We start from the raw sequence: 57671 nt of genomic DNA, 5'->3' as shown, positions 1-57671 counted from the left end.
CTATCTTTGTCGCGAAAGTGTAGCGTTAGCGCAACGACAGCGACAAAAGGTTTTAATGAGCTGCCCTATTTGGGCAGCTCATTTTTCTGCAGCGAAAGTGTAGCGAAGTGGAACGACAGCTGCAAGTTCTCTCTGTCGCGAAAGTACAGCGAAGCGCAACGACAGCGAGCTGCCTTTTCTCGTCAAGATGAGAGTTTATCGAGACAATTTTAAGATTTATCGAGAACTTTTGATTGTTTATCGACTAACTTTTTTAATTTATCACCTAACTTTTTTAATTTATCACCCAACTTTTTTAATTTATCGACCAACTTTATCAATTTATCGCCCAACTTTCGAAAAATATCGATATCTCCCTTCATGTGGAGAGCTACTTTTACAGAAACGGCAGTGGGAATTTTTTTTCGGCGATGAGAGGTTTATCGGAATAAATTTTTGTTTTATCGGAATGTTTCATCGATTTATCGGAACATTGTAGGGAGTTACTTTATCTGCAACGACAGTAACAAACCTCTTCAACAGTTTTATATAAATTTCATATTAATTCATAAGTAATAATATATTATCCATATTGAAATCTGGTTTTTATGAAGATAGCACTTTTAAAAGGGGGGACTAGAATGGAGTTTAGTAAACTTGGCAATAGCGGATTAACAATAAGCAAGATTGCATACGGAAACTGGATAAATCATGGGGGTAAAGTAGATGAGGATACTTGCTAAAGCAGCATTAGATGTCGGTATAACTACATTAGATACCGCTGATGTTTATTCAGAAACTAAGCTGCAGAAGTACTCGGCAGGTCTTTACAAGATATACGTCGGGAGAGCATTGAACTATGTACAAAGGTGTGCCATCCAACTGGGAATGGGCAAAACGATAAAGGTTTATCATATTCTAGAAAATTGTCATGTATCTTTACGTCGATTACAAACAGACTATAAAGATGTCTATTATGCACACAGATTTGATCCAACTACTCCTCTTGAAGAAACGATGTTAGCTTTCGCAGATCTTGTAAGACAAGGTAAAGTGCTTTATATCATTGCAAGCTAACCCCAGTATTCAATGTTGTTGGGAGTTATCGAAAGCGATGTTATACCAACCTGTCAACGTGAGGGACTTGGGCAAGTAGTATGGTCGCCTTTAGCACAAGGTGTACTCACAGGGAAATATCTTCCCCAAAAACCAGTACCAGCCCAGTCGCGTGCTAATTCTCCTGCTGGCAAACCATTCTTTAATAGACTTGCACAACGTTAGATGAACGATAATGTGCTCACAGCTGTTCAGAAGCTTAAACCCATCGCACAAGAGAGGGTTCGGGTGCAGCGAAATTATAAACTCCTTAAATTCCTTCCGCTATCGCTCCAGTCAGACATTTACCGTTGACAATTGCTACGTTTTTTCTTCTGCAGCTAGTTAGCTTTTGGGAGAGAAAATAAAAAAGGCAGCATATACTACCCTATTTAACTATCAATCCCTATAGTTGAATATTTCATTACAAATGATAAACCTATTTCTTTCTCTCCCTTATCGCCTGTATAATACCCCAAAATATAAACCGATATACAAAAGCTATGAGAAAAAACATATAAACAAATTCAAAAAGGGAAAAAGGATCATCAGAGATTAAATAGGAATTAATGAAAATCAAAATTAAAGATAATAATTCCATTGTAGAATTTTTAAATCCTCTTTCTTCATACAAATACTTGGCCCTTTTTAGATTGAAAACATCCTTTAATTCATCAGTAAAGAATCCCTTAACCAATCCCAATCCTATCAAATAAATTCCCATGGAAAGTTCATAAGATATATTCAAAACCCATGATACTAAACAATAAACTACAGTTAACAAAAATAAGTACACTTTTACTATTCCCCTTGTTTTTTGATAATTTAACAGAATATTACTATTTTGCTTATTTTTTAGTAATTTAATAGTATCATATAAGGTACATCATAAATACAACTTTTAATGCTGATGCTTCCGTAATATTCATTACGCCAGTAATTCGGCCTTTGGATAACGAGGGGAAAGTCATTAAACAAAGGCTGGAGACTTTAAAAATTGATATAGATTCCAATGAGGAAAATACGAGATAAGAAATTAGACAAAAAGAATCCCTTGAATTTATTGAGTAGGTGAATTCTTCAACATATCAAGGGATTTCATTCTGTCAATATCAATCATTAAATTCCTGCACCCTATCCAACCATTCATGCATAAGGCTATTAAACAAACCTGCTTGTTCAATTTGCAAATTATGCCCTGCCTTATCTAAAATGGTGAAGGCTGCTCTTGGGAATTTATCTAAAATGGCAAAAGCGTCCTTATAGCCAACTATGGAATCCTGCTTGCCTAACAAAAATAAGGAAGGTTTAGCAAATGAAATCTCATCTACAGGAAATGAAAAACGATAGCTTTCTTGAATTTTTTCTAAAAATTCCACATCCGCATTTTTTATGCCTGCTAACACTTCATTTGTATATCGATGACAATTTTCTTCATCCAAAACAACTAAATGTGAGCTAAAATCTTCTAACTCTTGTTTCGTTAATGTCGATAAAAATTCTTTATCCGCCGACACAATACTTTGTGGTGGTACTGTTCGACTTTCTTTATCAGGAATAATTAACGGACAAATAAACGCAGCACCTAAAATTTGTTCATGATGCTCTCTCATGATCCCACGCACTAAATAGCCACCATAAGATTCACCTACCAATAAATAACGTTCATTTGGTATTAAGGAGTGAATTAGTTCTATTACGGCCTCAAGCATTTCATCTGAGTTATTGATCTTTTCGTAGTTTGAGGTCTTGCCCATCCCTGGAAGGTCTATATAAATTCGTTTCCAGCCCTCTATTTCTGCAAAAACAGGCTCCATACAGCCCTTCATTAGTTGATGGTCTGGCGAATATCCATGGAGCATAACGATAGGTGTTCCCGTTCCAATTATTTCATAGTAAATATTCGCCTTATTCACCGTACAAAATGGCATAGTAGTTCCCCCAAAATTATAAGATTAATTTACGTAAATGTTCAGCAAAAGTTATTGTAATTTTTTTCTTGTAGAAGTTAGTCTATCTACTAAAAATAACCAATCATATAATATACACTAACCCATTATTAAATCATAAACAACCATTGTTGATTCCATTGGTGTTGTATTTAGTTCTCTTTTTAATTGCTCGACACATTTTTCATACCATTTCAACGCTAGGGAGCGGTTTTGTAATTGATAATAACTATACATTAACAAGCGATAGCCTTCTTCCCATAATGCATCTTCACGAAGCATTTTTTCCGCATAAAAAATAGCTTGCTTATAATTTTGCTGCCGCGTTGCATTTTGCGCCAATCTTTCCAGTACTTCGATATACAATGACTGCAGTTTTTCACGATCCTGAATGAGCCAGTCTATCTGCTTTTTTTCAGCATAAAGAACATCGGCATAGCTCGTTTCTGCAAGATGTAACCATTCATTTGACAATTGTGGATCGAATTCCTCCATCCCTAAGTCATAAAAATAGAGAAAGCGTTCGACATCGATTTGCAGGAAATGAATATGCTGTAATTGATACATATTATTTTTTCGCTGAATGAAAAAGCTATCCTGACGCGCATTTCTATTTGGTTCAAGAACCTTTAATAACGTATTCAAGACAACTTTAAAATCTCGGTCTAGTGAATCAACATCCCGCTCAGGCCATAACGCCTGTGCTATTTCATCCTTAGGTGTAAACCGATGGCGATGACAATATAAATAGACGAAGAGCTCCTTTGATTTTTCACGCTTCCATTCCTTATCCTCAAGCTTTCGATGCTTTCTGATTAAGTCTAAACTTCCTAAAAAATTCACCTGCATTTCCTCATGCGGATAAACGATATTATCTTCCACTTGAAAAGTGTTTCGCATCTTCAAAATAGCGTCATTTTCCCCATCACATTTTCTACTAAATTGTAAAAGCTCATAAAAAATCATCCTATTAGGTGGACCAAGAATGGTCTTTCTTTGTAAAAAGTAATCATAGCCATTCGTGATGCATAACTGTGCAAACTGTTGAAAATAATGATTGAATGGTTGGGGTTTGTTTTCTTTGAAGGCAATGACGGATTGAAAGAATAGGACATGCATCTCACCATTTTGATCGCCACAGTCGCTAAATAGTCGCTTTGCCTTCCATAATAATTGTCGCGCTCGTTCAAATTCATGTTGAGAAATAGTAATTTTCACCTCAGCAATTAAAATGAGAGCAGTCATCCATGCGTCTTGGACTTGCTCCGTTTCTCGTAAGCCGAGCGCTACATATTTTTTAGCAGAGACAATATCTCCTTGCGCAAGTTTGACAATTGCTAGTCCCATGTACGGCTCGGCCTTTACGCGAGAAATATTGATGGTATTCATTAATGAAAGGGCCTTTTCATAAGCATGACAGGCTCCATGATAGTCTGGAAAATCTATTAATAAGTAAGCATGCGCTTTGCGAATATAGCCGACCGCCTCAATAAACACTGATTTTTCACGAAGACCTCTACGAATCCCTTGCTGAGCGGCATACCAAGCATCCTTCCCTAGCCCTAATAGTGCATAAACAAATGAGGCTAACAACTCACTCTCCCTATGCGTCGCTACAAGCTGTGGTGGTAATTCCAACCTTTGCGTCAACAATTCCTTTGCTTCTAATAATTGACCTGTTCTTAACAATACTCGAACATCGACATTGGCTCTTTGTAGTACTTCCTTCGTCAAAGCAACCTCTTCGGTAAAAATTTGAGCATCTTTCGCCTTCCCTAAATTCACTAAATTTTCAGCATATTGTCGTTGCAATTCGAGAAGTTCCTCTTCGTTTAACGGCGTATGATTTGCTAATTCTAATGCCTTTTTTAAATGCGGCTCTGCCAATGCCGGCTGGATTGTATCGAGATAAATATGTGATAAACCTGCCTGCGCTTTCGTCATAAAAAGATAATCATGCTTACTTTTTGCGATGTTTGCGCAATTTTCATAGGATTGCTTCGCTCTTTCATAATAAGCACGATAGCGGTGGCACTCCCCTTCAAAATAATACAGTTTGTAATAGTCTGATTTTTCATCAACTGTAAAACGATTTATTTTCTCTAATAACCACTCAAATTGCCCAGCACGGACTAGACTTTCAGCATAATTTTGTAATAGCTCACCACAAAAATTCTGATCATTCGTTTTAAATGCATGATGCAGGACAGCTTGAATATTGTTTTCTTTTACATAATACAATGCTGCTTGCTTCTGCAATGCAATATACTGTGAAGGATTTTGTTGCCATTTTAGCTCTAAAAATCGACTGAACAATGCATGAAAACGATATAGACCATCCGTTGTGATCGGTTGAATAAACAAATGTCGTTGTACAAACAGTTTTAACGCCTCTGCCATTTCCGAACCATAAAATTGTGTGATAATCTCTTCTGAGAAAGTCGGGAAAATCGCCAGCTGTAATAATGCCTTTTGCTCAAATGGAGACATCTTCAGATAAACTTCCTCTGATAAATAGGTGAAAAGATCATTAGTAGAGATGCTTAGCCAATGAGCTAATGTCTCATTATTCCATTGCTCAGCTAATAAAGAAATACTAATTGCCCAGCCCTCTGTAATTTCCAAAACCTTAGCTATTTCATCTTCTGTTAAATGCACCGCTACATAATCCTCGAAAAAAACAGCGATTTCCTCTGAAGAAAATGTTAATTCTCTTTCTGAAATTAAGAGTAATTTTTTTTGTAGTTTTAATCTCCTCGTAATATCCCAATTCGGCAACGTTCTGGAAGCAATCATAAAATGAACATTCGGAGGTGAAAACTCTATTATTTTTTCCATCACATAATTAATATGAAATTCATGATCAACTAGATGGTAGTCGTCAATAACAATTAAAAGCGACCCTTCGATGTCACACAAACTATTGACAAACAGCTTAAACCAACGAGTTAGTTCCTCTATTTTCGGAAAACGGGATAGATAATTCCATGCATCAAAACCTTGACCAAAGCTCGGAACAATTCGTGTGATACTGAAAAATAAATGCCTTAAAAACGGTAATATATTATCATCTTCCTCCGACACACTATACCAAGAAAATTTACCCGATTGAGCATGTAGAAATTGTGTAAGGATTGTTGTTTTGCCGTAGCCAGCTCCACTATGAATAAGTGTGCAAGTATGATCTAGGCTTTTTTTTAATGTTCTCATTAATGAAGATCTACTAATACAGTGTTTGGACGGACTCGGTGGAATACATTTTGATTGAATAATAATGTCTGTAGTCATTTAAAATGTTAACCTCCCCATTAAACTGGTTATGTAGGTTACAAATTTACATTTAAAAATAAAAGAAAAGCGAAAACTCACGTATCGCAATTGTTGCTGAGACAAACCACGAGAGGAGTTTTCGCATTGTATTCCAAGTTTATCAAATTGATTTTACCGATACCATATTTTTTTCAGGTTTCTGATGATTAATATATGTTTCCCTGGCATTTTGTATTTGACACCTATTAAATGTATAATTAAGGAAATCAGAAAATTCATGTACAAATAATGAAAGGAGAATGTGTATGCTATTATTTTGGAGCTGTTCCTTCATTATCTCAATTTTTGCCTTCATTCTAGCAATCGTTAAGCTCTCGTGGATTTATATGCTAATAAGTACAATTACCTTTTTACCTATAGCTTATTATTTTTCGGGTGCAGTAAATGCTTTCCAATACATCGGACTAACACCCATTGTACTCCTAATATTAACCATAGTACTATGGTTGTTAAAAAAGAAGGCTCTAGTAAGGGCAAATGTTGATTGTTAACACATTGACGAATTTTTAGGCGTTAATTAAATTCTTGATGAGTAGTTAACTAGTTCTACTAAAGAAGGAGTTCTAGTATGGATATAAAAGTAACGGCAGAAGTATATAGGTTAGGAATTTTAATAGGTTTTTATACTGTTCAGGATATCATTAAATGGGCTGATAATGTTATTGAACGTCTTGATCATCCACCGTATGAAGTAATTGAAGTATCATTATCTTCCCAGAAAAAACCCATTGATGTCTGTTCGAAATTAAAATTGTTCAATGAAGGTTTAAATAATGATGACCTTCCTTCTAAAATATTACTCGGATTGCTGAATGATTATTTTCTTTCAACCAACAACGCTTCAGACGTTTTTTCAATGTTAACTCGATTAATTGACCATCTACAGTTAGAAGAAAGTAATGAGTGGATAGAGCGTGAAATGGTGTACTTGTCAGATGCTTTTTATTTAGCGGACCAACATATATATGGTGATTTGAAAGAAGTAGAAAACAATTTAAAGAATTTTTTATCTAAGTTCGAAGCTTATGCACAATATTAACCATGAATGACGATGTTCTATAAGAATTAACTTTCTTAAAATGAAAAATCCCGATTATCAACTTTATGATAATCGGGTAGTTTACTATTATAAAAGTTCTTTACGTAATTCAGCAGCTGATTTTGGTGATAACAGTCCAAACGGGATATCGAATACTGTTTTTGCACCTTTGTCTCCTGCTTGGTTTAAACGATGAGCTGCACGTGCAAAAGCTACTAGAACGCTAGACGTGAAGTTTGGATTACTTTCAAGCTTTAATGAGAATTCAAGAATTTGTTTTTCGTTAGCGCCGCTTTCTCCACTACGAATAACGAATCCACCATGTGGCATACCTGTGTGATTTGCTTTAAATTCCTCTTCAGAAATAAAGTTCACTGTTGTGTCATAATCATCAAAATAGTTAGGCATCGTCACGATTTCTTGTTCAACTTTTGCAGCATCCGCACCTTCTTCAAGTACAACCCAGCATTCACGTGCATGCTTTTCACGCGTTGTTAGTTCAGGATTTTCACCGTTGCGAACACGGTCTACAGCCTCTTTAATTGGCAATGTGTATTGTACAGCATTTTGAACGCCTTCGATGCGACGTATAGCATCTGAGTGACCTTGACTTAAACCGTCTCCCCAGAAAGTATAAGTTGTACCTACTGGTAGAACAGTCTCCCCGAGTATACGATTTAATGAAAACAAACCTGGATCCCAACCAACCGAGATAACGGATACTTTACCAGATTTTTGTGCTGCTGCATCTACAGCCTCAAAAAACTCAGGAATTTTCGCATGAGTATCAAAGCTATCAATTGTATTAAACCATTGTGCAAAGTGCGGTCCTTGCTCTGGTAAATCTGTTGCTGAGCCACCACATAAAATCATTACATCAATGTCATTTTGGAATTTTTCAGCATCTTCCACTAAATATACGCTTGCATTACTTGCAATGTTTACAGTTGAAGGATCGCGACGTGTGAACACCGCCACTAATTCCATATCTGGATTTTGAGAAATAGCATGCTCAACTCCGCGCCCTAAATTTCCATAACCAACAATACCTACTCGAATTGCACTCATTAAAAATTCCTCCTCACGATTACGTGACTTTGTGAAGTCCTTCACGTTAAATCTAATTACAATAATACGTTGTGTTAGGAAAATTCACAATAGTTTGAGTACGTGTTTTTCTCTCGAAATTATACAAGTTTTCTATGATTTCTATTCGCGTATGGCATGAATGCGTTTACATCTTTCGAATTTAATGACTAACCTTTAAGTTTTCGTTAAAGCCTTGTAAATCCAGACTTTTCCGACTGCATGTCTTGTACAATAAAACTATCGACAAAGGGGGCATGTTGAATGAAAGGTAATGGTTTTTCACCTAGCACAACATTGGTACAAGGAGACTTACTTGCTTGTCCATTTCAAAATGCACAAAAATCTGCAAAGGCTCATATTGAAACAAAGGCAAAACACAAAAAATCTCCACCTGACCAACACCAATGTATAGGAGTTATACCTTTTGGTGTTACAGAAGAAACCCTAGATACATCCATACAAAAACAAAGAATCAATGAGATTAACTTCTACCATAGAGGCAAAGAGATTGCACGCTGGTTGGTTAAAAAAAATGAATATAATAAGGTTAGGACTGACCAAACCTAAGATACATTTCCTTACTTCTTCAGCAAAGGGTCTCTAGTCATTTGCCCTTTTATTTTGCCACTATCTGTATGCAAAAAATTACTTTTAACTTGTTCTTCGCAATGTTTTAGGTTGGTGTAATTGAAAAGGAGTAAAAACGGAGAATTTAAATATATTATAAGAAATTGGAATTGTTAGGAGATAGTAGCTTACATCAATTATATCTCTGCATAATGGCGTCAGAGGCTTTGTGTCAACGTGATGTTAGTCATTCAGACGTGTGTTGTTGTTGCTGTCGCATAGATATTTCAGCGGATGTTTAACACCCGCTGAAAAATAACTTAAATCCAAATTCGTCTCATCTTCTATAGAGGGAAGAGACTTCTGCTTCGTATCAGTTCCGTCGCTCTGGCCAATCTTTCCGTCACTTCGATTGTTTTATCCGTCACTTTGACTCTTCGTTCCGTCGTTCTTGCTGCTGTATCCGTCGCTTCATGTCCGTTCCGTCGCTCTGGCCAATCTTTCCGTCACTTCTTTTATCCGTCACTTTGACTCTTCTTTCCGTCGTTCTGGGTGTTATATCCGTCGCTTCATGTCAGTTCCGTCGCTCTGGCCAATCTTTCCGTCACTTCGATTGTTTTATCCGTCACTTTGACTCTTCTTTCCGTCGTTCTGGGTGTTATATCCGTCGCTTCATGTCCGTTCCGTCGCTCTGGCCAATCTTTCCGTCACTTCGACTGTTTTATCCGTCGCTTTGACTCTTCTTTCCGTCGTTCTGGGTGTTGTATCCGTCGCTTCATGTCCGTTCCGTCGCTCTGGCCAATCTTTCCGTCACTTCGACTGTTTTATCCGTCACTTTGACTCTTCGCTCCGTCGTTCTTGCTGCTGTATCCGTCGCTTCATGTCCGTTCCGTCGCTCCGCCCAATCTTTCCGTCACTTCGACTGTTTTATCCGTCGCTTTGACTATTCTTTCCGTCGTTCTTGCAGCTGTATCCGTCGCTTTATGTCCGTTCCGTCGCTCCGCCCAATCTTTCCGTCACTTCGACTGTTTTATCCGTCGCTTTGACTCTTCTTTCCGTCGTTCTGGGTGTTGTATCCGTCGTAACTGACGTTGCAAGCTTTCTTCGGCATAACTTGTTTTTCAAATCTTTACTTTTTTTCTATTATCGATAATATTGGCTCTTCTTTATTTCTTTTACTGATACTCTTAGTTTCCAAAGCTCTTTAGCTAACTGAAATACTTCTTCATCTTCGCCATCTTCAATAGCTATTTTCCTTGCTTTAAATAGAGCATTCGCAGCCGGTGATAGATCGGGACAATCTACTACCCATTTTTTAAAATCTTCATGAAATGGCTCACTATCACTCCAAAGATAATCATGGTTTAAAAATGCCGCAGCCACTGTATTTTTATTCAGCTCTTGTTTATATCGGAAAAGTTCTTTCTCATCATTGCCTAATAATACTATTTGCTTTCCATCCATAAAAACAAGTGATATATCTTTCTTTTTAAAGTTCATTTCATCATTTCTAAGTTTAAAAATAATTTTCTCATCGTCTATTATCATTTCTAAACTTTCATGAAAAGACAAAAAAGTTAATGCAATTCCCGCAACCAAACCAAGGGCCATTGTAGCAAAACCTACCCATGCTCCATTATAAGATGCAATTAAATTTAAAGGTCCCTGAAAAGGTACCCACGGTAAAGTACTAGCCCATTTAGCAATACTCGGAAGAAACCACCCTAGCACTAAACCGATAAGTGGGAAACCAAGCCACATTATAACTTTATCGGTCTTCGAAAAATTTAGTATTGTATGATTATTACTCATTTAAGTCCACCCTTTTAAAATAATACACTTGTTATGGCATGTCTTTATTTTGCCATAGCATCAAATAATTAATTTCACTGTTTTTATTCATTTCATTTAAAACTTTTTTAGCAAACGCTAGTAAATAATACCATCTATAAAGGTTGACTGTCAAAAGAGCTACTACATCCTTTCCTCACTGTATCTCCTGTGCTAATTCGGAAAGACGCTTTTCATTAATAATGTGGTAGCCATTTTTTCTTTTCTCCAAAATTTTTTCTTCGCAAAACTGTGCAAGTACATATAATAAATGCCGATAGGAAACTCCTAAATATTCACAGATTTCAGTATGCTTTTCTTTATAGACTCCTTGATCTGACGAAAATTGAATAAATGCAGCAAGTCGATTTTCAAGTGGAAATGCTTGATTTTGAGTATATTTCGACGTCATTTTGAACGCCTTTTCCCCTAAAAACACACAAAGTTTACGTAAAAATAGTACATCCGTGAGTAACTTTTCTTTGCAAGATTGTGTAATCGAAAAACAAATCGTCTCGGTTACAGTCTGAATCCCCTTCGTATATCTTGCCTCATTAAGCAACTCAATTTCTCCCATAAAAAGTGGTGCCTTCAAGTAATCGATAAGCGAGACCTTGCCATTCTTATGTGTCATGTAAAGCTTCGCCTTTCCTTCGATCATGTAGTATAGCGTATCTGGAAATGACCCTTCTTGAAAAATCCATTCGCCTTTGTCAAACTTACATACTTCCAAAAATGGAGCTATATCAAATGAGAAAAAATCATCAATTGGATATTTATCGAGATAGTATGAACGTTCCTCAGCTGTCAGTATATGCATTTTTATTCTCTCCTCCAAAAAATGTGAGATATCTCACATTATTGTAACGATGAACATGTTATTATTCAACTTAGTTAAATTGGAGGTACGGAAAATTTATGAACAATCAACGATGGCTTTCTCAAAATTTCTTTGCATTTTTCTTTACATGGGGGATTTTCTTACCTTATTGGACTGGTTGGCTTGTAGATGCCAAACATCTTACAGTTTCAGAGGCTAGCGTCGTAATGGGCTGTGGTCTTTTAGCACGAGCAACATCAAATCTATTTTTCTTCCCGACGCTTGCAAAATATGTGAATAATAAAAGACTTACTAGCGTTCTGGCAATAGGTGCCCTAATCACAACTTTACTTTACATACCAAGCACGAGCTTTATCTCGCTTCTTATCGTTACCCTTTTATTTAGCGTTTTTTATCCAGCTCTGCTCCCTGCCGTTGAAAGTAGTGCTGCAACGCTCGTACAGCATGGAAATGTACACTATGGTAAAAGCCGCTCCTATGGTTCCCTTGGCTTTGTCATTGCAGTATTAATCATTAGTATGCTGACAGGTGCACTTGGCAATGACATCATCTTTTGGAGCATGGTGGTCGGTCTGATTGGTATGCTGTTGATGCAACAAATGGCTACACCAAAAGAATTACTCGTTGTACCGACGAAAGAACAACGTGCAAAATCATTGTCGATGAAAACACTATGGACAATTAAAGGCTTCCCTATTGTTTTATTAGTCGTTATTCTGCTCCAAGGTGCGCATGCTTCTTATTACAGCTATGGCTATATATATTTAGGTGATTTACATGTTGATCCGTTCTATATGGGAATGATTATTAACATCGCCGTTATTTGCGAAATTTTATATTTTATGAAGGCTGATACACTATTTAAAAAATGGCGCTCATCTTCTTTATTACTTTTAGCAGCAAGTGGTTCATCATTACGCTGGCTACTCATTTACTTATTCCCAAATGTCTGGGTATTTATCGCTTCTCAAACATTACATGCATTATCTTTTGCTCTTGCGCATTACGCTTTTATCAGCTATTTAACAAAAACATTGCCGAAGGAGCAAATTCCAAATGCACAAGGCCTTTACTCTGCATTAGCAATGGGATTGAGTACAGCAATCCTTACTTTTTTAGGTGGCTATTTATACGAGATTTCACCTGGACTATCATTTGCAGCAATGCTTATTTGTACAGTTCCAGCAATCGGTATACTGCTTACTACTAGAAATAAATATCAATATTAAAATAAGCAGGTGGGAAAAATCTCACCTGCTTTTCTATATGCTCACTTTGGATAATACGAAAAACCAGGATATTTCACGACCGGCCACTTTTCCTTCCTTAGTACATGAAGAAGATCAGGGCCAATATTTAAATTGCTTTGTACTAGTTCAGATGGAGTAAGAGCCATCCATTGATGTAATGAAACATCCTGAAATCTATCACTTTTAAACATTTCAAGGAACCATAATGTCTCAGTCCCGGTATTCTCAATGTAGTGACCATTTGCAAATGGCACGTAGCCAACATCCCCTGCACGATAATCGAATGTTCTCGCCACACCATTCGCTGCAAATACTGTCATACGCCCTTTTCCTTGAATGTAATATTGCCATTCGTCATTATTCGGGTGCCAATGCAGCTCTCTCATTGCGCCAGGATTGATCTCGACAAGTGCTGCTGCAATATTTTTAGAAATAGGAAAGTTTGTCGAATCCACAATTCGAACACTACCACCAGGTGTTTCAATAGGTGTCTGTGCAAGCAAACGATGTTTGAAAGTTTGAGGGATTGTTCCGTATGGGGATTGTACTTTTTGTAGATTTAGAGGTCCTGGTACTTTATCTTGATATATATAGACCTGTTCATTCGGGATATGTTGAAAGGCACTTATTGGCACACCAAAATTAGAAGACAGCACATCTTTTGGAGTATGAGCAAACCAATCAGATATTGAAAATGTACTAAGATCTGAGAAATGCCCATCGTCAAACACTAGCAAAAATTCACAACCGTCTTCAAGACCTTGTATGGAATGAGGGATTCCAGGTGGGAAATACCATAAATCCCCCGGTCCTACATCGGCAATAAAATTTCGCCCATTTTGATCGACTGCTGTAATGCGTGCATGACCAAGGAGCATATACGACCATTCCGCCTGTTGATGCCAATGCAACTCCCGTACTCCTCCCGGTGTCAAACTCATATTGACACCTGCCAATGTCGTAGCAATTGGCAGATCACGAGCAGTAATTTCTCGAGACCACCCTCCATGTTTTAAAACCATATGTGTATCAGAAAAAGAAAATTTTAAATTTGGCACAAGTCCAGCATCTGTTTTTGGAGGGACAAGCAAATCGGGATTCTCCAGATCCCTCACAATATCTCTCGGCCCTTTATCCACCCATCCTGCCCCATCTTTCCGAATAGGCTGCGGAACATAAGAATAGCCCTCTGGCATGTTCTCCAATGCGTCACCTCTTCATAAAGAAATCGTCATTTCAATATGTATGGTACCTTAACTAGGATTATTCTTTTCCTTTCAGCTTAGTTGCGAGGATAGCCGAGGATGTTGCTGTTAAGTAAATTTCTGTAGCTCTTAATTCTTTATGATTTAACCAAAAGTCCCTGACCTTATCAGGTTTCCCTCTCCATTCCTCAGGAAAAAGTTCTTCAGGCGTAAAATCGTCCATTAATAACATACCTCTAACAGCTAATGCTTCTAATAGTTGTACACATTCAATCGTTTTAGCAGCTGCTGCATCAGCAAAAATAAATTGAAAAGGACCATTTGCTATCACTTCTTTCCAGTCACCAACTAAAAATTCTGCCTGCTGATGACAAATTGTTTGAGCAGTAGCATCGATTTTTTCCTTCTCATGATCCACTGAAACAAACTTTACATTTGGTGCAATGGTAGAAAGAATCCAAGCACTGCCTACACCGTAGCCAGTCCCAACTTCAAGAATTTTCCCATGCATGATTTGACCAACAAGCACTGACAACAATCTTCCGGCCTTATCTGAACATGAAAACTCGAAATTATGTCTTTGAGCTAACATTTTACTAGCCTTCACCAATTCCGGAATATATGTATTGGAGCGATATTTAGTTAATATAACGACAAACCACCTTTAGGATTTTAAATTTCATATTTGCTTTTCTAGGCTGATTTTTTCGCGAATCGAAACTTGGGTAATTTCCTTATATAGATCTTGTTTCATTGCCTTAACTAGTTGATTTGCTCTTTGTAATTCTCCGCCTTTTTCATAAACAATCCGTATTTTCAGAGTAACAATCTATACGAAAGCAGCCTTAATCAAAGAGTTTTTGTTAATATATGTGACATAGCGATCTTCAGTAATAGCTTATTACTTCGGCTACGTTTAGAAACAGATCGCCGATTTTGTCACCCGAAATTTTTGTCGATGAATATTTTTTTGAACTTATCAATTTTTGTTCTATTTATGACAAAGATTGGTAAAAAGCAAAGAAGGCGGAAAACATGATTTAAATTGCGAACTATTTTCATGTAGATATGAACACAAAATATAGATTAAGTGAAAGATAGTAACTTATTACACTACAAAAACAAGCAAAATTAAAACAAATTTCTCGGAAGCAACAGTTAATTTACTGACTCTTCTTAATTTTTGTTCAATTATCAACAAAAATTGATTTCTTAATATTCATAACTAATGATATGTTATTAACATACCCGGGGAAAAGTAAAAAAAAGAGGAACATGGAAAGGAGATTGATAGCAATGAACAAAAGAATGTTCGGAAAAATTTTTCTATCTTTTTTACTAATCGTCACTTTATTTGTTACTACAGCAATTACTCCTTTAACTCTAGCACAGACATCAATACCCGAAGAATACAATAGTTTAGCTGAAACTTTTAAGGATTTTAATAAAAATTATTCCGAAATGCCTGAAGAAAAAACAAACGATTTAAAGAAAGAATTACTTACATTAATTAAACAAGGAACTATTAAATTACAGTCAAATGGTGAACTAGATTTTAAAGATATACAATCAAAGCAAAATGGCGAGAATAATGTGCTATATATGCCTATAGAATACAAAAACATAGCATCTACGCTTAACATTTCGGCCCTTACAGTTATCTTTGATAACAAAGGAGAACTTGTTAATTATGACGAAAGAAAAATTGTAGCAGATGATAAAAATTATACTTCTCAAATAGAAATCTATACTGATGGAGTATTAACTAAATCAGAAAATGTACAATTAACAAAAGAAGATTTTATGATTACACCTGAGAAAGAAAAAAATTCAGATTCAATCTTATCATTTTTAAAACCTGATACTGCAGAAGCTGCAAGTTGGGCATCCAAATTTTTTAATTGTTTAGATGATCAAGGTGTTCCAAGTTGGGTTTATAAAACACTAACAGTAGTTTGTGGAATTGCTTGTGCAACAGCAGTACTTTGTGTACCATGTGCTGTAGGAGCTGCATTAGTATTTGAAGCAGATATTATGTATTGCGTAGGTAAAGCAAACGGAAACTACTAACGAAAGGAACATAAATTATGCTTAAAAAAATAAGACTAATGTTATCAGGAGTTTTAGGCATAATGGCTTTTTTTTCGCTTTTAACCTTTTTAAAAATAATTGATATCCCTAATTTTATTTCAAAAATCCCTTATTCTATTCCCTTTGTTTTTATTATCGTTTTATTATTAATTGTTTCATTATTGGAAAAAAAAAATCTTAATTAAAATATGTAATTCTAAAAAGAGTAAAGGAATTGTGCCGATGAATGGAATATCTATTCCTGCTTTACTAAAAGCTATCAGTACTTTCGTTAATGGGTTATTTAACAAACTTAAATTTAAAAATAATTAATACAACAAGTTCAATAGATTAGATTTTTAGAGCGATGTATTTATCGCTCTTTTTCGTTTAATTGTCAAAATGTTCACTGAATCTATTTATTGAACTCAAAAACATGTGGATTTATTTACCAAAATAACAGATAATTACTAATGTAATGAAAAAGGAGGTAATCATTTTTATGTTGAAGAAATTAGGTTTTACAGTTTTACTTTCTGCTATCCTACTACTAGTTACCTTTACTATGGGTACAAGTAAAGCACAAGCAGGATATACAGATAATCCTAGTAAGCTATACTATGATTTAGCAGACCAAGTTTACAATGTCGGTAAAAAGACAAATGCTGAAATCCAACATGCAATCAATCTTGAGCACGGTCCAAATAAATTTAAAGTGATTGATTCAGTTGACATTAACTCTAATCAAAATCATCCGATGGGAGCTCCTAGTTACAATTTAGATAGAACTGGTTTTAAAGCCATGACTGTCGTTATAGCAGATCCAAATGGTAGCAAGAAACTATTCATTGCCTTTGCCGGTTCAGAAAATGTTTCAGATTATGCAACAGCAGCATCGTCCTTATTGAATGGTAGTGTTCCAGGCCAAGTACATCAAGCTCACCTCTACCTTAACTATATCTACGATAAATTTGGTTATAAAGACTACCAATGGTATTTTACAGGACATTCTTTAGGTGGATGGTTAGCAGCGAAGTCATACTTAGACGTTCGTGCTGGAATAACAGTAGTTTCAAACCAAAAATTTACTCATTATGGTCCTATCAAAAAGAAAAAAATTAGCGGCGTCTATACTTTTAATGCTTTACCAGTCGCTAAGACTCAAATGACGGATACGCAATGGACTGCAAACAAAAACCGTACATATCACAGTGATGTAAAAAATCTTTACATTGATAATGAATGGTTAAATAGTATACATGATATGCATCCTACCAAACTAGCATATATCGGTGAAGAAGGTGCCGTGAATAAAAAAGTTCCTCACTTCACTTCTTTGAGTTATTCACCTTTTAGTCCACTCATAGATATCGTTAATTATTACCGAATTAACAAAAATAATGATATTGTGGATTATCACAGTAGAAAATATCTTTCAACTTCCGTGTATCATTAGTTTTTTCTTAAAATGTGTATTCTTGACTGAATACACATTTTTTATTGGAAAGATTTACGCATATACAACACACCTGATATTGTCCTTTTTTACTAAAGCGATTCATTTGTACAGTCGTCATAAACGCTAACCATATTGTCTTCCCTTCTTGCTAACACGATTCTCCTATAGTTCATTAGTATTCCCCTTTTTGCCTAGATAACTTATACTTCATAGTAACGAAAGGGACGATTTTCAATGAACAACAGCTTAATATCCAAATTAAAAGCCTTTGCAAAAAAAATAAAACAAAATTTATTTGTACTTTATCTTTCTTATAAAGATCCCCGAACACCATGGTACGCTAAGCTTTTGGCAATGCTTATAGTTGCCTATGCTTTTAGCCCGATAGACTTAATCCCAGATTTTATTCCTGTTCTAGGGTATCTTGATGATTTGATCATCGTACCCTTGGGAATTAGCCTCGCTTTAAAACTAATCCCTCCACATGTAATTGAAGTGAATAAAGAAGCTGCAGAAAAGTTAAAGCAATCTGGAAAACCAAAGAATTGGTTTGTTGGCATTCTTTTTATAATCATTTGGATTATCATTGCTGCTTGGGTTTGTAAAATAATTATTCATCATATTTAAAGTTTTGTTCAGTAACCGACTAACAAAATGAAAATCAACAAGTTCATTGCTCTGGCGAAGTATATTATCTTTTGGCACAACAATATCGTAGATCGCCATGTATGGACTTAAATTAAAGGTTTCTTGATTTGAAATCATCAGGGCCCACTTGCACATTAATTCTTTTTATAAGCGTCACTAAAATAACAGTATGATACATTGCGTTGTTTGGAGAAGCATTGCTCGACTCCTGCGGGAAAGCGTGACAGATGAGACCCCGCACGAAGCGTAGCCTAGGAGGAGGCTCGGCGCTCGCCCGCAGAAAGCGAGCGGAATGCTTCGGAAAACAACAGTAGCGTCACATTGCCAAATGAAAATCGGGGTAATCAATGATTTAATCTTGAATACCTCGCGAAGTGAGAAGAATATAGACTTTTTCAATACCCTCCGCAGTCGTCAGCTCCTTTTTTATGCTCAAAACTTGATTTGTTTTTGAGCATCACTTTATACAAGTAAACGGTTATAAAATAAGAGCTTCCTCACTTTACGAGAGACTGATATATGTAAAGCCTAAAAGTCACTACTGTATAATGAGGAATTTGAATAATATTTAGTTAACATAAAAATAACCATAACTAAGTGAAATCCACTCCACATCTGGAAAAACTTTTAAATAAAGGCTATATTTTCCGCTGATATATTATGCTAAAATATTTTTATTCTACAGCCCCAAGAAAGAGGAATTGTTATGGAGCATATAAAAGACAAACCAAAAAAGATTAAGAAGGATTTTAGCCCAAAAGACGCTGTTTTCGTATTCTCTTCTTTTACATTCGTTTGTGTGGCAGTCATTTTCGTTCTTATCGTTTATGATGTATTCACTGTACAAAATTTCCTATCATTTGATCAGCCATCCAGAATGATTGGGAGTGTAGTTCTCGCTGCATTCGGATTACTTTTGTTTGGCGTAATATTAACATTGTTGATTCCCTCAAAATACATTGACGAAACTAACAATAGTTATCAAAATTATTCATTGTTAGGGATAATTGCCTTTATGCTGATAGGAGCATTATTTGAAGAAATATTGTTTAGAGGAATTATTCAAAATCTGCTTCTTGTATTGCTAGAAAACGAGTGGATGGCCATTATAATCACAACCTTATTGTTCTTAGGGATGCATACTCAATACTTCAAAAAACCTATTATGTTAATAAATATTACCATTCCAAGTGTAATTTTCGGATGGATCTATTTTGATACAAACAATATTTTAGTACCATTTCTTGTGCATTTTTTGATGAATATCGGCATGACACTATTATTTAAATATAATTTAATAAGTGTAAAAAGATAATGAACAAATTTTTAAACCATCGCCCCCTTGAGGTGCGATGGTTTATTCTTTATTACATTCTATTAACTCAAAAACGCATTCATATAATGTTTGTAAACCAACCTTCAACTCTTCATACGTTGCATAAGCATACGACAATCGAATATGCTGGGAATCGTTAGGATCGTAAATATAGCCGGGATTAATGAGAACTTGTCGATGCAATAGTTTGGTAAACAACGCTTTATCAACAATCGGCTCATGAAACTTCAGCCAAATGTAGAAGCCCCCTTTTGGCTGACTCCAGCTAGCAATATCCGCAAAACTCTCTTGCAATATCCCCTCGACAAAATTAGCTCTACATAATAATTCTTTTCGTAAACTCTTAATATGCTTTTCATACTTTCCGGTTTGCAGCCAGTGCAACACAACCTCCTGTGAGATAGCGCTTGAACCGTAATCTGTTTGCATTTTTATATCTGCTAATCGCTCAATCACTGTTGTTGGACCAATTAACCAGCCAATTCTAAGTCCCGGGCTTAAGGTTTTTGAAACACTCCCAATATAAAGGACTTGCCCGCTAGCATCCATTGATTTAATTGGAGGTGTAGCCGCTTCAAAGAGCAACTCATGATATACGTCATCCTCAATGATGGGAATGCGCGACGCTTTACATGCTTCGTAAAGTTGCTTTTTTTCAAGCGTCGTCCACACCCTTCCCGTCGGATTGTTTAGCGTAGGAACAGCATAAAATACAGCCTGCCTTTTTCTTTTGCGTTGAGCTAATGTTTGTGCAAGCTGTTCATCTCGATAGATAGCCATCATTTGCATACCTACAGATTGAAATGGATGGACTGAATTTAAATAAGATGTTTGTTCCTGGAATACAATAGAACCTTGCTCAAGTAGCCCTACAGCAATAAGCTGCAATGCCTGTAGTGCACCAGAGACAATACATACATTTTGGGGTTTCGCATGGATTCCCCTTTTTTGCACATATTCGCAAATCGCTTTCCGAAGTTTTTCGCTACCTTGTGGTGATGAATACCCTAAAGCTTTTGGCTGCAAGGAGAGATCTTTCAATGACGCTTCAATTTCCACGGTCGGCAATAAATTTGGCGCTAGTTCCCCTGTTCCCAATCGTATGACATCATCACGTTGCTCGTATTCATTGATTATTTGAATGGTATGATAATTAGGCTTATGGAGACTGGTGTCTATGTATTTTTGCCAATTTGGTTGTGTTTGTGCAATGAATGAATCCCAGGAATTATCAGTTACATAAACACCTGAACCTACCTTCGATTCCAATATACCTGCTGCTTTTAACTCCTCTAACGCCTGCTGAACAGTACTCCGATTGACTCCGAACTGCATAGCTAGCTGTCTTTGCGTCGGTAGCTTTGTTCCTGCCACCCAATCTCCCCGTTCTATCTGCTCAGTAATCCACTGTATAATTTGCTGCTGTAATGTCATTTCACCCTGTCTATTTGGCTGCCAATTCATTCGTCTCACCTCTAAATTGGATGGCTAAAAAACCATCCAATTGGTCGTTTTCTTTTAGTTATAACATATCTAGAATATTTAATGAAAGGAGTGAATCTCATTGGAAGCATTTTTTCATGGAATGATTTTAGCATTTGGCCTTATTTTGCCTTTAGGCGTACAAAATGTCTTTGTCTTTTCTCAAGGTGCAACACAGCCACATCTAGTTCGTGCCTTTCCTGCAGGCATAACAGCCGCAATTTGTGATACGCTTCTAATATTACTAGCGGTATTTGGTTTATCTATCATCGTGTTGCAATTCGAGTGGTTACGTATCGCCTTAATGAGTGGTGGTATACTTTTCCTACTTTATATGGGCTATACAATTTGGCGTTCAAATCCAGTGACAGCCGATAATAACGAGGCGCTACCTGTAAAAAAACAAGTTGTATTCGCACTGTCTGTCTCTCTCTTAAATCCACATGCAATTTTAGACACAATTGGTGTTATTGGGACGAGTGCTTTAAAATATAGTGGGATGGAGCAAATGTTGTTCACTGCAGCATGCGTTTTGATTTCTTGGTTATGGTTTTTCGGTCTTATCATTGCGGGAGCATCGTTGAAAAGACTTGATAGCTCTGGGAAGCTTATGAATATTTTTAATAAATGCTCCGCGATTTTTATTTGGGGAACTGCTCTCTATCTTGTTAGTGGTTTACTGTAGCTATTAAAAACAAAGAGTTTAAGTAATACTCTTAATATTTCAGGATACCATATACAATGTGCACCCTTAATATGCAATTTTTAAGCTGAACTAATTTCGATAGTAGTTCAGCTTTTATTTATGTTTAAAGATATAGGTGATCTATTTATTGAATTGTTCAAATCTCTTTTTCTATCATTTCAGTCGTTACACAAGAAGCAGTTGATCTAATTGAACATTCGCACTCCATTTGTCGAATGAAAAACTATCAAAGTAATCACGCCAATAACTAGCCAATTATTAGAGGATCTCCATCACAAAACCCTAAAATCTTTCATACTTTCTCCAAGAATATAGTGGGAAAACCACATCAAATTCTGCTTCATAATAGCCACATTAATTCCTGGCTGGTCAGAACTATAGGCCATTCCTTTAAAAATAATTAATTCTGTATCAACTTCCATATCCCTTAATCCCTGATATAGCTCATATGCATTTGGTGTTGGTATTCTTGCATCCATTTCGCCATGTTGAATTAAAGTAGGAGTACAGGCTGATTTAATATATGTCATTGGTGATGTTTTCGTATAGATCTCTGGATCATTCCATGGATTATTTCCTAAATACATCCTTATAAAGTAAGGTATATCTGTATTTACATAATGTGTACTCCAATTAGTAATTCCACCTCCAACGGAAATAGCTTTAAATCTACTACTAAAAGTAGAACAGAAAGCTGATATATATCCCCCGTTGCTCCATCCCATAACCCCTACTCTATCTTTATCTACAATCCCTTTGTCGACTAGTTTATCTACTCCAGATATAACATCATCATAGTTAGCAATCCCCAGTTTTCTATAGTTTGCTTTTAAGAATTCATTACCATAACCAGAACTTCCCCTGTAGTTTGGTTCTAAAACGATAAAGCCTTTTTCGATGAACTGTTCAATAGGATATTTCTCATTAAAACAGTCTGAAAATATGGGAAAGGATGCCCAAGCTGGACCACCATGGATTACCACTAATAAGGGATATTTTTTATTTGCGTCAAACTCTACTGGAGTTGATAAAACCCCCTCTATTTCAAGATCATCACTACTTTGCCACGAGATCATTTCCCTGTTACTTTTAAGCTTTCCTTTGAAAAAGCTATTTTCATTCGTTATTTTTTTATCGTCTAAATAGATCTCAAAGGTTTCATTTGTTATAGCTTTATTATAGGATATATGATTTCCATCCCTTGTTATAGAAGCATCCATTATAAAACCATCTACTTTATCGCTTAACATTTCCACAGTGCCATCCTCAGATAGCAACCCAATAAGATAATTAGTTTTATTCTGCCATCTAATTAAAATTCCTTTAGCTGTCCACCGTATTGGAATAACCGTACTATCAAAATCTGTTAAAGGATGCATTAGTTCTCCATTATTAATATCATAGATCTCTAGTGTACTGTCTTGTATATGAGTTTTATAGTAATCCTTCTCCATTATGCTTGCTGAGTAACATATTTGGCTGCCATCAGGAGAAAAGCAAACGTTCCCTCCCAACAACTTATCTATATTCAACTTTTGTAGCTCACCTGCTTCAATATCCAGTATGTAAAGATCTCCCTGAATAAAATCTTCCATATTTGAACTTGGTGTAGCCATAAATAGAGCTTTTTTTCCACAATTTGAAATATCAAATTCATGGATATGAAAATCCTTCCCATCTGTTAGTTGATAAACAACGCTATTTTCGTATTCATCTTTATCATTTTGTATCACATTATCTATTTCAATGTAATATAAACAATTATTTTTGTATTCCTTACCTGTATGATGGAAATCTCCATATTGTTCTCTACGTTTTTTAATCGTCTCAGATTCTTTTGACTGCGCAACATAATAAAAACCCTTACCAGTAGGCTCCCATTTAAATTTACTGACCCCTTCTTTCTCATCAGTAATTTGAACCCCACTATAACCATCTATGGACCTAACAAAGATCTGATTTTTCTTATTATCCCCGTCACCAACTGGGCTAAGGTATGCAATTTCTCTGGAATCTGGAGACCATATTGGGAATGTACTCTCTATATCCCCAGTCGTTAATGGGTAACATTGCCCCTTATCTTTTTCATATATCCAGACATGATTCCTATAGTTATTGTCTTTCCAGTTAGCTATCTTCTTACCAAATGCTACGTTTTTGCCATCATCACTAATGCTTGTATCTGTTAAGGTTGGTATTGAAATAATCTCTTCTATACTTTAATAAGTTTTTTCATTCATTTTCATTAATACCTCCCTTCGTTAATTCTCTTCCAATAAAGTTAGCAGGTACAGGGTTTAGTTCTAGTTCTCTTGCCCAAACAGAAAGTTGACCTATGTGGTGAATTTCGTGAGTAATTATATGGTGTAATATATCATCCACAGTGTATTTATCTTCATCCCAAGAAACGCTGACTAGTTTTTCTCTCAAATCTCCTACATTTGTATTTATAAATTCAGCTATTTCATTTCGTAATTTATCCGAAAGTGATTTAACCTTTTCAACTGTATTAAAATCAGCAAACTGAAATACTACATCTTCTTTGCCTTGAATACCACGAATCCAACTATATTCCACATCAATTATGTGAAAAAGTGTAAATAATATATTTCCTACTCCACCCCTGCGCTCTTTTAACAACTCTTTCATAGTCAGTTGATTGCACCAGTCAAACCATTCATCTCTTATTTGCCAGTTATATTCAAAGAATTTAATCATTTTAAGCACCCCAATCTAACTTATTAATTCGATTTAAATCCAAATTTTCCCTTCTTCAACTATCCTGCACGTTAGTTCAAGTATGATTCTTCATAAATTCTTGATTTCGTAATTGGTAATATATTAGTAATTTACTAATTTCTCCATATGGTTCAGTAGCTCTCTATGTAGCGTGTAAACATAACGCAGTTTTTTTATGTTACAATTTACATAAATCCCATATTGAGGTGATTATAATTTTATTTATTAGAAAGCACAAATATATTTTTTACTTCGTAACAATGTTTTTATTTTCATCTATTCGGGATTATTTCAGAAAAGGTAATTGGGATTTGCTTAATAATCTTTTCTTTTCTTTATGGGTAGCGATCATTTACGCTTTCGTAAATTGGGCGTGGGATAGTAAAAAATATGAAAAGAAATAGCATATTGTTCATTAATTTGTTGTAGCGACGTGGTGGCTTTTTTCATGATAAAATTTACATATATTTCATTACGAGGTGACAGAATGGAAAACGTTAAATTAGTTTGTAAAGCTTATGGCAGTGATTCATTTACAACTGGACAAGTTGGTGGTAATAGTAGTCAGGGCAATATAAGACCAATAGGATCTATCATGACATTCGGTTCACCATTGCTTATGACTTTTTGTAAAAACTGCGGAGAGGTTGCTTCAATCAAAGTTGATAACCCTAAAAAATTCCCATAATATTTTTTATTTAGGGTCACTCCAACCTAGTGACCCTTTAGTTTATTTGCTCAGATTGTTCATTACTTTGCTGTAGCGCGCGACGGCGCTTTGGCTTTTTTTATGTATAGGTAGCCTCAATTTGCACAAATTAATGTTGAGTGTATCGCACGCACTTATTAGGTTGTGGCGTTGGTTGACCGTCACAACCTCCCTCATTTATTTACTTAGGGTCATTTTCAACTCAATGACCCTTTTTTATTTCTAAAAAACAGAATTATATTTCTTTTTTCACCCATACTATCCTTGCTTTATCTAAAATAATAAAAGGAAGTGAAAGTATGGGTATTTTTGGTGGAAATCCAAAAAACGAGCCATTGCATTACGGTGAAGTGTTTAGTGTTTGGTCAAATTTAATTGCAGATTATGGTATGATTTCTGGCTATCAAACTTTTTATAATCATGCTGGTGACGAAGATCTAAAAAAAATAATTGAAGATATCGTCGAACTTTGCAGGGAAGAAGTAAAACAATTAGAGAAAATTCTAAAAACAAATGGGATTGGTTTACCTCCTGCTTCACCTGAAAGACCGGTAGCAAGAATGGAAGATATCCCTGCAGGTGCAAAGTTTAATGATCCAGAAATTAGTGCTGCACTTAGTGCCGACCTTGCTGCTGGATTAGTTGCATGCAGTCAAGCAATGGGTATTTCTACTCGAGAAGATATTGCCTTAATGTATGCCCAATTCCATACAGCAAAAGCTCAAATCGGTGCAAAAATACTACGTCTTAATAAAACAAAAGGTTGGTTTGTTCCACCACCATTACATGTAGATTATCCAGAAAAATAATATTTATTAAATCTGACAAACCGCCTTCCCCAGTATAAAAAACTGGGGTTTTTTCTGTATCGACTGAACATTTTCTTTCGATTAATCATCTTCATATTGTGCAGTAAATATTTGAATGACAAACATAGGATGTCAATTTTAGTTAGTGTATAATTTTAATAGTTCATGTATTGGCAAACTGTTAATATCGTCCAAATTTATAAAGTATGGTAATTGCCACTTTTGTGTTTCTATCGCTTGTTTGCTTGTAGGAGTATCCCAACTAGGATAAACTCTAATTGCCATTTTCCCCTTTGAATTAGCAGTTTTAAGGATGTTTTGTTTTAAAAGAACATTTTTCGGAAAAATGAATTGGCCAAAATCACCATTATTATTAAAAGTGTTAATTACCAATAAATCAGTAGCATTGTCATATGAGAATGCTTGGTTTTTATTAGCTTCATTCTTTTCCCAAAAGGAAACAAACTGTCCTATCTTAGTAGGTGTTATTTTTGCAACTCTAAACCTAACCGATTTAGAATTTAACCGAAAAATCCCAGCCCCATAATCAGAATTTTGAGTTTCTTCTCGGATATTTTGTATAGTTAAATGATTTGGTTCATACAGTAATTCATTTACATATGCTAACGTCTTCTTAAAATTATTCATAGTTTTACTCCTTATCTTTTACTACAATATACCATTATATCATTTGCGAATTTGTCACCGTAATTGATTATTAAAACAACTTTATTTCTCCATTTTCTTTCAGATATTCACTCAATATAGTGATGTACTGCACTTTGATATTTCTCCGTTAGAAAAATTTCAGATACTATACTTTTTTAAATATTTCAAACTATTTCTTTAAACACAAAAAAGCTGAACTAATTAGTTCAGCTTAAACATAGCAAATTATAATGTTGTACAAATATTGTTACCCGAGCATTTAAGATTTTACAGCTTAAAATAAACAGTAACTTTTTCATCAAACACTTCTGTCTCTATATATCGTTCACCATGATTGTCATCCGAATAATGAATTTCATTTAGCAACACATTTGCCTTTAGTAACTCTTCATGCCGCTGGATGATCGTTTTTGCTTTGGCGCTTCCAGTAATCGAAATCGATACATATTGCTCAACAGGTAGTTTCCATTGTTTACGTGTATCTTGAATTGTACGAATTAGTTCCCTAATCTGTCCTTCTTCAAGTAAGCTTGCTGTCAGATGAACATTCATAAGAACTCGACAAGCATCAACTTCGGCTAAGATGTAATACTCCTTCACGATAGATTCAGTTAACACATGTGATTTTAACAATGTTACTTGTTCCCCATCGATTGTCAACGAAACTGAACCTTTTCGCTGTAATACATTTTTCTCCTCATCATTTAAATTCACTACATAATCTTTTACTTTGTTCACTTTTGCTCCAAATGCTGCTCCTGCTGTTTTAAAATTAAGTTTATAATGAACCGTTTCATATGCAGAGAAAACATTTGTCCAAACACATTCTTTTATATTTAGTTCATCCTTTATTAGCTCGCTATATGGTTGATAATCTGTTAATTCGCCGTCAACAGAAACAATCATTTCACTTAACGGCTGTTTCACCTTGATCCCTTGACTATTTCGGATGCTACGGCCTAGCTCTACGACTGTTAAAATATTCGCCATCTCTTTTTCGAGCTTAGCATTAACCAGCGATTCATTGTACGTTGGGTAGTTTTGTAAATGGACGCTTTTTCCGCTTAATTGTCGATATAAATCCTCTGCGATAAATGGCGTGAAAGGTGCTAGTAATTGACAAATTGTCGTTAGGAGCTCATACAGTGTACTAAAGGCACCTCGTTTATCTTCTGACAATCCGTTAGCCCAAAATCTTGCTCGTGAGCGGCGGATATACCAGTTACTTAGCTCTTCCACCAGCTTGCCGATTTCACGCGTTGCCTGTGTAAACTGATAATCATCCATAGATTTTGTCACTAGCTGAATTGTATGATGTAATCGAGACAATATCCAATGATCTAATTTTGTACGAGTTCCAGTATTGTGAGCATCATACTGGAAGCCATCAATTTCTGCATATAGCTGATAAAATTTGAACGTATTATCTAGCGTATCGACTAGCTTCGATTTCGCATCCATCACAATCTTTTTAGAAAAGCGTTTAGGATTCCAAGGAGAACTATCGACTAAAAATGCCCATCGTAAAGCATCCGCTCCATACTGCTCTATCAGTTCAACTGGCTCTAATGCATTGCCTTTACTTTTCGACATCTTCTGTCCATGCTCATCTAAAACATGCCCTAAAGAAAGGACATTTTTATAAGGTGCTTTGCCTGTAAATAAAGTCGAAACCGCTAACAGACTATAGAAAAAGCCTCGTGTCTGATCAATACCTTCAATGACAACATCGGCAGGGAATTGATTGTTAAACGTATCAAGATTTCCAAAAGGATAATGATGTTGCGCAAATGGCATGGAACCACTATCAAACCATACATCAATCACTTCTGGTGTACGCTCCATATCACCACTACATTTCGGACAAGTACACATAACCTCATCAATATACGGCTTGTGAAGCTCTACGTCTTGTAAAGTATCCTTTGCTAATTCTTTTAACGATGCCATACTGTTTGGTGCTTCTTCATGACCACAATCCTGACAAACCCACACATTGAGTGGGGTCCCCCAATAACGATTTCGGCTAATATTCCAGTCCACTAGGTTTTCTAAGAAATTGCCAAATCTACCGTGTTTAATATGATCAGGATACCAAGTTACTTGTTCATTATTTTGTAAAAGTTTATCTTTCAATGTAGACATATTGATAAACCAACTGTCAGTTGCATAATAAAGCAAAGGTGAATCACAGCGCCAGCAATGAGGATAGCTATGCTCATATTTTTCCTTATCAAACAATAGTTCATCTTTAGCGAGCATTTTAATAATGTCGACATCACAATCCTTTACAAATTTTCCGGCCAACTCAGGAACCTCTTCGGTATAACAGCCTTTCAAATCAACAACATTGACAAATGATAGCCCATTTTGCTGTACCGTTTTATAATCATCCTCCCCATATGCAGGTGCGATATGGACGATACCAGTTCCACTATGCTCTATGACATAATCTGCTAATACAACGACATGCCCCTTATCAACTGTGACATAAGAAAATGGTGGGGAATACGACACACCTTCAAATTCATGCCCCTCATGTTCACTTAACACTTCAACAGAATCAGTAAAAACTTTATTTACTAGTGATTTTGCTAAGATATAGACTTTATTGTGCTGCTTCACTCGAACATATATGAGCTTAGGATTCATGGCTAATGCAACATTGGCAGGTAATGTCCATGGAGTCGTTGTCCAGCCAAGAAAATATTCATCTTTATCTGTAAGCTTAAACATTGCTGTTACAGATAAATCCTTAACATCCTTATAGCCCTGTGCAACCTCATGAGAGCTTAAGGATGTTTGACAGCTAGGGCAATATGGCGAAACGCGGTGCCCTTTATATAAAAGCTTTTCCTTATGCACATGACTTAAAATATTCCAAACGGACTCAATGTAATCATTACTTAATGTTAAATAGGGGTCATCCATATCAATCCAATAGCCAAGCTGCTCTGTAAAGGAGCGCCACTTCTTCTCGTAGGTAAAGACACTTCCCTTACATTCCTGAATAAATTGTTCGACACCATACTTCTCAATTTCTTGCTTACCAGAGATACCCAGCTTTTTTTCTACGCCCAACTCTACAGGCAAACCATGCGTATCCCAACCAGCTTTACGCTCAACTAAATAGCCTTGCATCGTTTTATAACGAGCTACGACATCTTTAATCGTTCTGCCAAATGCGTGACCTACGTGTGGTAAGCCATTTGCTGTTGGCGGTCCTTCGTAAAATACAAAAGGCTGCTGTCCAACACGATTGGTCACGGATGTTGCAAACGTGTCTTCTTGCTCCCACAATGCTCGAATCCGCGTTTCTCGTTCGACCGTTGTTTCCTTCTTTTTTCCTGCTTGCATATTAGTTCCTCCTATACAATTAATTTTGTATAAAAGGCATACAAAAAACCCCGTCCCAAGCAAGGGACGGGGTTAACCGCGAATACCACCCTAATTCTATTGAATCAACGTTCAATAGCACTCAGCAACGTACAATCATACGTGTTCTTTTTAACGGTAGACACCCGGATTAGCTTACTATGTTCAGCTAATCTTCTCAGAGAGGATCTTCATGTAACACTTGCACACCGACTTCCACCAATATGTCGGCTCTCTGTAGAACAAAATGAAACACTACTCTTTCTCATCAACGAATTTGTATGCTTTTATTGTCACTCATCTTAACAAACTAATTTTTGTCTGTCAATAATTTCAAAGTACTAAGATTGGAAGCTATTTTCCTATAACTCATCGAGACATGCTTCGATGCTTTTATGAAGAGTTGCGAACTTTGGCTTGCCATTTGTTTTAATATAAAAGCTTTTCATAAAGGATTTACAGTTAAAAACTAAGATTCTGTGATGTTGTACATCGAGCTGTTCTTTTTTTACGTTTAAAATAGTAGGCAATTGTTGCAGCAATTTAATGATCTCTTGCTCCTGTAAACCTTGTTCCAGCATTGTAAAAATAGGTACTAAGATCCGTTCATCTTCATTGTGAATGAAAGCATATTTTTCTTGCAAAATGGCGTTGTATAATGCGCTTACAATTTCACTATAATAGGCTTTATTTAATTTCGGATTTTTCACCAATTCATCGATTGCATCAGCCATATGTGCAACACTATGAGCCCACCCTTTACCTGGCACGTAGCCTCTTACATCTGTTTCAGCTGATAAATAAGCTAGTACTTTATCTTTACAATCAGAGATTTTCTGTTGGGATAAAAAATCATCTGCGTTATCTCTATATAATATTAGAGTAATCAATAGCGACGTAAATGTACGGGTAAAAACTAAATCTGATTCGCTTTCTTCAATACCCTTGCATAATAAATTATTCAAACATTCCTCTAAAAGCTCCGTTAAAAGTGAATGCTCTAGTAAGTTTTTTTCATGGATCAATTCATAAAACGATCCATAAATTAAGTTATCTCGTAGTTCACTATCTAATGAGCCGATATGTAGCATCATTGATTGTATGAGATTGATATGTTTCTTTTGCTGCCATGTAATAGCTCCACTTTGTAATTCTTTGAGTATTTCTTTTAATTCATCTTCCTTCAAAAAGTTTTCATTTTGTAGTATACGCACGGTTTTTCTCCTTTTCATGTTTGCTTTTCGAATAATCAAAAACCACTTTCATGATAAATACCATCAAGCTTCCATCCCTCATTAAACAGTACATACTTAAACTCCTTCTGCTGTTCGTTGTCCATTACAACAATTACCTTGCTTTTCCAAGGGAAGGTTGCCGCATGCACCTTTCCATTTCTGACCTCATTAATTTGGTTTGACAAAGAAAGTAGAGTAGATGGCGTAACACTATTTTCTATAAAATATTGCGGACGGTCAGAGCTATCTTCAACCCCTTCATTACTTGTTCATGAAATGCACTGAATTTTCCGGGGAAAGACTTTTAAAATAGATAAGTGAAATAGATAGAATAAATGCTAACGAATTGTCCATTATTACAGTTATCAATGCTTTATTCACTTCCCAGTACCTATTTTTTAAGAAAACAACACCACCCTACAAATAATTACAATAATTGTACCTTAAACCAATTTTAAAAAATAGACTATGATTGATAATAAAAAAGCTAGACATTCTTGAAATTTGGAATGTCTAGCCTTGATTCATTTATGATCTTCGAGTATTTTCATGCTATCTATATCTGCAAAGGTTATTTTAGAATCGCTTTTTTCCATTCCTAAATCTGTACTATATTTCACTTCTACAGTATCTCCAAGCGACAATGTTGTAGGAGCATCGATTAATGGGAACCACGTACCATTACCGTGTTTTTGTACAATGTCATCCATTGATAATTTACCAATATCCGATTCATCTGCATAGGAAACTACTAAAAATTCATGTTCCTTGATTGCTACGATTAACCCATTTTTAGAATGAAGTTCTTTTTCCCCAACAGGAATATCAAATTTTTCACGTAAGGCTACTATTTCTTGACTATAGTGCTTCTCTAAATAGTTCATAGCATCTTTCGCAACTAGAAAATATAAAATCGGCCTATTGACATCTTTGTATTGATTCTTTTCCTGCTCCATTAGTGAATTGATTATAGCTACTTTATAAGATAATGGTTTAATATATTGTTCGATAAATTCTTCTTTTGTAAGATTCAACAATTGTAATTGTTCAGCAAGTGCTTCGTTTTGATTTATACTTACTTCCACCAATGATTCAAGCTGTTCACCAATTTGTTCTTGCGTAGGTACTATCCCCTTTGATCGAGCGTAAGCATATAAAGATTCAGTCTGCAAATAGGATTCAAAATTCTGCTTCTTTACATCATTGGACCTTTTCTGATCTTTTACTCGGGGATCCGATTCCAAATAGATGTTTAGAAACTTTTCATCTAAAACAGTTGGTATACTTGCTGATTGCTCCTGACCTCCGCTGAATTGGGTATACAGAAATAGTCCAATACAAACTGTTAAAATAATAGACATTACACTATATTGCCAACGCCAAGATCTTTTTTTCATCTCACGCTGTTCTAAATGCTGTACAACATTGCTCATAACACGCTTTTTGCTTTCGGTTAAATTATTTAATACCCTAACATCGACTTTACTCATGTAGCAGGACCTCCCATTCAATATGCTGTAGCTTTGGCTTTAATAGCTCTCGTCCACGACGTAGCCTTGTTTTCACCGTACTCTCCGGAATACTTAAAAGCTCGGCAATTTCAATAACAGACATTTCCTCAAAATAATAATAAATAAGGACCTCACGCTGTTTTAATGGTAGTGCTAAGATGGCGTTTTCTACTAAGGTTTGTTCATCCTGCTGCACTAGCATGTCCCTTTTCTTGACAGCCTGCTTAGCAAAGATTTTCTGTTGAACTTGTATTTTTCGGTATGTCCAGCTGCGTAAATAATCTTTACTTTTGTTAATGACGAGCCTCGATAAATATGCCCGTAATTCTCCTCTTTCCTCATAGTTTTGCTGATTATCGTAAAATTTGATAAATACATCTTGAACGATATCTTCAGCACTTTGTAAATCTTTGACGTAATAAAAGGCAAGTCGGATGAGCCTTTCTGTATGCTGCTGCATTATTTCCTCGAGTTCGTTAATTTCAAGCAACACCTCTCCCCCTCTCTACCCTATAAACGGTGCTCACGATATTGAGGTTTGCTTTTTTTGTCTTTTTTAAATAAAGATCTGGATACATTCCGAATTCACTTATTCTAATTTTTATCAGAGAACGGAGCAATGACCGCTTTTTTATTTGAAGAAAGCACAATATTTGTTGATGGCGTTCCATAAGGCATCGCCTCATCTATAAACTGCTCTAGTGTTTCTACTGAATTCGTTGCAATTTTTACGATATAACTGATTTCCCCCGCTACACGATAGCATTCAAGGACATCGGGATGTGCGTTACAAAAATCCGAAAGACTTTTACAATCAATAGATTTAAATAAAATAATAGCTTGAATATCGCGATTCAACTTTTTTAAATTTACTTTTGCGCTATAAGCCTCAATAATCCCCTGCTCTTCTAACTTTTTCACGCGCTCAATCACTGCTGGAGACGATAAGTGAACCGTCGCCGCTAATTCCTTCATCGACATTTTTGCATTTCTCTGCAATTGCTTTAAAATTTCTGTATCTATTTGATCCATAAGTATCCACCTTTTTTAATAAATTAGATTTAATAAAATTCCTTTTATTATAAAGCCATTTCTCTAAAATACATTATACAGATTCTGTCATTGAATAGCTTTATTCATTACAATTAAACATAATAAAGGAGGCTTTCACAATATGAAAAAAATATTATTACTATTAGCAAATGGATTTGAAGCTGTTGAAGCAAGTGTTTTTACAGATGTACTTGGCTGGAATAAATGGGAGGGCGACGGCACAACGGAAGTCGTGACCGTAGGATTGCATAATCAATTACAATGTACATGGAATTTTAACGTAACACCCGAAAAGTTGCTTCATGAAATTTCATTAGAGGATTTTGATGCACTAGCGATTCCTGGAGGTTTTGAAGAAGCTGGATTTTATGATGATGCTTATAGCGATGAGTTCCAGGCAGTTGTTCGTCATTTCGATGAACACAAAAAACCAATTGCAACGATCTGTGTAGCTTCCCTAATTTTAGGTCATAGCGGAGTACTACATAATCGTCAAGCTACTACTTATAATCATCCAACAAGTAAACGACTCACACAGCTACAATCCTATGGTGCAGACATCGTTAACGAACGAATTGTTCAAACTGGACATATTATTACATCATCAAATCCTGGCACTGCATTCGACGTTGCCTTTAGCTTCCTAGAAATGCTAACATCTATGGAAAATACAAAAAAGGTAAAGGATTTAATGGGGTTTAAGTAATAAAATGAAGCTGTCTCAATGCTTTAAGTTGAGACAGCTTCATTCGTTTAATTTGATAATAAATGATGTAACTTCAATCCAAGTTCTTTGTTTTTTGTCACTAATGAAATTGTTCTTGTTCTACCAAAATTATTAATCGGTACGGCAAAAAGCTGAAGATGACCGATATTTTTAGCCATTAACTCTGGGACAATCGTGATCCCCATTCCAGAAGTTACAGCCCCAAAGACAAAATCACCAAAATTCACTTCACTTATAATATTTGGCTTGTATCCAAGGGAGTGTATTTGTTCTACGATATCCTTCCTTGAATCACAAGGAGCCTGATGAACAATAAGTGGCTCCTCACACAATTCTTCAAGCTCAACTGCTGTTCTCGTATTAAAACGATGATGCAAAGGAAGCACCGCATAGTAAGGTTCGGTAAACAATTCCCAGCTCCACAATGATGCTCCTGTATATTTTGCATCAACAAAGACTGCATCAAGTCTACCTTTTTCTAAAGATTGTAACAGTTCATTTGAAGTATTTTGAATCATTAATGTAATAGGCCGACTAAGTCGCTTAAGACCACCCATTTTGTTTGGCAAATAGTAAGTGGCTAAGCTAGGCAGACCCCCGATGGCAATTGGATTGCTTTGACTAAATTGCTGTAATTCTTCACGAATAGCTGTTATTTCAGTCAAAACTGGTGTAATACGAGTGTAAAAACGTTCACCTGCTTCTGTTAATTCAATACCCATGGATGTTCTATGAAATAGCTCGATGCCAAGATTATTCTCTAAGTTTCGAATATGTTTACTAAGTGCCGGTTGCGAAAGATTAGTGATTTGAGCAGCTTTTGAAAAACTTTTTTGATTGGCAGCAGCAATAAAACTATGTAACCATTCTACATTCATATGTATCCCCCATACCCTATAACGATTTGTTATACCCTTATAAAATAGTGATTGTTCCATATTCTTGGGTTTTTAGTAACCTATTAAATATAGAAGGTGCTTCGATTATAACATACCGTTATAGGTCATCAATACTTAGCATCTTTAATTTTATGGAGGTTCAATATATGAAAAATGCTTTATTTTTATCATTCGGAATGTTTGCTCTTGGCTTTGATTCCTATGTAATCGCAGGGCTTCTTCCAGGAATTAGCGATACGTATCAAAAAAGTACATCACAAGTCGGCCAGGCCGTGAGCATTTTCACATTATTTTACGCTATCTCAGCGCCGTTATTTTCTTCATTACTTGCAGGAAAACCAATAAAAAAAATCCTAATAGGGTCAATGCTTATTTTCACAATAGCAAATAGCATTACTGCTTTTGCGCCGACTTTTTCTGTTTTTCTTCTATCAAGAGCACTTGCAGGGACTGGGGCTGGTTTATTTTCACCATTAGCTGTTGCGGCTTCTACAAAGTTCGTTTCTAGTAATAAGCGAGGGAGAGCCCTAGGGTTGACTATTGGTGGAATGAGTATGGGAACAGTGCTTGGCGTTCCTTTAGGCATCTATATTTCGAACTTATTTGATTGGCAAGTAACACTTTGGCTATTAGTCATGATCGGCGTCATTTCTGTTTTATGTATGTTTATTTTTCTACCCGATTTCCCAGCAACACCGCCTCCTGCGCTTAACGAACGATTAAAAATGTTTTTGGATAAAAGAGTAACTATCACTGTATGTATAACATTTTTCGCCAGTGTTGCTAGCCTTGGATTGTATACATATCTATCTCCCTTATTAGAGGAAATGACAGGCTCCAGTAATTTAACATTGTACCTTTGGGCATGGGGGTTCGGTGGCTTGTTTGGAAGTTTAATGATTGGTTACATAATCGACTATTTCGGGAAACCAAAATCATTAGTTACAATTATTTTATTTACTTTAATTTTATCCATTATTTGTATACCATTAATGATTAACTTACCAATATTAAAATACTTACCGTTCTTTGTTTGGGGCGCAATGGGCTGGGCATGCCAGGCACCTCAACAACATATTTTACTCTCATATCAGCCAAATAACGGAAGTTCCGCAGTGGCATTAAATAGTTCTGTAAATTATCTAGGCAGCGCAATTGGTGCAAGCTTAGGTGGGATTGTAGTATCCATACAGATTGGAACAATAACATTGATTTATTTTGCAGTCATCTCAATGTCATTCGCCATTTTTTTACAATTCTATAGTTTGAAGGGCAAATTTAGCGTATAAAATAATTTAAAAATTGCGGCTCTAATCGTCGATTTGATGATTCTTTTCATCACTTGGATAGCTAGAGTCGCAACTTTTGGGTTCTATGTTTCATTTTGGTGAGTTATCCGTCATTTCATCGGAATTATTCTTCATTCAATCGGGGCAATTTATTTTTTTGAAGGTTCTTTCCGTCGCTCTGGCGATTCCATCCGTCGCTTTATCAGTTCTTTCCGTCACTCTGTTTTCTATCTGTCGCTTCGACAGTTCTTTCCGTCGCTTTAACAGCTCTTTCCGTCGCTCTGTTTACTATCCGTCGTTTCGACAGTTCTTTCCGTCGCTCTGGCAATTCTATCCGTCGCTTTAACAGCTCTTTCCGTCGCTCTGGTTTCTATCCGTCGCTTCGACAGTTCTTTCCGTCGCTCTGGCGATTCCATCCGTCGCTTTATCAGCTCTTACCGTCGCTCTGGTTTCTATCCGTCGCTTCGACAGTTCTTTCCGTCGCTCTGGCAATGCATCCGTCGCTTCGATTGTTTTTTCCGTCGTTCTGCCGAGTCCATCTGTCGCAAGGACAATTTAAAAAGCTGCCGCCTGCAAATACAGACAGTAGCTTCAAGACAGCCTTCTTATTAAACATTACTGACAATAATTTCGCCAGTTGTTGCGTCAATATACCGGATAGGTAACCTAGTATGTCGATCACAAGCTATATAGACAAGTTGATAAGACTCTATCTCGTCATCGTAATTTTTGTCCCAAACCAGTTGAAAATCAACATTTTCTAGAAATTGACGAAACGCTTTTTCCGTAGAAATAGCTGGAACTGTAGGAACTTGGCTAAGTTCGTCCAAATTAAAATTTGGGCCTCTAAAATAATCAATCAGACCTGTTGTACGATTTACAACGACGATGACCATATCAAAATTAGATATACCCTGGTAATGGGCAGGGAAAATAAAAGATTCTGTTTCTCTCTCGTCCTCTTCCTCATCTTCCTGAATTAGTCGTTGAAGATAAGGGTAGTAGTCAGGAATTATTTTCAGTAAAAAATCTATTGCTTTTTGATAGCATGCTTCTTGACTTAGCTGTAAATTACCCAAGCGTTTATGCATCCAAGCAAAGCTGTTTAATTTACCCGTTTTCTTTGAAATAATCGCTTTAACAGTATCTTCTGACTGCATTTTAAAAAAGCCGTTGATCGATAAATCTTTATCGTTCATTTCCCAATTCCGTTTACGCCACACTATCCCTCGATCTGGTCCTCTATCTACTTCTCGAATAAGCTCAAGTTCATCTGTTATGCCGATAATTTCTTCCATCGTAAAATCGTTGACCTTCAAATTAGCTGGAGAAGGAGGAAGAGCAACATAACTTTCAGGTTCATTTTCATCATGAATAACCGTTAGTGTTGGTTCTAAAGCATCTGCTTTAAAGTGTAAAAATGAAGTTATCTCATACACGAGTTGAAGTCCATTTTTCTTCACATTGTAAACATCACTAGACAAATTTGTTATTTCTAGTTGTAGCGCCAACGCATTCTTTACATATTCCATCAGAGCTTCTTTGGAAACTAACTGCGAAGGTATTTCAGGACTCGTTTTCACTCCGTAGTATCTAAATCCAGTAATACTTCCGAATGCATTCACATCAACAAAACAACCAGCTTGTTCTAACGGTAGATCCATGACCATTTGTTCAAAATAAAAACGGTCCACTCTAGATAGTTCTTTAACTTTTGAAAACGCCAAATCTTCCAGAGCAGATGGATAATGACTAAGCAAAAATTGTTCCGTAATTTTTCTCATTTCCTCAATAGATAAAGAATCTACCACAGAAACAGTATCATTATTTTCAATTGATAAGTATATGAGGTGACCGGTGCCATCTAATTCAATAGTAATACTTTCATCTTGTTGTTCATTCGCCCAGGTGAACATCACTCTTTCGTCTTCAGAATAGTCTTCGATGATTAGTTTATAGTGATTTGGTAATGAAACAATTGATAAAGCGCGTTTTTTTAGTTCATCTTTTTGCAAAGCCAATCCTCCATTGCGAATTTTTTCTATGTATAAATAAAAACCGACCTCCTAAGAGATCGGTTTTTTATGAAAATGATTACTGAGCAGCTTTCGCGCGTAGAACCATTTGTAGGATACCACCGTGACGGTAGTAGTCTACTTCTACTTCTGAGTCGAAACGAGCTAAAGCTTGGAAAGTTTTAACTGAACCGTCTTCAGATTTAGCAGTTACTGTTAAGATTTCACGTGGTTTCACGTTGTCAGTAATGTTAACAGAGATTTCTTCTTTACCAGTTAAGCCTAAAGTATCAGCTGATTCACCTGGCATGAATTGAAGTGGAAGAACACCCATCATTACTAGGTTAGAACGGTGGATACGCTCGTAAGATTGTGCGATAACTGTTTTAATACCAAGTAAGTTAGTACCTTTAGCAGCCCAGTCACGAGAAGAACCCATACCGTAGTCGTTACCAGCAAGTACTACTAAGCCAGTACCTTGTGCTTGGTATTTCATACATGCGTCATAGATGTACTCTACTTCACCTGTTGGCCAGTAAGTAGTGAAACCACCTTCTGTACCAGGAGCAACTTGGTTACGGATACGGATGTTTGCAAATGTACCACGCATCATAACTTCGTGGTTACCACGACGAGAACCGTATGAGTTGAAGTCACGGATTGCAACACCGTTTTCGATTAAATATTTACCTGCAGGTGTATCTTTACCGATTGCACCAGCTGGAGAAATATGGTCAGTTGTAATTGAGTCACCAAACTTAGCCATAATGCGTAAGCCTTCTAAGCCTTTAATAGCTTCTGGCTCTTTTGCAAGACCTTGGAAGAATGGTGGGTTTTGGATGTAAGTTGATTTGTCATCAAATGTGTATAGAGACTCAGTTGATGTTTCAATTGCATTCCATTTTTCGTTCGCTGTGAATACAGTTTCGTATTCTTTTTGGAATAATTCACGGTTAACTACAGTACCTAATACAGCGTTAACTTCTTCAGTTGAAGGCCAGATATCAGCGAAGAATACTTCGTTGCCATCTTTGTCTTTACCGAATGAATCTTTTTGTAGGTCGATATCCACAGTACCAGCAAGTGCATAAGCAACAACAAGTGGTGGTGAAGCTAAGTAGTTAGCTTTTACAAGTGGGTGTACACGACCTTCGAAGTTACGGTTACCAGAAAGAACTGAAGTTACGAATAAGTCGTTCTCTTTGATAGCGTCTTCGATTTCAGGAAGTAATGGACCTGAGTTACCGATACATGTTGTACAACCGTAACCTACAGTGTTGAAACCGATTTGGTCAAGGTAAGTTTGTAAACCTGAATCTTCAAGGTAACCAGTTACTACTTTAGAACCTGGTGCTAAAGAAGTTTTTACCCATTTAGGCACAGTTAGACCTTTTTCTACAGCTTTTTTCGCAACTAAGCCCGCAGCGATTAATACGTATGGGTTAGATGTATTTGTACAAGAAGTGATTGCAGCGATTGCTACAGCACCTGTTGGGATTTCTACATCACCTTCAGCGAATTTAGCTACAGAAGTTTTTGCGAATTCATCTTCAGTTAAACCGAAACCTTGTGTACCTTGTGGTGCCACTACTGCTTCTTTGTAACGAGAACGCATTTGAGATAGTGGAATTAAGTCTTGTGGACGTTTTGGACCAGAAAGGTTTGGTTCGATTTCAGCTAAGTTTACTTCTAATACGTCAGTGTAAACTGGCTCTAAAGTTGGATCGAAGAACATGTGGTTAGCTTTTAAGTAAGATTCTACAACCGCGATGTGTTCTTCGTCACGACCTGTTAAACGCATGTAGTTTAATGATTCTTCGTCAATTGCGAAGAAACCACATGTAGCACCATATTCAGGAGCCATGTTAGAGATTGTCGCACGGTCAGCTAGTGGTAATTTAGTTACGCCAGGTCCGAAGAACTCAACGAATTTACCTACTACGCCACGTTGACGTAATACTTGAGTTACTTTTAATGCTAAGTCAGTAGCAGTAGTTCCGTTTGGAAGATCGCCAACTAATTTAACACCGATAACTTCTGGGATTGGGAAGTATGAAGGTTGACCAAGCATACCTGCTTCAGCTTCGATACCACCAACGCCCCATCCAAGAACGCCGATACCGTTGATCATTGTTGTATGTGAGTCAGTACCTACTACTGAGTCAGGGAATGTTTCGAAAGTACCGTCAGCATTTTCGTTTACGTGTACAACTGGAGCTAAATACTCTAAGTTTACTTGGTGAACGATACCAGTTGCTGGTGGTACAGCGCGGAAGTTATCATAAGCAGTTTGAGCCCATTTTAAGAAGTTATAACGCTCAGCGTTACGTTCGAATTCTAGGTCCATGTTTGCTGCTAATGCAGATGCATTACCGTATTTGTCAACTTGTACTGAGTGGTCAATTACAAGGTCAACTGGAATAGCAGGGTTGATTTTGCTTGGGTCGCCGCCCATTTCTTTCATAGCAGAACGTAGAGAAGCAAGGTCAACTACTACTGGTACACCAGTAAAGTCTTGTAATACTACGCGAGAAGGTTTGAATGGTACTTCAGCTTCTGGATCTGCACCGTTACCCCATTTTGCTAATTCGTTTACGTGCTCTTCTTTGATAACATATGCATCATATTGACGTAAAACTGATTCTAATAATACTTTGATTGAGTAAGGAAGGTTTGAAACTTTTGCAACGCCAGCTTTTTCAATCGCAGCTAAGTCATAGTAATTATAAGTTTTACCATTAACTTCGAATGATGCGCGGCTGTTGTGTAAATTACCTTGTGCCATTTGCGGATCCCCCTAAATATCTTTTTGAAAAGGCTATATAAATTTTTAAAGCATCTTTTCTCCAATACCCATGATAGCGCATTTATATTCATAAGTAAATTACATTAATATTATCTTTTTCAATAAGTAATCCTTATGACCTTGGTTTCTATCCTGATATTTTTAATTTTTTGATGTGCATAATATGAAGGGTTTGCTGAAAAGAAGTTTTTATACCTTTTATATGAAGTGAATTTAAATGTATTTAACCGAGGTACTTTTTGGGGCACTCGTAGTTTTTAAAGGTACCCAACAAAAAAATATATAGTTATAAAATCATTTTAGACAGGTACAATTATATAGTAGAAATTTTATCAAAGAAAATAATTTACAACAACTAGGTTTTGTAACCTTTATTTCCATTTTATTTTATATAGGCTCTAAAATAAAAAAAGCCACTATGATGTAATGAACCCCAAAAGTTAGATTTTTGGTCTAACTTTTGGGGTATAGTTCAGTTTTAGTGGCTTTACTTTTTATTATCTTCTACATATTTCTGAGTTATAAATGCTGTCAAATGAGCACTAATTTTTCTGTGTCGTATTGTTTTTGCTGAAGCCGTTCCTAAATTAAAGTTATTTCAACGTGATTGCAAATTCCGAGTTCGGCGCGCCAGCAAATACAACCGTTCCGTTTTTCGGCAGTTTTACTTTGTTATTGCCACTCACAACGGTAAAATTGACGCATACTCCCTGCTCATCATACACCGTGAACGAACCCTTCGATGGCAACGCCACAGTCATCGTTTTCCCTGCTGCCGATTGCGGGATCGTAAACCATTTTGCATGCCCATTTGCTTGCAGCGTAACTTTGGATGATCGGCCTGCATCCAGCGGTTTTACGTTGGATTCACTTACGTATAAAGATCCGGACATCTCCATATATTCATCGCCGCCTTCTGTATAGAAACGGGCTTCCGACGTATCACGGCCACCCATCACAGGTATTTGGAGCTGATGCATCGCCGTGTTCGGGCCTGTAATTTTTCTGCTATCCCAATAGCCCTTCATGCCTTCCCTGCTATTAATTTGTGTGGCAGGCATCATTAAATATTGAATAGAACTAAATTTCTCGTTCACAAGATAGAATTTGACGCCTTCCCGCTTTGCCCATGCGGCAGTGGTTTCCTTTGATAACACATTGTCTTCTAGTTTCTCGGCCACATATTGAGTAATTACTGCTTGCCCTAAGCCTGGCAGCGATATAAATGTGCTCTCCTTTAAATATGTTCGTCTATTCTTCTCTGTGGCAAAGCTGATCTTGGAGGTACCTTCCGCATTAATAAAGCTTCCATTCGCAGTATATACATATTTTTCTTCTGGATTAGATGGTAAGATCAGCTCTCCATTCTTCCTAATTTCTATTTTGAATTGACTGAAACTATTGCCGTAAAAACCCGCTTTCTTTGCTACGTCTTGAGGCATCTTGGCTTTGACCGGCTTTCCAAAGGATTTGTTCGGCTTGATATCCTTAATTGTGCCCTTCTCTTTGAGCGCAGCGAGCAGTATATCAGTCGCCATAAGTTGATTTGTAGTGCTACTACCACCGGAGGACAACACAGCCACTGCCATCTTCTGTTCAGGAAGTACGACCAGTGAAGCATGTTGTAGTGCCGTATCGCCGCCTTTAGCCAAGCCTTTTATCCCGTATTCGCTGAAAGGATATAGTTTTACACTATCCCAGCCAAGACCATAGTTGACAATATTCTCTCCATCCCCCGGCCACATTCCTTTTTTATATTCCTCATGCTCCATCTCCTTGACTGCCTTATCAGAGAGGATTCCTTTTTCTTGTCCCATAAAAATTTGTGAGAATCGCACCATATCTTCTGCTGTGGAAGAGACCCCTCCCGTACCAATCACATTCACCGATTCAGTAGGAAGCTGCCCTTGGAACGTTGGAAAATAAAGTCCAGCTCGCTTATCGTTTTCCCATTTGTCCTGCGGCGTTTTCGTATGATTTAGCTTTAAAGGTTTTGTAAACCGTTGATGTATAAATTCTGTAAAGCTCATACCGCTGACTTTCTCCACCATAATCTCAGCTAGCGTAAAGCCGTCGTTGCAGTATACCGAGAATGCGCCAGGGTCCGCCTTCAAGCTCTGGTTGGACAATTGCTGCAATAAGTTATCATGGGCATAGGTATCATTATCATTAAATAAAAATGAATTACTAAGCGTACTACCTTGCAAGCCGGAGGAGTGGTTCAACAGCATACGTGGTGTAATGCTTTTGTAACGCTCGTCTTTCATTTTGAAATCAGGAACATAGTGGACGACAGGAGTATCCAAATTGACTTTTCCTTCATCGACTAATTTCATTACAGCCGCAGCCGCATACATTTTACTGACTGAACCAATCCCGTATAGGGTATCTTTGGTCAGCGGCTGTTTACCTTTCATATCGTTCTTGCCTGTCTGATCCGACAAAATAAGTTTACCATTATCAATTAGCGCATACTGCACGCTAGTCGTCTCATAGGACTTCGTGAGTAAAGTAGCCTTCTCTGTCGCAATCTTTTTCAGTTCTTGACTAGCTAATTCTTGGCTAGCTACAACTGTAGTCTGACTGCTAGAAAGCGCCATCGCACCGGTTGGTAGGCTCATCGTTAACGCTAATGTAGCTGCTAACACCGCAGATAGTTTACTTTTCATAAAAGAATTGCCTCCTCAATTTCAAGATATAAATTAATGCCCCACAAATAAAATTTTTTTGTTCACTTTAACACCATCGTTACCCCCCTTCACCAAGAAATATTTTCCATAAATAGAATATCAAAGTTTTATTTACTCGTAAATACAGTGATAGACTGATAGCATATCGGGCTAAAGACTTAAAATTAATTTATGGAAATTAAAAAGACCAGCTCGGCTAAATTAGCTTTGCTGGTCATCTTCGATTCATGAGTAACCCAAAAATTAATCTGTTAAAACCTTCTAATAAACACTCTTGTTATGTACCTTTTATAGAAATAGTGGAATTATCTGCGAATGTTGTTATAAAGAAAGATGTCACAACATTAACTTTCCCACTATCCACAAGTTTTTAATTCTCATGCCTAAAGCTCCAAATGCGGCGAGTTCATCATTTTGTCCTCCCCCATAAGTCATTTCCACGCGTTCTTGGCTAATGAATATTCAGCGCCCATACCAATGTCTGTTCAAAAGCTAAGAGAGCGGTTCCCTGAGAATAATATCATCATAACAGGCCAAAGCGGTCAGAAAACCTCCTAAGATCTACCGATTGCCATCCCTAATAGAGAGAATGTACTGATCCAACCAATAGTCTTAGATCTAAGACAAATTCGGCAATTAAGCTCGGCAAAGTCAATGACAACATTTGAATATCCATACCATCCACTGTTAGACCTATAAAGCTAGCTACAAATACTGTTTTCCATACCATCTCTCCTTCCGATTCCTAGGTTGTTTTGAAAGGCATATCTACAAGCAAAACGAGGAAACTGTATAGAATGTTTTAATAAGAAAATAGTCATAAAGATAATTGACTGGCTCCCTTATATACAATTAAGAGCTCTCAGACGAATCAAGACGGAGAATTACCCGTCAACTGGATTTTAAATACGTCTGAAAGCCCTTCTATTAAGTGCCTGTTACATTTGATCATGCAGATTATGATTTTACCAAAGCGTCATTTAACTAGATTTCTCAATAATATGCGTGTTATATAATTAGCTCTACGTGTAGGTCGGTCGTAAGTCTGTGTACTGCTATTAATAATTTTGTTGAATTTTAATAAGGTACAGGATAAGCATCTACAAAACAGTTCACCTGTGATTTTTCATTTTTCCTTTCTATTGTTAAAGTAACATTGCCATTAACATTTTTTTTATTCAATGTTCTTTCAAAAGATTCATATCCTCCGATTTCTTCTCCATCTATCTCTAGTATAATATCTTCAGGTTTAATTCCAGCAGCTGCAGCTACCGAGTCTTCCTTCACCTGCAAAACTCTTGTCCCTCTCTCCCCCTCGTTTGTTGTGTGGACAATACCAATCCATGTTTTCCAAAACATCGATCGATTATCCGTGCCAGTTTCATATACACTCTTTAGATTTTCTAAAAATTGACTTGTACCAAATAACATATTTTCCTTTGTAGATTGATTCATTTCACCAATAAAGGAAGCCTGATATTCAATACTCACTTTAACGCCATCACTAATTTCCTCCAAAGAAGTAATGGTAGTAAAATCCCCATCAATGCTTTGGAGTACAAAGCGTTTCATTATATCTATTTCTGTGAATACACCCTCAGATGTTGCGCCCCAGCCATGATTCATATAACCTTTTCCACCTATACGAAATTCTATGTCAGCATTTTTTGTATACCAAAGGTTTAAATGCTCAGGCTTAGTCAATGCATCCCAAACTTTATTCAAAGGTGCATTCACAACTATTTCTCGCTTTAAAGAATCCTTATTTTTCTTCATTTTGAAAACTCTCCTTTTTCAACATAATTTTTTAGACTTACAAGTTGATCATCAAGTAGTTCTCCGATGTATTTAAGCATTTCATGGTACGCAATTTGGAGTGTGTCGAGATTTATTGAATAGATACGATATTTCCCATTTAAGCTCTCTGAAATAATTTTCTCTTCCAATAAAACATTCAAATGCTTCTTAATGGCTGGTTGAGAGATATCAAATGCTTCAACTATCTCCTTTTGGGTTTTGCTTCCTTGTTTAAGCATAATTAAAATATGGCGTCGCGTTGAATCACCTAATGCACGATAAACATTTGGCATTATCATTCCCTCACTTTTCACATAACCGTTTGGTTATATATAAAATATAATTAAGCACAGAAATAATGTCAAGACTTTTCAGAAAAATTCAATTATTATCCACCAAAAAAGAAGCAACCTTGGCTACTTCATCTGATTCAATTTACTTTTTAGAATCTTATTGTCCTACTTTAACTGTATCCACGTCTGAATATGTACATTTTTTCAGAAAAAACAATAAAATTCACTTTAATATTTTAACATGCTATAGTTTAATCTCATTTTTATATTTTCGGAGGATGTATGAGCAACCCTAATAAAAATAAATTTATTCCTTCATTAGTTATTACAGCTGGTTTAATATTACCCATTTTTCTACCCGCATTTATTATGATGGGTTTAATTAAATGGATGCCTAACGAAATTTCTTATTCAGGAATTATGTCATTAATCATTTTATCTATTGAGTTATTTTTAATTGTTGGCATTTCCACTGGTGTATTAAGTCTTGTAGGTATAACAGAACAAAAGATAGACAAATTAGGATTTCTAGGTTTTATTATTTCCGTGATGACGTCGTTTATTTTTATAATTGCAGGATATTACTGGATGAAAACTCTTCACCTTACTTCTGTTCAATTATCTTCAACTGGAATATTAATAATTGCAGCCATTACTATGATTATTTTAGTTATCCAAGTAAAAATTTTAGAGAAACTAGAATAAACACCAAAAGACCGCACTCCACTTAATAAATAGTGGAAATGCGGTCATCTTTTGATTTTTGTAGACTTTCTAATAAGGAAATCCCTATTTTTTCATCATCATTTCTACCTAATCTATAATTGGCCAAAACAACGGAGGCAACTTTCTTTTCTTTATCAATCCCTAAAAATGAACTAAAGCATCCTGTTCCGCCGCCATGTAACATAACATTATTATTTTTCTTTAAAAGCCACCATCCGAGACCCATATCATACTTCTTTGTTCCATTTCCATGTTTTTTATGACAAAGAGACAAATATGGTTTATCTTCATAAATATTTATTTTTGCATATTTTAGTAAATCATCAGCAGTTGAACTTATTGCGCCCGCTGGTGATATAAGATTTTCTTTATCCCATTTCCAGTTGCCACAATCATTATTTTTTCTATCATAACCATGTAAATTATTATTGGATGTACCTAAATAAGTATCGTTTAATCCAAGCTCATTATGAAGAAAATCATTCATTGTGTCCCAATATCCTCTGCCTGATACAATCCCTAATCCATACCCAAGAAGTGATAAACCGAAATTTGAATATTTCCATGAATAGTCCATTTCTTTCAATTTATTTTTTTCCAGTAGCATTTTCATTTTGTTAAAATCCATATTTAGTGGATTATTCTTATTCATATTACCAGCGCCCATAATCAAATCTAAAAATAAACTAGAGTATTCCCGTTTATTTAATGGCAGACTGGCTGAATATCCAGAAGAATGAGTAGCAAGACGGAGCAATGTAGGATAATACTCGTCTTCCTTGAGTTCTTCTATATATTTTTGTATTGGATCGTTTATTGACATCTTGTTTTCAAAGAGATATTTTGATAGCAAAGATACAGTAAAAGTTTTTGTAATAGACCCAATTTCATAATGATATTTTTCTGATGAATCGAGTTCACCGTTTTCATCATAGATTTTTATAACTGTATTATTGTCTATAAAATAGCCGACAGTTAATTTTATTTCTTTTTTTCCTTTACAGGTCTTTTTAATTAATCTAAACGTTTCATCATTAATCTCAAACATAATGATCACTCTCCTTTACCCTTTGCTTTTTTGTTTATTTTTTAATTCCCTTATTAATTGCTTGAATTCTTCGTCTCTCAAATTCCTTCATTACTCTCGTTTGTAATTCATTGTTATCATCATCCAGTTTTAAGTTACCCTCTTCTTCAAATCCATCTTGTTCTTCACCATCAAAACTATAAAGTTTCTTTAATAGGCCCCACATTGTTTCCAATTCCTCAGTTGAGAATTTTTTAAAAAGGTCTTCTAAAAAGAAGATTCCTTTTTCTGCAACAACAAGCAATACCTCTTCTCCATTTTTAGTAATTTTTACGTTAACTGCACGTTTATCTTTCTTACTAGGAACTACGTTTACGTAACCCTTATTTTCCATGATTGTAATCAACTGTTTCGTACTCTGCTTTGTGGTACCTAATTTACGAGCAATATTATTCAAAGTTGTTTCATCCTCAGGTAAATGCGCTATTGCCACCATTGCCATATATTGTCTCGATGTTAATAGTTCCAGGAAGCTATCTCCTTTTACCTGAATTTTGTTTGCTAGAGAAAATAAAGTAGCATAAGTTTGCTGCATTAAAAAAATTTCTTTATAAATATCCATATTCATCCTCCATTTAGACAGCTTACTGTCTAAATTAAGAGTACCACACTTTCGAACTTAGTCAATATACTGTCTATTTTATTTTAAAATGTAAGATCCAAGTGCAATTAGCTTTCTCATTCGCCTTATCTTAATAAACGCCATAAGACGAAAAGAATTCATACAGCGATTTTTTTGTGATTGGTTCATCGCAAAAGGAAATACCATTGATAACGAAGTCTTTGATCAATTTATTAACGGAGTATTACATCAAATGGAAGGTAAAGCCAGTCATTCCTAAAGTGGTTCCAAAAGAAAAACTGGAGACCATTCAAGTACCAAGCTTATTAATGATGCGCGACAAAGAGGTCATTTACAATCCCATACGAGCTCTAATGCAAGCAAAAACAAGCATTCCTCATATAGAAACTTTGGTGTTGCCAAATACAAGCCATTGCTTATTTATAGAGGATGCTAAACAGGTCAACGATTCGATCATTCACTTTTTACATAAAGATCCCTTATGTGAAATGGATATTTAAGTAATGGGTGCTAATGATACAAAAAAAGCCGAATCTCAATTTTATATTGAGTACGGCTTTTTTAACCTCACATCTATTCGTGAATCTTAACTATTTCTCAATATTCATTCGAATAAAGAGATTATTGCTATAATCCATATGCCTATCACGATTATTAAAAACCACCAGCCCATAAATTTTACGTACTTTTTTAAAAATGATTTTTTAATGAATTTAGCTGAAAAGGAACTCATCTTTAAAAAATCTTCAGGATAACTTAACATCATGTAAGAAAAACTGCCGAAAATTAAAGTAACTAATATTGCCATAATAAACATTTCCAAAGCATCTACTCCTAAACTTTATGTATTACATCACAATAATTATATTATTTGGTAACTAGATTGCACAAAAAAAACTCATTAGAATCGGAATGGATCGATGATAACTTCCCCAAATTGTATTTAAAGTTTCAACCGACTATCTATAGGCGTCGTGCATTCCCCTTATTAGCTATTTTCAGAGCAAAAGAAGAAGCCGCAACTCCTAACGAGTGCGACTTCTATATATGTATCATTTGTAAATTATCATAGCCGAATAAACTAGAAAACCGAAGTTATTCAAAACACTAGCAGAATACTTAATATCAATAATTTCATGCCCTTGAAGTAAGAATTCGTTTACTTGGTTTTCAAAATCCTCTTTTTTTCGACTATCAAAAATTTTAATTTTAGTCAACCATCTCATTTCCCCTCACTCTAATACTAATAAAAATGGAAGTGATTGTCATCACTTTACTTATGTATTTCTCCACGTTTTTATTACCACAATTCACAAAAAAATTCTATTGGCCTCATCGTTATAAGAAACTGCAATAAACTTGTATGAATCAGACATAAGGAGCAAATGCTGTAGTTATGTTCTAAGTGAATTTCGTATTTCCCGCACATATTTAACTAGAATTTTTTTACTTTCAGAAACAAAAAACTCCATCACCTTCTATAGGAGGAAAAAATGAACATAAAATTACGATTAAAAATAATGATTTTTCTTCAGTTTTTTATTTGGGGATCTTGGCTTGTAACATTTGGTTCTTATATGATCAATACGTTGCATTTTACTGGAGCGCAAGTTGGAATCGTGTATAGTTCTAATGGTCTTGCAGCCATTATTATGCCAAGTTTGATAGGCATTATTGCCGATCGTTGGGTAAAAGCAAATGTTTTATATGGATTATTACATTTCCTCGGTGCGATTACGCTATTTAGCGCTGCTGAAATTTCTGATCCTACCATGATGTTTTGGGTAATGTTCTTTAACTCCATGGTTTATATGCCGACACTTGCTTTATCGAATACAATTTCTTATTATTACCTAGAAAATAAAGGCTTCGATGTTGTAAAGGATTTCCCACCTATTCGTGTCTATGGGACCATTGGTTTTATTCTTGCAATGTGGATTATTAGTCTTGCCAAAATTGAATTAAGTAATATTCAACTATTTATAGCGAGTGGCTCTGCTTTGGTACTTGCCCTTTACACCATTACTCTTCCTGCTTGCCCAACTTCTAATGCTAGAAAGGACAAGTCGTTGGTCAGCCTTTTAGGACTCGATGCTTTTGTTCTTTTTAAAGATAAAAAAATGGCTTTGTTTTTCATTTTTGCCATGCTATTAGGTGTTGCACTTCAAATTACTAATACATTCGGAGATCCGTTTTTACACGACTTCGCGTTGAACCCTGATTATAAAAATAGCTTTGCTGTTAAATATCCAGCTATTTTATTATCAGTGTCACAAATTTCAGAGGTATTCTTTATTTTGACCATTCCTTTCTTTTTAAGTAAGTATGGCATAAAAAAAGTAATACTAATTAGTATGATTGGATGGACCTTACGTTTTGCGTTCTTTGGCTATGGAAGCCCGGTTGGCGGAGGCTTTTTACTATTGTTGTTATCAATGATTGTTTACGGTTGTGCCTTTGATTTCTTTAATATTTCGGGAGCCATTTTTGTCGAAAAAGAAGTCGATCATCGAATTCGCGGGAGCGCTCAAGGATTATTTAGTACAATGGTCAATGGCATAGGCGCCTATTTAGGAGCTGTTATTAGTGGAGCAGTAGTTGATTATTTTACAGTCGACGGAGTGAGGAATTGGCAAAACATTTGGTTGTTCTTTGGGGCATACACGCTCGTTTTAGCAATCATTTTTGCATTCGTTTTTAAATATAATCATGACAGCAATGAAAAGGAAAATGTATCAATGAAACAGTAAATTAAATGTGTAAAAGGGGGAGCCTTACCTTTCATAGGGTTAAGGCTCTTTTAACATCCATCTTAAGTCTGAAATAATAAAAGCCCATACTATTCATTAAAAGAACTCATATAGTCCATTAACAAAATACTCATATATTTTGTCATCAATTATATTTTCACCATATCCTTCAAAAAAAATTTGTTTTTCTATTTCTTTTTCAAAGACATTTGGTTTTGGTCGAATTGCTAATGATACATCATACCTCGGATCTCCATATGCACCACTCCCCCAATCAATAACACCTGTGATTTCCCTGTTGAATACCAATACGTTATCAATTGTATAGTCCCCGTGAATTAACGTCTGCTTATAATTATCAGGTTTATTCTTTTAAACCTTTTCCAATAACTTCTTAGTACCATCTACTTCATTATTAATTAAATTATTGCGTGCTTGACTTATCATTTGCCCAAGCCAGTTTTTATTGTGTATAAGTTCATTGGGACAAGGCGTTGAATGAATATCCGCTAGGAATTTGCCAAAGTTAAATATTGTTTCTTGCCTTGTTTCCTTATTTTTCTCATCTTTTAAAGCAATTCGGACAGTTTCACCCTGTATGTACTCAAAAAGAGCCCAACATTGACGATTTTGCTTTTGCTCAACAAATAGCTTTACTTTCGGAATAAGTAGTTTTGTTTCCTTTGTTAAGCAGTTTAATACAGAAACCTCCTTTTTTAACAAAGAACAATACCAATCACCTTTTGTTCTTTTGAGAGCAAAAGAGCCTTGATGATTGCGAATAATTGCAACGTTCGAGGTGTATCCTTGTCTCGGAAACTTAATAGAGTCAAGTTTTTTTAGAAATTCTCTTATTTCTTCTGGTATTTCATCAACCTGTATAGGCTGCAATGAGAACCCTCCTCTGAAAGATTTTAATATACACATCCCCTTGTCAATCTAATTCTCACTAGAATCATAATGACTTAATGATCACCTTTAATTTAGACGATTTCAAGCAGAGGATTTTCATGAAGAAACGATTGACTCATAGCAATGCGCCAACGAAGAGATAGGTGCCTATTTGTTGAATGTATGCTTCCCATCTTAACAATATAAATTATTACCTGAGGAACCCTACGACCAAGCACATTGACTGTAGGTTCCCCGTCTATTTACTTTTTAAAATGATTCTTTTTCCTTTTTCATAACAAGCGACTTCAATGTATCGCTTAACTCCTGAATACGACTAGTTGTGTTCGTCATCATTTCAAGCATATTATGTTCGTCCTCTACTGAGTGCACAATTTCTATTGTAGAAGTTGCATTTTGTTCGGTCATATCATTCAGTTTTTCAATTTGTAATTGGATTGTTTCAAACTGTGAAATGGCACTGCTTAGTTCATTCATTCCTCTTGTTAAATCAAAGTTAGCCTTTGAAAATGAATCTTTTAAAATATTGAAGAAGCTGCTCACATCTTGTAAGAGCACTTCGCCTTTTTGTAACGCTTTTTCTCCGTCGTCAGAGCGTTGATAAGCTTCAGTTGATTTTTCGAACAACGTTCTCGTTACATTCGTAATGCTCACCGTAATAGCAGCACTTTCTTCCGCTAATTTCCGTACTTCATCTGCAACGATGGCGAATCCTTTACCATGCTCCCCTGCTCTTGCCGCTTCAATTGCAGCATTAAGAGCAAGTAGATTCGTCTGCTCTGCAATATGCTGTATGCCCTTTAGTAAGCTATCTACCGTTTTCAAGCTTGTCTGTAACTCATTCACAGTTTCAGCTGTAGAACTCATCGCTTGATTCATAACTCCCATTTGCACCATCGCATCTTGCATTTTCTCCCATCCTACTAGAATATCTTGCTGCAAATCAGTAGATTTAGAAATAGTATCCTTTGAAATTGAAAATGTTTCGTTGACAAAATGCACAGATTCCCTCATCGTGCCATGAATCATTTGCAAGCTAGATGACTCCTGCTGAATACTTGCGGAAATATCCTCTGTAGCTATAAGAATTTGTTTACTTGATCCAGATATTCGCTGCATTGTTTGTTGGAATTGTGTAACGTGCTCATCCAAAGCTTGACTACTTTTTTCAATTTCCTGAAACGTATTCTCAAGCTGATTTAATGACGCCTTTACTTCATTTTGTTGAATTGCAGCATGTTCAATTAGTTCATTACCCCATTTAGCGATTAAATATAATGCAATAATTACGCCATTCATTATCGCAAGTAGCGTTATAAATACAGTCATATCATCAAATGGCCCTAATAATGATTTCGAATTAGCGATATAAAGAATCAGAAAGCTGATATTTGTCAGCACACCAAAAAATACAAGTAATTCTTTTTTAAAATAAAGGGCGATAATGGCCACTGAACAAAGTAAAATATAATGTTTATTTAATGAAAAACTATCAACTAAAAATAAAGTAAAAACAATACTCGAAGGAATCATTCCAAAAATAAAGCCTTTAACATACGTGTTAATTGGTAAAAAGTAATTACAAACTGCTAATGCCATAACGGCTAGTCCAACAAATAAAAACATAATGCCCTTTGAGAATATCAACGGCCCACAAATTAAAACAGCCAAAATTGAAATAATAGCTAAATTAACACGATGGACTTTTCTTGTATCGTAGCGAATCTTTTTCTCCATAAATAGTTCCCCCTTTAAAAATGAATGGACATTCAGTACACTTTTCTATTATTATAAAGTATAACTACTACTTTTTGTAGATAAAAAGTGCATATTAGAGAATTTTTAACATTCTTTGAAAACAAAGGGGGATTATTTTATGGGAAGAGTCCAACAACTTGCACCAAATTTTTATTGTATTGATACACACGATTTAAATCGGGAACAGCGTACAAGCTCTTATTTGCTTATCGATGAAAAAATTGCATTAATCGAGACGTCTGCCAGTCCTTCTATGCCATATATAGTGGAAGGTTTAGATGAATTACATATTTCTTTAGAGGATATTCATTATGTAATTGTTACGCATATCCATTTAGATCACGCTGGAGGTGCAGGGTTATTTTTGCAAAGCTGTCCAAACGCTACATTCGTTGTACATCCAAGAGGTGTATCTCATATGGTGGATCCTAGTCGTCTAATTGCAAGTGCAAAAAGTGTTTATGGAGCAGAATTCGATCGTCTATTTGATCCAATTGTTCCCATCGATGCTAAACGCATTATAGAAATTGGACATGAGGAAGTACTATCTTTAGGTCAACATCAGCTAACGTTTTATCATACAGAAGGTCATGCAAAGCATCATGTATCCATGCTTTATTCTGCTACGAACGGATTGTTTGTTGGCGATACTACTGGTGTGCGTTATCCGGAAATGGAGAGAGAAGCAATTGATTTAATTATTCCTTCCACTTCACCGAATCAGTATGACCCAGATACAATGGAGCAATCTATCCAGCTTTATGAAACATTAAATGCTACGGAATTGTATTTCGGTCATTTCGGAGTTTATAAAAATCCAGCTGAAGCTTATAGACAAGTGCGCTACTGGACACCGCTATTTTTAGCTGAAGGAGAAAAAGCGCTAACGGTATCTGGCGATTTTAAAGAACAAGTACAATTTTTAGATAGTCGCTTAAAGGAACTTTTATTTAACTATTTACAAGAAAATGGCATCGCAGAAAATCATCCAGTCTATCAAACAATCCCGTTTGACACAATTGTTTCGGCAATGGGAATATTGGATTACTTAGAGAAAAAGAATACTAAAATTTAAAGCAACCGCACTGGAGAGGAGAAATCCTCTCTGTTTTCTTTTAAGTTCTGCTTTTTTCTTCAATCGATACGATATGTTTGATTTCAGCTGGCAAGCAAACGAGTTTCTGATTTAAAGAACTCTGGGAATAGAAAGGCATCCTGAAGATTCGAAATAGGTAACCATTCTAATCTTTCGTCAATACCATCACTGGTATAGCTTTCACATATGACTTCGACTTCATTTGATTTCATTAAATAAAAGAATGATATTTCATGAAATTGCGTTTCTCCAAATGGACCTCTTTGAAGGGGAAAAAAGTTTTCATGAATAAACACTAAACGATCAACTTCAACATGCACTTTGGTTTCTTCAAAGCATTCACGGATAACGGCTTCTTCTAAAGTCTCCTGTAACTTTACTCTTCCACCAACGGAGTAGTAGTAAGGATCACGACTATTTTTAACCATCAGCACTTTATCATCTCGGAGAATAATTGCGCCCACCCACATATTAAACACCCCATCTTTAGTTGGGAATGTGATATCCTGCTTATCTGTATCTCCTCCTTTCAAACGTTATCTCTAAATGGACTACACCTAATTTAAAAGTTTTATCATATTTTACCCTATAAAAATACCATTCATGAAAAAGTAGAATCTAAAAGGTATTGTTTTAATTAGAATCGAATATAGAAAATATAGGAAAAATACGAGGTGAACTCAATGAACGATACATTTTGTAGTAAACACTTTAAGCTAGAACAAATTGGTCAAGGTATATATGCAGCAATAGCGAAAGAAGGTGGCGGGGCTGTGGCAAATGCAGGTTTTGTGGATTTAGGCGATAAAGTTATCATATTTGATACATTTAACACACAACAAGCATCGAAAGATTTAAAACTTATAGCTGAAAAAATAACAAATCGAACTGTTACTTGGGTTGTTAATAGTCATTGGCATGGCGATCACATCCGAGGCAATCAAACATTTAAAGATTCGACTATAATTTCAAGCCAAATTACATCTTCAAAAATAAGAGATATCCATCCCTCAAGATTCAGTCAACAAAAAAATGATATTCAAGGTTTAGAAAACTATATTCAATCATTAAAAGACAAGCTACATCAAACCAATGATACGAATATACAATGCCAAATAAATTTTTTAAGTGAAGTAAAAGATTCTTTACCCACTTTAGAATTAACTTTACCGAACCAAACATTTCATAATGAATTAATCTTTCAGGGCACGAAGCGTTGTGCAAGGCTTTTCACGTTAGGGGGAGGTCATTCATATTGTGATGCTATGCTTTATATTCCTGAAGAGAAAGTAATATTTATGGGTGATTTATTATTTGTGAATTGTCACCCAACGTTTTTTGAAGAGTCTAACCCTGTGAAATGGAGCACTATTTTAAAAAAGGTTAAAGAACTAGAAATTGATGTGGCGGTACCTGGACACGGTCCAACAGGTACAAAAGAAGATATCTCAAAAATAATCGATTACATTTCCGAGTTAACTGCCATTGCAGAAAATAGCTACCAAGATGAGGATATAAAAATCCCTGAAATTTTTAGAGATTGGCGTTCACCGGAGATTTACCAACAAAATATAAAACACTTAAGAGAGTTGACAAATTCTTAATTGTTAAGCAACTAAAGATTGTTACTATTCAGCTAACGGTTCAGGTTAGTTTTAAAAAAATAAGAGATATTAATTCACCAACTATTAGGAGGGGAATTATGCTAATAACTCAACAATGGAATCAAGAAGATAGTGAATATATTCGAAAAAAAGTAATTGAACATAATCTTTCTAAGTTACCTGATGATGTAAAACATCCCGTCAAGAATATTAGCTTTATTCTCAGGGATGAAGGAGGAGAAATTTTAGGGGGCATATCAGGAACAATTTTCTGGTATAACTTACATATTGATTACCTATGGGTTGATGAATCACTTAGGGGTAAAGGATATGGGAAAGAGTTATTAAATTGTATAGAAAACATAGCTAGAGAGAACAGGTGCAAACTAATTCAGCTTGATACGTTTAGCTTTCAAGCCCCAAGTTTCTATCGAAAAAATGGTTATGAAATAGTAGGTGTAGTTGAAGAACATCCAAACAAAGAAAATCAGCAGTATTACCTAAAAAAGAAATTAACTTATTGATAAATTAAAAGGGAAGATTTAGTTAAATATTCGATTTACAAAATATTAAACACAAAAATAGAGTTACTATACAATATGCGTAAAATTAACTCTGTTTTTATGCTTTAACAGTAACAATCTTTTAGAAAAATGCCTAAATT

At 35.8% G+C, this 57671-nt stretch carries 48 protein-coding genes, 2 pseudogenes and 1 other annotated feature; of the genes and pseudogenes, 19 read left to right on the top strand and 31 right to left on the bottom strand.

What is annotated here, in order from left to right:
- Nucleotides 1-209: 209 nt before the first annotated feature.
- A complete protein-coding gene (locus MOK21_RS14280) occupies nucleotides 210-362 on the bottom strand; it encodes a hypothetical protein (protein ID WP_249074654.1) in 153 nt (50 codons plus the stop codon).
- A 343-nt stretch (nucleotides 363-705) separates the two neighbouring features.
- Here MOK21_RS14280 and MOK21_RS14275 point away from each other — a divergent pair.
- A pseudogene (locus MOK21_RS14275) lies at nucleotides 706-1260 on the top strand (aldo/keto reductase).
- Between the two features lie 253 nt (nucleotides 1261-1513).
- On the opposite strand, the gene MOK21_RS14270 reads toward MOK21_RS14275, so the two are convergent.
- From MOK21_RS14270 to MOK21_RS14260, 3 genes are all read right to left on the bottom strand, one after another.
- Nucleotides 1514-1858 (bottom strand): hypothetical protein, encoded by a 345-nt coding sequence (locus tag MOK21_RS14270; RefSeq protein ID WP_249074653.1) that lies wholly within the window; start codon nucleotides 1856-1858, stop codon nucleotides 1514-1516.
- A 328-nt stretch (nucleotides 1859-2186) separates the two neighbouring features.
- On the bottom strand, nucleotides 2187-3005 hold the full coding sequence (locus tag MOK21_RS14265) for an alpha/beta fold hydrolase (protein WP_249074652.1): 819 nt from the start codon (nucleotides 3003-3005) through the stop codon (nucleotides 2187-2189).
- 117 nt (nucleotides 3006-3122) lie between these two features.
- Nucleotides 3123-6311 (bottom strand): AfsR/SARP family transcriptional regulator, encoded by a 3189-nt coding sequence (locus tag MOK21_RS14260; RefSeq protein WP_249074651.1) that lies wholly within the window; start codon nucleotides 6309-6311, stop codon nucleotides 3123-3125.
- A gap of 610 nt (nucleotides 6312-6921) precedes the next feature.
- On the opposite strand from MOK21_RS14260, the gene MOK21_RS14255 reads away from it, so the two are divergent.
- A complete protein-coding gene (locus MOK21_RS14255; protein WP_249074650.1) occupies nucleotides 6922-7392 on the top strand; it encodes a hypothetical protein in 471 nt (156 codons plus the stop codon).
- An 87-nt stretch (nucleotides 7393-7479) separates the two neighbouring features.
- On the opposite strand, the gene MOK21_RS14250 is transcribed toward MOK21_RS14255, so the two are convergent.
- Nucleotides 7480-8460 carry a diaminopimelate dehydrogenase gene (locus tag MOK21_RS14250; RefSeq protein WP_249074649.1) on the bottom strand — a complete coding sequence of 327 codons (981 nt, stop codon included), beginning with the start codon at nucleotides 8458-8460 and terminating at the stop codon, nucleotides 7480-7482.
- 282 nt (nucleotides 8461-8742) lie between these two features.
- Between MOK21_RS14250 and MOK21_RS14245 the strand changes: the two genes are divergently transcribed.
- Nucleotides 8743-9048, top strand: coding sequence for a hypothetical protein (locus MOK21_RS14245; protein WP_249074648.1), 306 nt, complete (start codon nucleotides 8743-8745; stop codon nucleotides 9046-9048).
- 981 nt (nucleotides 9049-10029) lie between these two features.
- On the opposite strand, the gene MOK21_RS14240 is transcribed toward MOK21_RS14245, so the two are convergent.
- The 3 genes from MOK21_RS14240 to yeiL all read right to left on the bottom strand — a co-directional run bounded on the left by MOK21_RS14240 (nucleotide 10030) and on the right by yeiL (nucleotide 11698).
- Entirely contained in the window at nucleotides 10030-10173 is a 144-nt protein-coding gene (locus tag MOK21_RS14240; protein ID WP_249074647.1) for a hypothetical protein, read from the bottom strand.
- 18 nt (nucleotides 10174-10191) lie between these two features.
- A complete protein-coding gene (locus tag MOK21_RS14235; RefSeq protein WP_249074646.1) occupies nucleotides 10192-10860 on the bottom strand; it encodes a YqeB family protein in 669 nt (222 codons plus the stop codon).
- Nucleotides 10861-11035: 175 nt separating this feature from the next.
- Nucleotides 11036-11698: a transcriptional regulator YeiL gene (gene yeiL, locus MOK21_RS14230; protein ID WP_249074645.1), complete on the bottom strand. Its 663-nt coding sequence runs from the start codon at nucleotides 11696-11698 to the stop codon at nucleotides 11036-11038.
- 98 nt (nucleotides 11699-11796) lie between these two features.
- Between yeiL and MOK21_RS14225 the strand changes: the two genes are divergently transcribed.
- Entirely contained in the window at nucleotides 11797-12948 is a 1152-nt protein-coding gene (locus MOK21_RS14225; RefSeq protein ID WP_249074644.1) for an MFS transporter, read from the top strand.
- 41 nt (nucleotides 12949-12989) lie between these two features.
- On the opposite strand, the gene MOK21_RS14220 is transcribed toward MOK21_RS14225, so the two are convergent.
- Together MOK21_RS14220 and MOK21_RS14215 are read right to left on the bottom strand one after the other, a co-directional pair.
- A complete protein-coding gene (locus tag MOK21_RS14220; RefSeq protein WP_249074729.1) occupies nucleotides 12990-14165 on the bottom strand; it encodes an oxalate decarboxylase family bicupin in 1176 nt (391 codons plus the stop codon).
- A 67-nt stretch (nucleotides 14166-14232) separates the two neighbouring features.
- Nucleotides 14233-14766 carry an O-methyltransferase gene (locus MOK21_RS14215; RefSeq protein WP_249074643.1) on the bottom strand — a complete coding sequence of 178 codons (534 nt, stop codon included), beginning with the start codon at nucleotides 14764-14766 and terminating at the stop codon, nucleotides 14233-14235.
- 704 nt (nucleotides 14767-15470) lie between these two features.
- Here MOK21_RS14215 and MOK21_RS14210 point away from each other — a divergent pair.
- The 4 genes from MOK21_RS14210 (at nucleotide 15471) to MOK21_RS14195 (ending at nucleotide 19666) form a co-directional block, all read left to right on the top strand.
- The gene (locus MOK21_RS14210) at nucleotides 15471-16244 is read left to right on the top strand and encodes a hypothetical protein (protein ID WP_249074642.1); all 774 of its coding nucleotides are present in this window, start codon (nucleotides 15471-15473) and stop codon (nucleotides 16242-16244) included.
- A 502-nt stretch (nucleotides 16245-16746) separates the two neighbouring features.
- Nucleotides 16747-17700 carry a lipase family protein gene (locus tag MOK21_RS14205; RefSeq protein ID WP_249074641.1) on the top strand — a complete coding sequence of 318 codons (954 nt, stop codon included), beginning with the start codon at nucleotides 16747-16749 and terminating at the stop codon, nucleotides 17698-17700.
- Nucleotides 17701-17937: 237 nt separating this feature from the next.
- Nucleotides 17938-18330 (top strand): YkvA family protein, encoded by a 393-nt coding sequence (locus MOK21_RS14200; protein ID WP_249074640.1) that lies wholly within the window; start codon nucleotides 17938-17940, stop codon nucleotides 18328-18330.
- A gap of 727 nt (nucleotides 18331-19057) precedes the next feature.
- Nucleotides 19058-19666 carry a CPBP family intramembrane glutamic endopeptidase gene (locus MOK21_RS14195; RefSeq protein WP_249074639.1) on the top strand — a complete coding sequence of 203 codons (609 nt, stop codon included), beginning with the start codon at nucleotides 19058-19060 and terminating at the stop codon, nucleotides 19664-19666.
- A 42-nt stretch (nucleotides 19667-19708) separates the two neighbouring features.
- On the opposite strand, the gene MOK21_RS14190 is transcribed toward MOK21_RS14195, so the two are convergent.
- A complete protein-coding gene (locus tag MOK21_RS14190; RefSeq protein WP_249074638.1) occupies nucleotides 19709-21151 on the bottom strand; it encodes an aminotransferase-like domain-containing protein in 1443 nt (480 codons plus the stop codon).
- A 100-nt stretch (nucleotides 21152-21251) separates the two neighbouring features.
- On the opposite strand from MOK21_RS14190, the gene MOK21_RS14185 reads away from it, so the two are divergent.
- Complete coding sequence (locus MOK21_RS14185) at nucleotides 21252-21854, top strand: LysE/ArgO family amino acid transporter (protein ID WP_249074637.1); 603 nt, start codon at nucleotides 21252-21254, stop codon at nucleotides 21852-21854.
- 293 nt (nucleotides 21855-22147) lie between these two features.
- Here MOK21_RS14185 and MOK21_RS14180 read toward each other — a convergent pair whose 3' ends face one another.
- On the bottom strand, nucleotides 22148-24091 hold the full coding sequence (locus tag MOK21_RS14180; RefSeq protein ID WP_249074728.1) for a S9 family peptidase: 1944 nt from the start codon (nucleotides 24089-24091) through the stop codon (nucleotides 22148-22150).
- Nucleotides 24092-24107: 16 nt separating this feature from the next.
- Entirely contained in the window at nucleotides 24108-24593 is a 486-nt protein-coding gene (locus MOK21_RS14175; protein ID WP_249074636.1) for a DinB family protein, read from the bottom strand.
- Between the two features lie 508 nt (nucleotides 24594-25101).
- Between MOK21_RS14175 and MOK21_RS14170 the strand changes: the two genes are divergently transcribed.
- Together MOK21_RS14170 and MOK21_RS14165 are read left to right on the top strand one after the other, a co-directional pair.
- Nucleotides 25102-25302, top strand: a complete 201-nt coding sequence (locus tag MOK21_RS14170) for a hypothetical protein (protein WP_249074635.1) — start codon at nucleotides 25102-25104, stop codon at nucleotides 25300-25302.
- Between the two features lie 320 nt (nucleotides 25303-25622).
- Nucleotides 25623-26132, top strand: coding sequence for a DUF3231 family protein (locus tag MOK21_RS14165; RefSeq protein WP_249074634.1), 510 nt, complete (start codon nucleotides 25623-25625; stop codon nucleotides 26130-26132).
- A gap of 138 nt (nucleotides 26133-26270) precedes the next feature.
- On the opposite strand, the gene MOK21_RS14160 is transcribed toward MOK21_RS14165, so the two are convergent.
- The 6 genes from MOK21_RS14160 to MOK21_RS14135 form a co-directional block, all read right to left on the bottom strand.
- Nucleotides 26271-26780 carry a MepB family protein gene (locus tag MOK21_RS14160; RefSeq protein ID WP_249074633.1) on the bottom strand — a complete coding sequence of 170 codons (510 nt, stop codon included), beginning with the start codon at nucleotides 26778-26780 and terminating at the stop codon, nucleotides 26271-26273.
- A gap of 288 nt (nucleotides 26781-27068) precedes the next feature.
- The gene (gene ileS, locus MOK21_RS14155; RefSeq protein ID WP_249074632.1) at nucleotides 27069-30158 is read right to left on the bottom strand and encodes an isoleucine--tRNA ligase; all 3090 of its coding nucleotides are present in this window, start codon (nucleotides 30156-30158) and stop codon (nucleotides 27069-27071) included.
- Between the two features lie 59 nt (nucleotides 30159-30217).
- Nucleotides 30218-30457 (bottom strand) — a binding site (T-box leader).
- 81 nt (nucleotides 30458-30538) lie between these two features.
- Nucleotides 30539-31390: a DUF2785 domain-containing protein gene (locus tag MOK21_RS14150; RefSeq protein WP_249074631.1), complete on the bottom strand. Its 852-nt coding sequence runs from the start codon at nucleotides 31388-31390 to the stop codon at nucleotides 30539-30541.
- A gap of 545 nt (nucleotides 31391-31935) precedes the next feature.
- Nucleotides 31936-32901, bottom strand: a complete 966-nt coding sequence (locus MOK21_RS14145; protein WP_249074630.1) for a YobA family protein — start codon at nucleotides 32899-32901, stop codon at nucleotides 31936-31938.
- Entirely contained in the window at nucleotides 32894-33412 is a 519-nt protein-coding gene (locus tag MOK21_RS14140; RefSeq protein ID WP_283164707.1) for a sigma-70 family RNA polymerase sigma factor, read from the bottom strand. Before MOK21_RS14140 ends, MOK21_RS14145 begins: the two co-directional genes overlap by 8 nt.
- Before the next feature lie 104 nt (nucleotides 33413-33516).
- Nucleotides 33517-33954 (bottom strand): Lrp/AsnC family transcriptional regulator, encoded by a 438-nt coding sequence (locus MOK21_RS14135; protein ID WP_249074628.1) that lies wholly within the window; start codon nucleotides 33952-33954, stop codon nucleotides 33517-33519.
- Nucleotides 33955-34096: 142 nt separating this feature from the next.
- Between MOK21_RS14135 and MOK21_RS14130 the strand changes: the two genes are divergently transcribed.
- On the top strand, nucleotides 34097-34681 hold the full coding sequence (locus MOK21_RS14130; RefSeq protein ID WP_249074627.1) for a DJ-1/PfpI family protein: 585 nt from the start codon (nucleotides 34097-34099) through the stop codon (nucleotides 34679-34681).
- Between the two features lie 47 nt (nucleotides 34682-34728).
- Here MOK21_RS14130 and MOK21_RS14125 read toward each other — a convergent pair whose 3' ends face one another.
- Nucleotides 34729-35580, bottom strand: a complete 852-nt coding sequence (locus MOK21_RS14125) for a LysR family transcriptional regulator (RefSeq protein WP_249074626.1) — start codon at nucleotides 35578-35580, stop codon at nucleotides 34729-34731.
- 167 nt (nucleotides 35581-35747) lie between these two features.
- Here MOK21_RS14125 and MOK21_RS14120 point away from each other — a divergent pair, with 167 nt between their 5' ends.
- Nucleotides 35748-36890 carry an MFS transporter gene (locus MOK21_RS14120; protein ID WP_249074625.1) on the top strand — a complete coding sequence of 381 codons (1143 nt, stop codon included), beginning with the start codon at nucleotides 35748-35750 and terminating at the stop codon, nucleotides 36888-36890.
- Nucleotides 36891-37498: 608 nt separating this feature from the next.
- Here the strand turns inward: MOK21_RS14120 and MOK21_RS14115 are convergent.
- From MOK21_RS14115 to MOK21_RS14095, 5 genes are all read right to left on the bottom strand, one after another.
- Nucleotides 37499-38905, bottom strand: a complete 1407-nt coding sequence (locus MOK21_RS14115) for a YcdB/YcdC domain-containing protein (RefSeq protein WP_249074624.1) — start codon at nucleotides 38903-38905, stop codon at nucleotides 37499-37501.
- A gap of 79 nt (nucleotides 38906-38984) precedes the next feature.
- A complete protein-coding gene (acnA, locus tag MOK21_RS14110; protein ID WP_249074623.1) occupies nucleotides 38985-41690 on the bottom strand; it encodes an aconitate hydratase AcnA in 2706 nt (901 codons plus the stop codon).
- Between the two features lie 614 nt (nucleotides 41691-42304).
- Nucleotides 42305-44380 carry a serine hydrolase domain-containing protein gene (locus tag MOK21_RS14105; RefSeq protein WP_249074622.1) on the bottom strand — a complete coding sequence of 692 codons (2076 nt, stop codon included), beginning with the start codon at nucleotides 44378-44380 and terminating at the stop codon, nucleotides 42305-42307.
- Between the two features lie 1098 nt (nucleotides 44381-45478).
- Complete coding sequence (locus MOK21_RS14100) at nucleotides 45479-46177, bottom strand: SRPBCC domain-containing protein (RefSeq protein WP_249074621.1); 699 nt, start codon at nucleotides 46175-46177, stop codon at nucleotides 45479-45481.
- Nucleotides 46174-46491 (bottom strand): metalloregulator ArsR/SmtB family transcription factor, encoded by a 318-nt coding sequence (locus tag MOK21_RS14095; protein ID WP_249074620.1) that lies wholly within the window; start codon nucleotides 46489-46491, stop codon nucleotides 46174-46176. The genes MOK21_RS14100 and MOK21_RS14095 overlap by 4 nt, the downstream gene beginning before the upstream one ends.
- Before the next feature lie 282 nt (nucleotides 46492-46773).
- Here MOK21_RS14095 and MOK21_RS14090 point away from each other — a divergent pair, with 282 nt between their 5' ends.
- Nucleotides 46774-47196 (top strand): epimerase, encoded by a 423-nt coding sequence (locus MOK21_RS14090; RefSeq protein ID WP_249074619.1) that lies wholly within the window; start codon nucleotides 46774-46776, stop codon nucleotides 47194-47196.
- A 22-nt stretch (nucleotides 47197-47218) separates the two neighbouring features.
- On the opposite strand, the gene MOK21_RS14085 is transcribed toward MOK21_RS14090, so the two are convergent.
- Nucleotides 47219-48265, bottom strand: a complete 1047-nt coding sequence (locus tag MOK21_RS14085; RefSeq protein WP_249074618.1) for a serine hydrolase domain-containing protein — start codon at nucleotides 48263-48265, stop codon at nucleotides 47219-47221.
- A 34-nt stretch (nucleotides 48266-48299) separates the two neighbouring features.
- A complete protein-coding gene (locus MOK21_RS14080) occupies nucleotides 48300-48866 on the bottom strand; it encodes a MarR family winged helix-turn-helix transcriptional regulator (RefSeq protein WP_249074617.1) in 567 nt (188 codons plus the stop codon).
- A gap of 206 nt (nucleotides 48867-49072) precedes the next feature.
- Between MOK21_RS14080 and MOK21_RS14075 the strand changes: the two genes are divergently transcribed.
- Nucleotides 49073-49387, top strand: a complete 315-nt coding sequence (locus MOK21_RS14075; protein ID WP_249074616.1) for an alpha/beta fold hydrolase — start codon at nucleotides 49073-49075, stop codon at nucleotides 49385-49387.
- A gap of 552 nt (nucleotides 49388-49939) precedes the next feature.
- Here the strand turns inward: MOK21_RS14075 and MOK21_RS24005 are convergent.
- Entirely contained in the window at nucleotides 49940-50113 is a 174-nt protein-coding gene (locus tag MOK21_RS24005; RefSeq protein WP_374110170.1) for a sporulation protein Cse60, read from the bottom strand.
- A 267-nt stretch (nucleotides 50114-50380) separates the two neighbouring features.
- On the opposite strand from MOK21_RS24005, the gene MOK21_RS14070 reads away from it, so the two are divergent.
- Nucleotides 50381-51637 (top strand): nucleoside permease, encoded by a 1257-nt coding sequence (locus MOK21_RS14070; protein ID WP_249074615.1) that lies wholly within the window; start codon nucleotides 50381-50383, stop codon nucleotides 51635-51637.
- 96 nt (nucleotides 51638-51733) lie between these two features.
- Here MOK21_RS14070 and MOK21_RS14060 read toward each other — a convergent pair.
- Nucleotides 51734-52528: pseudogene (locus MOK21_RS14060) on the bottom strand (phosphotransferase family protein).
- A 270-nt stretch (nucleotides 52529-52798) separates the two neighbouring features.
- Nucleotides 52799-54286 (bottom strand): methyl-accepting chemotaxis protein, encoded by a 1488-nt coding sequence (locus MOK21_RS14055; RefSeq protein ID WP_249074612.1) that lies wholly within the window; start codon nucleotides 54284-54286, stop codon nucleotides 52799-52801.
- A 139-nt stretch (nucleotides 54287-54425) separates the two neighbouring features.
- On the opposite strand from MOK21_RS14055, the gene MOK21_RS14050 reads away from it, so the two are divergent.
- Nucleotides 54426-55382: an MBL fold metallo-hydrolase gene (locus MOK21_RS14050; protein WP_249074611.1), complete on the top strand. Its 957-nt coding sequence runs from the start codon at nucleotides 54426-54428 to the stop codon at nucleotides 55380-55382.
- A gap of 83 nt (nucleotides 55383-55465) precedes the next feature.
- On the opposite strand, the gene MOK21_RS14045 is transcribed toward MOK21_RS14050, so the two are convergent.
- Nucleotides 55466-55936, bottom strand: a complete 471-nt coding sequence (locus tag MOK21_RS14045; RefSeq protein ID WP_249074610.1) for an NUDIX hydrolase — start codon at nucleotides 55934-55936, stop codon at nucleotides 55466-55468.
- Nucleotides 55937-56086: 150 nt separating this feature from the next.
- Between MOK21_RS14045 and MOK21_RS14040 the strand changes: the two genes are divergently transcribed.
- Both MOK21_RS14040 and MOK21_RS14035 read left to right on the top strand, forming a co-directional pair.
- Entirely contained in the window at nucleotides 56087-57007 is a 921-nt protein-coding gene (locus MOK21_RS14040; protein ID WP_249074609.1) for an MBL fold metallo-hydrolase, read from the top strand.
- A 98-nt stretch (nucleotides 57008-57105) separates the two neighbouring features.
- Entirely contained in the window at nucleotides 57106-57531 is a 426-nt protein-coding gene (locus MOK21_RS14035) for a GNAT family N-acetyltransferase (RefSeq protein ID WP_249074608.1), read from the top strand.
- The last annotated feature ends 140 nt before the right edge of the window (nucleotides 57532-57671 follow it).

This window comes from Lysinibacillus sp. BPa_S21 (assembly GCF_023337795.1).
GTDB lineage: Bacteria > Bacillota > Bacilli > Bacillales_A > Planococcaceae > Lysinibacillus.
Note: the sequence above shows the minus strand (reverse complement) of the source record. Positions and strands in the feature narration are given on the sequence as shown.

Bases quoted from the DNA above. Each gene is read 5' to 3' on its own strand.
- MOK21_RS14220 (WP_249074729.1), bottom strand. From the start codon at position 14,165: ATGCCAGAGGGCTATTCTTATGTTCCGCAGCCTATTCGGAAAGATGGG.
- MOK21_RS14215 (WP_249074643.1), bottom strand. From the start codon at position 14,766: ATGTTAGCTCAAAGACATAATTTCGAGTTTTCATGTTCAGATAAGGCC.
- MOK21_RS14080 (WP_249074617.1), bottom strand. From the start codon at position 48,866: ATGGATATTTATAAAGAAATTTTTTTAATGCAGCAAACTTATGCTACT.
- MOK21_RS14255 (WP_249074650.1), top strand. From the start codon at position 6,922: ATGGATATAAAAGTAACGGCAGAAGTATATAGGTTAGGAATTTTAATA.
- MOK21_RS14165 (WP_249074634.1), top strand. From the start codon at position 25,623: ATGGGTATTTTTGGTGGAAATCCAAAAAACGAGCCATTGCATTACGGT.
- MOK21_RS14260 (WP_249074651.1), bottom strand. From the start codon at position 6,311: ATGACTACAGACATTATTATTCAATCAAAATGTATTCCACCGAGTCCG.
- MOK21_RS14235 (WP_249074646.1), bottom strand. From the start codon at position 10,860: ATGAGTAATAATCATACAATACTAAATTTTTCGAAGACCGATAAAGTT.
- MOK21_RS14190 (WP_249074638.1), bottom strand. From the start codon at position 21,151: ATGAATTGGCAGCCAAATAGACAGGGTGAAATGACATTACAGCAGCAA.
- MOK21_RS14105 (WP_249074622.1), bottom strand. From the start codon at position 44,380: ATGAAAAGTAAACTATCTGCGGTGTTAGCAGCTACATTAGCGTTAACG.
- MOK21_RS14245 (WP_249074648.1), top strand. From the start codon at position 8,743: ATGAAAGGTAATGGTTTTTCACCTAGCACAACATTGGTACAAGGAGAC.
- MOK21_RS14210 (WP_249074642.1), top strand. From the start codon at position 15,471: ATGAACAAAAGAATGTTCGGAAAAATTTTTCTATCTTTTTTACTAATC.
- acnA (WP_249074623.1), bottom strand. From the start codon at position 41,690: ATGGCACAAGGTAATTTACACAACAGCCGCGCATCATTCGAAGTTAAT.
- MOK21_RS14225 (WP_249074644.1), top strand. From the start codon at position 11,797: ATGAACAATCAACGATGGCTTTCTCAAAATTTCTTTGCATTTTTCTTT.
- MOK21_RS14070 (WP_249074615.1), top strand. From the start codon at position 50,381: ATGAACATAAAATTACGATTAAAAATAATGATTTTTCTTCAGTTTTTT.
- MOK21_RS14055 (WP_249074612.1), bottom strand. From the start codon at position 54,286: ATGGAGAAAAAGATTCGCTACGATACAAGAAAAGTCCATCGTGTTAAT.
- MOK21_RS14265 (WP_249074652.1), bottom strand. From the start codon at position 3,005: ATGCCATTTTGTACGGTGAATAAGGCGAATATTTACTATGAAATAATT.
- MOK21_RS14175 (WP_249074636.1), bottom strand. From the start codon at position 24,593: ATGATTAAATTCTTTGAATATAACTGGCAAATAAGAGATGAATGGTTT.
- MOK21_RS14125 (WP_249074626.1), bottom strand. From the start codon at position 35,580: ATGAATGTAGAATGGTTACATAGTTTTATTGCTGCTGCCAATCAAAAA.
- MOK21_RS14160 (WP_249074633.1), bottom strand. From the start codon at position 26,780: ATGAATAATTTTAAGAAGACGTTAGCATATGTAAATGAATTACTGTAT.
- MOK21_RS14200 (WP_249074640.1), top strand. From the start codon at position 17,938: ATGAACAACAGCTTAATATCCAAATTAAAAGCCTTTGCAAAAAAAATA.
- MOK21_RS14130 (WP_249074627.1), top strand. From the start codon at position 34,097: ATGAAAAAAATATTATTACTATTAGCAAATGGATTTGAAGCTGTTGAA.
- MOK21_RS14250 (WP_249074649.1), bottom strand. From the start codon at position 8,460: ATGAGTGCAATTCGAGTAGGTATTGTTGGTTATGGAAATTTAGGGCGC.
- yeiL (WP_249074645.1), bottom strand. From the start codon at position 11,698: ATGCATATACTGACAGCTGAGGAACGTTCATACTATCTCGATAAATAT.
- MOK21_RS24005 (WP_374110170.1), bottom strand. From the start codon at position 50,113: ATGAGATGGTTGACTAAAATTAAAATTTTTGATAGTCGAAAAAAAGAG.
- MOK21_RS14035 (WP_249074608.1), top strand. From the start codon at position 57,106: ATGCTAATAACTCAACAATGGAATCAAGAAGATAGTGAATATATTCGA.
- MOK21_RS14120 (WP_249074625.1), top strand. From the start codon at position 35,748: ATGAAAAATGCTTTATTTTTATCATTCGGAATGTTTGCTCTTGGCTTT.
- MOK21_RS14280 (WP_249074654.1), bottom strand. From the start codon at position 362: ATGAAGGGAGATATCGATATTTTTCGAAAGTTGGGCGATAAATTGATA.
- MOK21_RS14135 (WP_249074628.1), bottom strand. From the start codon at position 33,954: ATGGATCAAATAGATACAGAAATTTTAAAGCAATTGCAGAGAAATGCA.
- MOK21_RS14085 (WP_249074618.1), bottom strand. From the start codon at position 48,265: ATGTTTGAGATTAATGATGAAACGTTTAGATTAATTAAAAAGACCTGT.
- ileS (WP_249074632.1), bottom strand. From the start codon at position 30,158: ATGCAAGCAGGAAAAAAGAAGGAAACAACGGTCGAACGAGAAACGCGG.
- MOK21_RS14145 (WP_249074630.1), bottom strand. From the start codon at position 32,901: ATGAGTAAAGTCGATGTTAGGGTATTAAATAATTTAACCGAAAGCAAA.
- MOK21_RS14205 (WP_249074641.1), top strand. From the start codon at position 16,747: ATGTTGAAGAAATTAGGTTTTACAGTTTTACTTTCTGCTATCCTACTA.
- MOK21_RS14050 (WP_249074611.1), top strand. From the start codon at position 54,426: ATGGGAAGAGTCCAACAACTTGCACCAAATTTTTATTGTATTGATACA.
- MOK21_RS14095 (WP_249074620.1), bottom strand. From the start codon at position 46,491: ATGCCAAATGTTTATCGTGCATTAGGTGATTCAACGCGACGCCATATT.
- MOK21_RS14100 (WP_249074621.1), bottom strand. From the start codon at position 46,177: ATGAAGAAAAATAAGGATTCTTTAAAGCGAGAAATAGTTGTGAATGCA.
- MOK21_RS14090 (WP_249074619.1), top strand. From the start codon at position 46,774: ATGAGCAACCCTAATAAAAATAAATTTATTCCTTCATTAGTTATTACA.
- MOK21_RS14195 (WP_249074639.1), top strand. From the start codon at position 19,058: ATGGAGCATATAAAAGACAAACCAAAAAAGATTAAGAAGGATTTTAGC.
- MOK21_RS14040 (WP_249074609.1), top strand. From the start codon at position 56,087: ATGAACGATACATTTTGTAGTAAACACTTTAAGCTAGAACAAATTGGT.
- MOK21_RS14170 (WP_249074635.1), top strand. From the start codon at position 25,102: ATGGAAAACGTTAAATTAGTTTGTAAAGCTTATGGCAGTGATTCATTT.